This window comes from Bacillus sp. ISL-75, from assembly GCF_018613095.1.
Genome location: NZ_JAGGQX010000052.1, coordinates 115,343 through 173,013, shown reverse-complemented (window position 1 = coordinate 173,013; position 57,671 = coordinate 115,343). Strand labels below are relative to the sequence as shown.

General features: G+C 37.3%; 60 protein-coding genes, 2 pseudogenes and 1 riboswitch (2 of these 63 running past the window's edge). Of the genes and pseudogenes, 17 read left to right on the top strand and 45 right to left on the bottom strand.

What is annotated here, in order from left to right; all coding sequences use genetic code 11:
• Both J7E63_RS21050 and mtnK read left to right on the top strand, forming a co-directional pair.
• Window positions 1-365 carry the final stretch of a carbon-nitrogen family hydrolase gene (locus tag J7E63_RS21050; protein ID WP_215015853.1) on the top strand. It extends 421 nt beyond the left edge of the window, so only the last 365 of its 786 coding nucleotides appear in the window; its start codon lies beyond the left edge, outside the window; it ends in the stop codon at window positions 363-365.
• Window positions 366-433: 68 nt separating this feature from the next.
• Window positions 434-586: riboswitch (SAM riboswitch) on the top strand.
• A gap of 103 nt (window positions 587-689) precedes the next feature.
• Window positions 690-1,874: an S-methyl-5-thioribose kinase gene (mtnK, locus tag J7E63_RS21045; protein ID WP_215015851.1), complete on the top strand. Its 1,185-nt coding sequence runs from the start codon at window positions 690-692 to the stop codon at window positions 1,872-1,874.
• Between the two features lie 103 nt (window positions 1,875-1,977).
• Here the strand turns inward: mtnK and J7E63_RS21040 are convergent, their stop codons facing one another.
• From J7E63_RS21040 to J7E63_RS21015, 6 genes are all read right to left on the bottom strand, one after another.
• Entirely contained in the window at window positions 1,978-4,272 is a 2,295-nt protein-coding gene (locus J7E63_RS21040; RefSeq protein WP_215015849.1) for a transketolase C-terminal domain-containing protein, read from the bottom strand.
• The gene (locus tag J7E63_RS21035; RefSeq protein ID WP_215015847.1) at window positions 4,272-5,285 is read right to left on the bottom strand and encodes a 2-oxoacid:acceptor oxidoreductase family protein; all 1,014 of its coding nucleotides are present in this window, start codon (window positions 5,283-5,285) and stop codon (window positions 4,272-4,274) included. Before J7E63_RS21035 ends, J7E63_RS21040 begins: the two co-directional genes overlap by 1 nt.
• 278 nt (window positions 5,286-5,563) lie before the next feature.
• Window positions 5,564-6,283, bottom strand: a complete 720-nt coding sequence (locus tag J7E63_RS21030; protein ID WP_251033651.1) for a LutC/YkgG family protein — start codon at window positions 6,281-6,283, stop codon at window positions 5,564-5,566.
• 2 nt (window positions 6,284-6,285) lie between these two features.
• Window positions 6,286-7,710: a LutB/LldF family L-lactate oxidation iron-sulfur protein gene (locus tag J7E63_RS21025; RefSeq protein WP_215015839.1), complete on the bottom strand. Its 1,425-nt coding sequence runs from the start codon at window positions 7,708-7,710 to the stop codon at window positions 6,286-6,288.
• Between the two features lie 44 nt (window positions 7,711-7,754).
• The gene (locus tag J7E63_RS21020) at window positions 7,755-8,474 is read right to left on the bottom strand and encodes a (Fe-S)-binding protein (RefSeq protein WP_215015837.1); all 720 of its coding nucleotides are present in this window, start codon (window positions 8,472-8,474) and stop codon (window positions 7,755-7,757) included.
• A 309-nt stretch (window positions 8,475-8,783) separates the two neighbouring features.
• Window positions 8,784-9,512 carry a FadR/GntR family transcriptional regulator gene (locus J7E63_RS21015; RefSeq protein ID WP_214732299.1) on the bottom strand — a complete coding sequence of 243 codons (729 nt, stop codon included), beginning with the start codon at window positions 9,510-9,512 and terminating at the stop codon, window positions 8,784-8,786.
• Between the two features lie 328 nt (window positions 9,513-9,840).
• Between J7E63_RS21015 and J7E63_RS21010 the strand changes: the two genes are divergently transcribed.
• Both J7E63_RS21010 and J7E63_RS21005 read left to right on the top strand, forming a co-directional pair.
• Window positions 9,841-11,535, top strand: a complete 1,695-nt coding sequence (locus J7E63_RS21010) for an L-lactate permease (RefSeq protein ID WP_215015835.1) — start codon at window positions 9,841-9,843, stop codon at window positions 11,533-11,535.
• A gap of 125 nt (window positions 11,536-11,660) precedes the next feature.
• Window positions 11,661-13,406 carry a B12-binding domain-containing radical SAM protein gene (locus tag J7E63_RS21005; protein ID WP_215015833.1) on the top strand — a complete coding sequence of 582 codons (1,746 nt, stop codon included), beginning with the start codon at window positions 11,661-11,663 and terminating at the stop codon, window positions 13,404-13,406.
• Window positions 13,407-13,426: 20 nt separating this feature from the next.
• Here J7E63_RS21005 and J7E63_RS21000 read toward each other — a convergent pair whose 3' ends face one another.
• Together J7E63_RS21000 and J7E63_RS20995 are read right to left on the bottom strand one after the other, a co-directional pair.
• Window positions 13,427-13,564 carry a hypothetical protein gene (locus tag J7E63_RS21000; protein ID WP_168242602.1) on the bottom strand — a complete coding sequence of 46 codons (138 nt, stop codon included), beginning with the start codon at window positions 13,562-13,564 and terminating at the stop codon, window positions 13,427-13,429.
• On the bottom strand, window positions 13,564-13,725 hold the full coding sequence (locus J7E63_RS20995; protein WP_166257651.1) for a hypothetical protein: 162 nt from the start codon (window positions 13,723-13,725) through the stop codon (window positions 13,564-13,566). The genes J7E63_RS21000 and J7E63_RS20995 overlap by 1 nt, the downstream gene beginning before the upstream one ends.
• Window positions 13,726-13,861: 136 nt before the next feature.
• Here J7E63_RS20995 and J7E63_RS20990 point away from each other — a divergent pair, with 136 nt between their 5' ends.
• Both J7E63_RS20990 and J7E63_RS20985 read left to right on the top strand, forming a co-directional pair.
• Window positions 13,862-14,215, top strand: a complete 354-nt coding sequence (locus J7E63_RS20990) for a DUF3905 domain-containing protein (protein ID WP_215015831.1) — start codon at window positions 13,862-13,864, stop codon at window positions 14,213-14,215.
• Window positions 14,216-14,366: 151 nt separating this feature from the next.
• Window positions 14,367-14,570 (top strand): alpha/beta-type small acid-soluble spore protein, encoded by a 204-nt coding sequence (locus J7E63_RS20985; RefSeq protein ID WP_088086184.1) that lies wholly within the window; start codon window positions 14,367-14,369, stop codon window positions 14,568-14,570.
• A 43-nt stretch (window positions 14,571-14,613) separates the two neighbouring features.
• Here the strand turns inward: J7E63_RS20985 and J7E63_RS20980 are convergent, their stop codons facing one another.
• From J7E63_RS20980 to J7E63_RS20965, 5 genes and pseudogenes are all read right to left on the bottom strand, one after another.
• Window positions 14,614-15,504: an anti-sigma-I factor RsgI family protein gene (locus tag J7E63_RS20980; RefSeq protein WP_251033650.1), complete on the bottom strand. Its 891-nt coding sequence runs from the start codon at window positions 15,502-15,504 to the stop codon at window positions 14,614-14,616.
• Between the two features lie 174 nt (window positions 15,505-15,678).
• Window positions 15,679-15,729, bottom strand: a pseudogene (locus tag J7E63_RS30760) (hypothetical protein); the annotation flags it as partial.
• Between the two features lie 14 nt (window positions 15,730-15,743).
• The gene (gene sigI / locus J7E63_RS20975; protein WP_215015828.1) at window positions 15,744-16,490 is read right to left on the bottom strand and encodes an RNA polymerase sigma factor SigI; all 747 of its coding nucleotides are present in this window, start codon (window positions 16,488-16,490) and stop codon (window positions 15,744-15,746) included.
• Window positions 16,491-16,731: 241 nt separating this feature from the next.
• Complete coding sequence (locus J7E63_RS20970; protein WP_215015826.1) at window positions 16,732-17,208, bottom strand: hypothetical protein; 477 nt, start codon at window positions 17,206-17,208, stop codon at window positions 16,732-16,734.
• Between the two features lie 230 nt (window positions 17,209-17,438).
• Entirely contained in the window at window positions 17,439-19,019 is a 1,581-nt protein-coding gene (locus tag J7E63_RS20965) for a peptide chain release factor 3 (RefSeq protein ID WP_215015824.1), read from the bottom strand.
• Window positions 19,020-19,220: 201 nt separating this feature from the next.
• Here J7E63_RS20965 and J7E63_RS20960 point away from each other — a divergent pair, with 201 nt between their 5' ends.
• The 3 genes from J7E63_RS20960 (at window position 19,221) to J7E63_RS20950 (ending at window position 21,905) form a co-directional block, all read left to right on the top strand.
• Window positions 19,221-19,481, top strand: a complete 261-nt coding sequence (locus J7E63_RS20960) for a hypothetical protein (RefSeq protein ID WP_098933116.1) — start codon at window positions 19,221-19,223, stop codon at window positions 19,479-19,481.
• 143 nt (window positions 19,482-19,624) lie between these two features.
• Window positions 19,625-21,358, top strand: a complete 1,734-nt coding sequence (locus tag J7E63_RS20955; RefSeq protein WP_251033649.1) for an AAA family ATPase — start codon at window positions 19,625-19,627, stop codon at window positions 21,356-21,358.
• A complete protein-coding gene (locus J7E63_RS20950) occupies window positions 21,342-21,905 on the top strand; it encodes a YkvA family protein (protein ID WP_251033648.1) in 564 nt (187 codons plus the stop codon). Before J7E63_RS20955 ends, J7E63_RS20950 begins: the two co-directional genes overlap by 17 nt.
• A gap of 24 nt (window positions 21,906-21,929) precedes the next feature.
• Here J7E63_RS20950 and J7E63_RS20945 read toward each other — a convergent pair whose 3' ends face one another.
• On the bottom strand, window positions 21,930-22,052 hold the full coding sequence (locus J7E63_RS20945) for a YjcZ family sporulation protein (RefSeq protein ID WP_374193770.1): 123 nt from the start codon (window positions 22,050-22,052) through the stop codon (window positions 21,930-21,932).
• A gap of 33 nt (window positions 22,053-22,085) precedes the next feature.
• Window positions 22,086-22,181, bottom strand: a complete 96-nt coding sequence (locus J7E63_RS20940; RefSeq protein WP_215015820.1) for a YjcZ family sporulation protein — start codon at window positions 22,179-22,181, stop codon at window positions 22,086-22,088.
• 249 nt (window positions 22,182-22,430) lie between these two features.
• Between J7E63_RS20940 and J7E63_RS20935 the strand changes: the two genes are divergently transcribed.
• Window positions 22,431-23,237, top strand: a complete 807-nt coding sequence (locus J7E63_RS20935) for a glycerophosphodiester phosphodiesterase (RefSeq protein WP_215015812.1) — start codon at window positions 22,431-22,433, stop codon at window positions 23,235-23,237.
• A 64-nt stretch (window positions 23,238-23,301) separates the two neighbouring features.
• Here J7E63_RS20935 and J7E63_RS20930 read toward each other — a convergent pair whose 3' ends face one another.
• The 9 genes from J7E63_RS20930 to J7E63_RS20890 form a co-directional block, all read right to left on the bottom strand.
• A complete protein-coding gene (locus tag J7E63_RS20930; protein ID WP_215015810.1) occupies window positions 23,302-23,730 on the bottom strand; it encodes a CotY/CotZ family spore coat protein in 429 nt (142 codons plus the stop codon).
• Window positions 23,731-23,949: 219 nt separating this feature from the next.
• Window positions 23,950-24,780 carry an undecaprenyl-diphosphate phosphatase gene (locus J7E63_RS20925; protein ID WP_215015806.1) on the bottom strand — a complete coding sequence of 277 codons (831 nt, stop codon included), beginning with the start codon at window positions 24,778-24,780 and terminating at the stop codon, window positions 23,950-23,952.
• 275 nt (window positions 24,781-25,055) lie between these two features.
• Window positions 25,056-26,261 (bottom strand): coiled-coil domain-containing protein, encoded by a 1,206-nt coding sequence (locus tag J7E63_RS20920; protein WP_251033647.1) that lies wholly within the window; start codon window positions 26,259-26,261, stop codon window positions 25,056-25,058.
• 305 nt (window positions 26,262-26,566) lie between these two features.
• Window positions 26,567-27,166, bottom strand: a complete 600-nt coding sequence (locus J7E63_RS20915; RefSeq protein ID WP_215015805.1) for a hypothetical protein — start codon at window positions 27,164-27,166, stop codon at window positions 26,567-26,569.
• A complete protein-coding gene (phaQ, locus tag J7E63_RS20910; protein WP_215015804.1) occupies window positions 27,147-27,584 on the bottom strand; it encodes a poly-beta-hydroxybutyrate-responsive repressor in 438 nt (145 codons plus the stop codon). The genes J7E63_RS20915 and phaQ overlap by 20 nt, the downstream gene beginning before the upstream one ends.
• Window positions 27,585-27,878: 294 nt before the next feature.
• Window positions 27,879-30,638, bottom strand: coding sequence for a phosphoenolpyruvate carboxylase (ppc, locus tag J7E63_RS20905; protein WP_215015802.1), 2,760 nt, complete (start codon window positions 30,636-30,638; stop codon window positions 27,879-27,881).
• Between the two features lie 178 nt (window positions 30,639-30,816).
• Window positions 30,817-31,941: a cadherin-like beta sandwich domain-containing protein gene (locus J7E63_RS20900; protein WP_215015800.1), complete on the bottom strand. Its 1,125-nt coding sequence runs from the start codon at window positions 31,939-31,941 to the stop codon at window positions 30,817-30,819.
• Window positions 31,942-32,030: 89 nt separating this feature from the next.
• The gene (locus J7E63_RS20895; RefSeq protein ID WP_215015798.1) at window positions 32,031-32,480 is read right to left on the bottom strand and encodes an SRPBCC family protein; all 450 of its coding nucleotides are present in this window, start codon (window positions 32,478-32,480) and stop codon (window positions 32,031-32,033) included.
• 151 nt (window positions 32,481-32,631) lie between these two features.
• A complete protein-coding gene (locus J7E63_RS20890; protein WP_215015796.1) occupies window positions 32,632-33,813 on the bottom strand; it encodes an LL-diaminopimelate aminotransferase in 1,182 nt (393 codons plus the stop codon).
• A gap of 183 nt (window positions 33,814-33,996) precedes the next feature.
• Here J7E63_RS20890 and J7E63_RS20885 point away from each other — a divergent pair, with 183 nt between their 5' ends.
• A complete protein-coding gene (locus tag J7E63_RS20885) occupies window positions 33,997-34,641 on the top strand; it encodes a YczE/YyaS/YitT family protein (protein ID WP_215015969.1) in 645 nt (214 codons plus the stop codon).
• Window positions 34,642-34,696: 55 nt separating this feature from the next.
• Here the strand turns inward: J7E63_RS20885 and J7E63_RS20880 are convergent, their stop codons facing one another.
• From J7E63_RS20880 to pabB, 6 genes are all read right to left on the bottom strand, one after another.
• A complete protein-coding gene (locus tag J7E63_RS20880; protein ID WP_214714759.1) occupies window positions 34,697-35,275 on the bottom strand; it encodes a hypothetical protein in 579 nt (192 codons plus the stop codon).
• Window positions 35,276-35,723: 448 nt separating this feature from the next.
• The gene (locus J7E63_RS20875; protein ID WP_251033646.1) at window positions 35,724-37,373 is read right to left on the bottom strand and encodes a copper resistance CopC/CopD family protein; all 1,650 of its coding nucleotides are present in this window, start codon (window positions 37,371-37,373) and stop codon (window positions 35,724-35,726) included.
• Window positions 37,374-37,532: 159 nt separating this feature from the next.
• Window positions 37,533-38,303 (bottom strand): nucleotidyltransferase domain-containing protein, encoded by a 771-nt coding sequence (locus J7E63_RS20870; RefSeq protein WP_215015795.1) that lies wholly within the window; start codon window positions 38,301-38,303, stop codon window positions 37,533-37,535.
• A 2-nt stretch (window positions 38,304-38,305) separates the two neighbouring features.
• A complete protein-coding gene (pabC, locus tag J7E63_RS20865) occupies window positions 38,306-39,172 on the bottom strand; it encodes an aminodeoxychorismate lyase (protein WP_215015794.1) in 867 nt (288 codons plus the stop codon).
• Window positions 39,173-39,174: 2 nt separating this feature from the next.
• Window positions 39,175-39,768 carry an aminodeoxychorismate/anthranilate synthase component II gene (pabA, locus tag J7E63_RS20860; protein WP_215015793.1) on the bottom strand — a complete coding sequence of 198 codons (594 nt, stop codon included), beginning with the start codon at window positions 39,766-39,768 and terminating at the stop codon, window positions 39,175-39,177.
• 6 nt (window positions 39,769-39,774) lie between these two features.
• A complete protein-coding gene (pabB, locus tag J7E63_RS20855) occupies window positions 39,775-41,166 on the bottom strand; it encodes an aminodeoxychorismate synthase, component I (RefSeq protein WP_215015792.1) in 1,392 nt (463 codons plus the stop codon).
• Between the two features lie 205 nt (window positions 41,167-41,371).
• Between pabB and J7E63_RS20850 the strand changes: the two genes are divergently transcribed.
• A complete protein-coding gene (locus J7E63_RS20850; protein ID WP_215015786.1) occupies window positions 41,372-41,614 on the top strand; it encodes a hypothetical protein in 243 nt (80 codons plus the stop codon).
• A 79-nt stretch (window positions 41,615-41,693) separates the two neighbouring features.
• Here J7E63_RS20850 and J7E63_RS20845 read toward each other — a convergent pair whose 3' ends face one another.
• A complete protein-coding gene (locus J7E63_RS20845; RefSeq protein WP_098933134.1) occupies window positions 41,694-41,888 on the bottom strand; it encodes an IDEAL domain-containing protein in 195 nt (64 codons plus the stop codon).
• A gap of 362 nt (window positions 41,889-42,250) precedes the next feature.
• Between J7E63_RS20845 and J7E63_RS20840 the strand changes: the two genes are divergently transcribed.
• Entirely contained in the window at window positions 42,251-43,099 is an 849-nt protein-coding gene (locus J7E63_RS20840) for an alpha/beta fold hydrolase (RefSeq protein ID WP_215015784.1), read from the top strand.
• A 52-nt stretch (window positions 43,100-43,151) separates the two neighbouring features.
• Here the strand turns inward: J7E63_RS20840 and J7E63_RS20835 are convergent, their stop codons facing one another.
• The 3 genes from J7E63_RS20835 to J7E63_RS20825 all read right to left on the bottom strand — a co-directional run bounded on the left by J7E63_RS20835 (window position 43,152) and on the right by J7E63_RS20825 (window position 46,355).
• Window positions 43,152-44,384 carry a multidrug effflux MFS transporter gene (locus J7E63_RS20835; protein ID WP_215015965.1) on the bottom strand — a complete coding sequence of 411 codons (1,233 nt, stop codon included), beginning with the start codon at window positions 44,382-44,384 and terminating at the stop codon, window positions 43,152-43,154.
• Window positions 44,385-44,619: 235 nt separating this feature from the next.
• Complete coding sequence (locus J7E63_RS20830) at window positions 44,620-45,219, bottom strand: response regulator transcription factor (RefSeq protein ID WP_215015782.1); 600 nt, start codon at window positions 45,217-45,219, stop codon at window positions 44,620-44,622.
• Window positions 45,216-46,355, bottom strand: coding sequence for a sensor histidine kinase (locus tag J7E63_RS20825; protein ID WP_215015779.1), 1,140 nt, complete (start codon window positions 46,353-46,355; stop codon window positions 45,216-45,218). The genes J7E63_RS20830 and J7E63_RS20825 overlap by 4 nt, the downstream gene beginning before the upstream one ends.
• A gap of 334 nt (window positions 46,356-46,689) precedes the next feature.
• Here J7E63_RS20825 and J7E63_RS20820 point away from each other — a divergent pair, with 334 nt between their 5' ends.
• Window positions 46,690-47,469, top strand: coding sequence for an alpha/beta fold hydrolase (locus tag J7E63_RS20820; RefSeq protein ID WP_214999484.1), 780 nt, complete (start codon window positions 46,690-46,692; stop codon window positions 47,467-47,469).
• 77 nt (window positions 47,470-47,546) lie between these two features.
• Here the strand turns inward: J7E63_RS20820 and J7E63_RS20815 are convergent, their stop codons facing one another.
• The 5 genes and pseudogenes from J7E63_RS20815 to J7E63_RS20795 form a co-directional block, all read right to left on the bottom strand.
• Window positions 47,547-48,620 carry an alpha/beta fold hydrolase gene (locus J7E63_RS20815; RefSeq protein WP_215015778.1) on the bottom strand — a complete coding sequence of 358 codons (1,074 nt, stop codon included), beginning with the start codon at window positions 48,618-48,620 and terminating at the stop codon, window positions 47,547-47,549.
• Window positions 48,621-48,641: 21 nt separating this feature from the next.
• Window positions 48,642-49,208, bottom strand: a complete 567-nt coding sequence (locus J7E63_RS20810) for a polyhydroxyalkanoate biosynthesis repressor PhaR (RefSeq protein WP_168242579.1) — start codon at window positions 49,206-49,208, stop codon at window positions 48,642-48,644.
• A 22-nt stretch (window positions 49,209-49,230) separates the two neighbouring features.
• The gene (locus J7E63_RS20805; protein ID WP_215015774.1) at window positions 49,231-49,854 is read right to left on the bottom strand and encodes a hypothetical protein; all 624 of its coding nucleotides are present in this window, start codon (window positions 49,852-49,854) and stop codon (window positions 49,231-49,233) included.
• On the bottom strand, window positions 49,838-50,320 hold the full coding sequence (locus J7E63_RS20800; protein WP_215015772.1) for a hypothetical protein: 483 nt from the start codon (window positions 50,318-50,320) through the stop codon (window positions 49,838-49,840). The genes J7E63_RS20805 and J7E63_RS20800 overlap by 17 nt, the downstream gene beginning before the upstream one ends.
• Window positions 50,321-50,356: 36 nt before the next feature.
• A pseudogene (locus J7E63_RS20795) lies at window positions 50,357-50,664 on the bottom strand (SDR family oxidoreductase); the annotation flags it as partial.
• A gap of 31 nt (window positions 50,665-50,695) precedes the next feature.
• Here J7E63_RS20795 and J7E63_RS20790 point away from each other — a divergent pair.
• On the top strand, window positions 50,696-50,839 hold the full coding sequence (locus J7E63_RS20790; RefSeq protein WP_215015770.1) for an alpha/beta fold hydrolase: 144 nt from the start codon (window positions 50,696-50,698) through the stop codon (window positions 50,837-50,839).
• Between the two features lie 93 nt (window positions 50,840-50,932).
• Window positions 50,933-51,736, top strand: coding sequence for an alpha/beta fold hydrolase (locus J7E63_RS20785; protein ID WP_215015768.1), 804 nt, complete (start codon window positions 50,933-50,935; stop codon window positions 51,734-51,736).
• 296 nt (window positions 51,737-52,032) lie between these two features.
• Here J7E63_RS20785 and J7E63_RS20780 read toward each other — a convergent pair whose 3' ends face one another.
• The 6 genes from J7E63_RS20780 to yknW all read right to left on the bottom strand — a co-directional run bounded on the left by J7E63_RS20780 (window position 52,033) and on the right by yknW (window position 57,259).
• Window positions 52,033-52,653: a YitT family protein gene (locus tag J7E63_RS20780; protein ID WP_215015761.1), complete on the bottom strand. Its 621-nt coding sequence runs from the start codon at window positions 52,651-52,653 to the stop codon at window positions 52,033-52,035.
• A 167-nt stretch (window positions 52,654-52,820) separates the two neighbouring features.
• Window positions 52,821-53,984 carry a tryptophan synthase subunit beta gene (gene trpB / locus J7E63_RS20775; RefSeq protein ID WP_215015759.1) on the bottom strand — a complete coding sequence of 388 codons (1,164 nt, stop codon included), beginning with the start codon at window positions 53,982-53,984 and terminating at the stop codon, window positions 52,821-52,823.
• 188 nt (window positions 53,985-54,172) lie between these two features.
• Window positions 54,173-55,366, bottom strand: a complete 1,194-nt coding sequence (locus tag J7E63_RS20770) for an ABC transporter permease (protein WP_215015757.1) — start codon at window positions 55,364-55,366, stop codon at window positions 54,173-54,175.
• Window positions 55,367-55,403: 37 nt separating this feature from the next.
• Complete coding sequence (locus tag J7E63_RS20765; protein ID WP_215015749.1) at window positions 55,404-55,661, bottom strand: permuted SH3 domain-containing protein; 258 nt, start codon at window positions 55,659-55,661, stop codon at window positions 55,404-55,406.
• Between the two features lie 63 nt (window positions 55,662-55,724).
• Window positions 55,725-56,552, bottom strand: coding sequence for an efflux RND transporter periplasmic adaptor subunit (locus J7E63_RS20760; RefSeq protein ID WP_215015747.1), 828 nt, complete (start codon window positions 56,550-56,552; stop codon window positions 55,725-55,727).
• Window positions 56,552-57,259: a YknW family membrane protein gene (yknW, locus tag J7E63_RS20755; RefSeq protein ID WP_215015739.1), complete on the bottom strand. Its 708-nt coding sequence runs from the start codon at window positions 57,257-57,259 to the stop codon at window positions 56,552-56,554. The genes J7E63_RS20760 and yknW overlap by 1 nt, the downstream gene beginning before the upstream one ends.
• Before the next feature lie 175 nt (window positions 57,260-57,434).
• Here yknW and J7E63_RS20750 point away from each other — a divergent pair, with 175 nt between their 5' ends.
• Window positions 57,435-57,671, top strand: partial view of an AI-2E family transporter gene (locus tag J7E63_RS20750; protein WP_215015737.1) — the start only. Its footprint extends 864 nt past the window's final position; only the first 237 of its 1,101 coding nucleotides appear in the window; the start codon lies at window positions 57,435-57,437; the stop codon falls past the right edge of the window.

Sequence of the window (57,671 nt, the reverse complement as noted above, 5' to 3'; positions counted from 1 at the left end):
TTGCTGGGTCGATCTGTTATGATATCCGGTTTCCAGAGTGGATACGCGCTCACACATCAGAAGGTGCAGAAGCACTGTTTGTTGTGGCCGAATGGCCTGCACCCAGATTGTCCCACTGGAGGGCCCTTTTAATTGCCAGAGCAATTGAAAATCAATGTTATGTAATTGCCTGTAACCGTTCTGGAAATGACCCAAATAACCATTTTGCTGGTCACTCGATGATTATTGACCCGTGGGGTGAGGTCATTGCTGAGGCTGGAATGAAGGAAGAAATCCTATCGGCTGAAATTGAGATGGACTTAGTCAAGGAGGTCCGTAAGCAAATTCCTATTTTCACGGATAGAAAACCAGAATTCTATAAATAATAATTTTCAAAAAATATTGACACTTTCTCTTTGTTACTGATATGATTTTTACCAGTTAAATAGATTTTCTCTTATCATGAGCTGGCTGAGGGATTTGGCCCTTTGAAGCCCAGCAACCGACCGGAAACCCATTGAAATGGGGCGCTTTTTGCGCTGGGGATTCCCCCTTTAAGGCACGGTGCTAATTCCAACAGAAGGATTATCTTTCTGAGAGATAAGAGGTGCGACAGACAATATTGTCTATCAGCCTCTTTCAGATGAGAAAGAGGCTTTTTTAGTGCCTGCGTGCATAATTAAGCCTCCCAAAAACGAGGAGGTACCATAATGAGTCTACTAAAACAAAAAACATACCAGCCTTTAACAAACGAAAGTGCAGTTGAACTGGCACTTGAATTGAAAATTTTTGACCAGCATGCAAAACTTTCCTGCAAGGAGATTGGCGATGGGAATCTCAATCTAGTCTTTCATATTGTTGATGAATTGGAAGGAAAAAGTGTTATTATCAAACAAGCTCTCCCTTATGCAAAGGTAGTTGGCGAAAGCTGGCCATTAACTTTGAAAAGAGCAAAAATTGAAGCGGATGCCTTAAAAATTTTCGGACAGATTGCTCCAGATTATGTGCCCCAAGTTTTTTTCACAGATGATGTCCTAGCTGTAACCGTAATGGAGGACCTTTCCCATCTTTCGATCGCAAGAACTGGCTTTATCAAAGGAGAAACTTATCCATTAATTTCAAAACATCTAGGTGAATATCTTGCAAAAACATTATTTTACACTTCTGATTACGGATTAAGCCCTTCCGTAAAAAAGGAATATGTACAACAGTTTATCAATCCCGAGCTTTGCAAAATAACTGAAGATTTAATCTTCACAGATCCTTTTATTGATGCAGAAACCAACGATTTCGAGGAAGGACTGCGTCCTGTTGTCGAAGAGCTTTGGCAGGATGATGAACTAAAGTTTCATGTAAATATTTTGAAGAAACGCTTTTTAACAGAGGCTGAAGTTCTCCTCCATGGTGATCTTCATACCGGAAGTGTTTTTGCCGATAATTATGAAACAAAAGTAATCGATCCCGAATTTTCTTTCTACGGACCAGCTGGATTTGATATCGGCCAAGTAATTGCAAATCTTCTCTTCCAGGTAATAGCAAATGTTGAAGAAAGGGATCTTTTCCTCAATCATATTGAAACGGTATGGAGTGAATTTGAGGATCAATTTACACTATTATGGAATACGGAGAATAAAGACGATTACGCTAAATCCTATACCTTTCTAAACTATAATTTAACTAAGTTTTTTGAGGATTCAATCGGCTTTGCCGGCTGCGAATTAATCAGAAGAACAATTGGTCTTGCTCATGTTGCTGATTTAGATCAGATCGAGGATGATCAAACTAGATTCACTGCAAAACAGAAAACACTAGGTCTAGGGAAAGTCCTAATCAAACAACGAAAAGAAATCAAAAATCTGACTGCTTTCATAGCAACTGTTAAAGAAACACTTTAATATAGAAAAAGCAATCCAACTAGGATTGCTTTTTCTAGTCAGAACCCTGTCAATAACCAACAAAAAAACACTTCCCAATGAAGTGTTTTTTGAATTGCTTTTTTTACAGCATAGGATTTTCATTCTTTGCTTTGAGTCTTTGCCATCTTTTCTCAACTTCTGCTTCAAATTCTTCTAGCATTGGCTTGTTTTCAACTTTAAGTAGGTGTTTTGTTTTCCCCATATATTTTAACCAATCAGAAAGTGGAATTCGTTTGTTCTTCTCTTCAGGATTGTAAGTTATGGTTGTAACACCTTGTTCTACTTCATATAGCGGGAAGAAGCAAGAATCTACAGCAGCTTCGATAATTTTTGCACCAAAACGGTCATCAGATTTCCAGTTTAGTGGGCATGTGATGAGAAGTTTTCCATATACTGTTCCAACATTTTGTGCGTACCATTGTGCTTTTGCACCTTTTTTAACTAAGTCCTGTGGAAAGGCTTCCGAACCGGTAAACACATAAGGAATATTGGTAGCAGCCATAATTTGCGGAGTATCCTTATGGTGGAAGGCTTTTCCTCGCTGTGCTTTTCCAACTCCTGATGTACTTGTCATATGACCCAGTGGTGTTGAATAAGACATTTGTGAGCCTGTATTCATGTAGCCCTCATTATCATATTCAAGCATAATCAGTTTATGTCCGCGAAGAGCAGTACCAATCGCAGAACCCATACCAATATCCATACCACCATCACCAGTAATCATAACAAATGTGGCGTCATCCGATACTTCAATTTCGCCGCGTCGTTTTAATTCCATGAATGCTTCAACAGTACCTGAAAGCGTTGCGGCACCGTTTTGGAACAAATTGTGCATCATCGTTTGCTTATGGGAGGTGCTAGGATATGATGTTGTTGTTACATAAGCGCATCCCGTTTGGAATAGAGTAACAATATCTCCCTCAATCCCTTTAAAGAATAACTCGAGTCCAGCAAAAATTCCGCACCCTGGACATGCCCCGTGACCGGAGGCAATCCGTTTCGGTTTACCAGTTAAAGCACGTAACGGCGGGATTTTCACCTTTAATTTATTGGTTTCTTCATCCATCTTCACATCAATTAAACCTGATTTAAAAACATCCCCGTGCTGTGGCAAAATAACAGGCTTAAGGATTTTTTCAGGATTACCTGGAATATGACCATAGTAATCAAATGGCTTTTCAGCATATCCTTTTTCCTTTGCATCAAGTGCCATTTCAAAGAAAGCCTGTGCATCAGTTGCATAGAAATCCTTACCACCGAGACCAAATACGCGGCTTAACACGATCGTCTTGTTGTCTTTGTCATCTTGAAGTGCAGATTTTACTTCATGTGTAAGGTTAGGACCATTTGCTCCGTAAGAATCCGCACGTTCCCCAACTAATAATGATTTTACATTCTTAAGGGCTTCACGAATTTCCTTTGCAGGGAATGGACGGATAATATTCGGGCTAATTACACCTGCTTTAATTCCTTTTGCACGAAGTTGATCCACTACATCTTTAGCAGATTCTGCCGCAGAGTTTAATAGGAATAATGCTACATCAGCATCTTCCATTTTATATAAATCTAGAACTGGATATTCTCTTCCAGAAAGCTTAGCATATTCCGAAGCCACTTCCTTAAATACCTCACCAGCATTGTACATTGCTTCTGATTGTTGGTAGTGATTGTTAATGAAATCATCACCACTCATATGAGCACCAATCGTTACTGGCTTCCTCAAGTCTCTAACAAAGTTGTAATCGGTTGGACATTCACCTACAAATTGCTGTACAACACTGCGGTCCTTAAAGAATTCCACTCGACGCTTTTGGTGGGATGTAAAGAAGCCATCATAAGCAACAATAACTGGTAAGCGAACCTTTGAATGTTCGGCAATTTTAAGCGCCATAATATTTATATCATATACAGCTTGCGGTGTTTTTGCTGTTAAGATTACCCAGCCTGTATTTAATGCATAATAGAGATCCGAGTGATCGCCACGAATATCAAGCGGACCACTGACGGCACGAGTAACTAGATTCATAACCATTGGAAAACGTGTCCCTGATTGGACAGGCATTTGTTCAAGCATATATAAGAATCCATTTGCACTGGTTGCATTGATAACACGTGCACCAGTTGCCGCAGCACCGTAGCAAATACCTGCTGAACCGTGCTCGCCATCGGCAGGAATCAGTTTAATATCATGCTCCCCGCGCGTTTTCATTTGATCTAAAAATTGTGCAACCTCTGTTGAAGGTGTAATTGGGAAATATCCCATAATATGATAATTGATTTGTGCTGCCGCCATAGCAGCCATTTCATTTCCAGATTCAAAAGTGGAAATTTGTTCTGCTACACCTTTTGTTGTTAATTTATCTTCTAAAATAGCCATTATTGGATTCCTCCTGCAATATAAGGAAAGTTTTGCTTTACGCGGTTATTATCTGCATACCCAAGCATTTCACGAAGATCACCGAGTGCGTCGGTTGGGCATGCTTCCACGCATTTCAGGCAGCCTTTACAGTATTGGTAATCAATACCTTGAAGGAACATTTGTTTTCTTCCACACTTATCTTCTCCTTCTTCCCAAACGAAGCAAAAGTCAGGACAAACGTTGTCACATGCAGCACAGTGAATACATTTGTCTTGTTGGAACTCCGGAAGGAATCCTTGGCGTGAACCACTTAAATCTTTAAAAATACTATTTGCTTGAGAAACCATGACACCACCGATTTCCTGAGTCAAGTATCCAAGCTGTGGATGTGGGCGTGTGAAGGCTTTTCCTTCAGCCCCTTCTGGCACTTTATATGTTTTAAATTGAACCTCATTATAACCGCGGTCAAAAGTGCGGATATTTGGTTCAACTAGATGCGGGTATTTCTTCGTAAACGTTTTCCGAATCACGTCTCTCATGGATTCAGGATCTAGAAAATCACAAATACGATATAATGCTCCTAGCATTGCCGTATTTACTTTCGTTTTTTCCTCTACGGCTATCTGGAGGGCATCAACAATCGCTAGTGTACCATAATCTAATTGTAAATCCGTTTTAACTTCATCAAAATCCCTTGCTGTATTTACTAAGACTATACTATCAGCATTCAAACCGCTAACAACATCAACCGTTCTATATAAGGCTTCATGGAAAACACCAACAATATGTGGTTGTTCAATGGGACTATGATCTCTAATTTCTACATCTGGTTCACAAAAGCGAATGAAACTCTTTACTGGAGACCCTTTTTTCTCAGAGCCGTAGGATGAAAAATTGGATCCTTTCAAGCCAAGACTTAAAACACCAGCCTCCGCTAACATTTTTCCAGCCAGGTTAGCTCCCAGCCCCCCAATTGATTCAAGACGGATTTCAAAAAATCCTAATTCATTTTTTTTCAGTAAAATAGACATAATGTCCCTCCCTAACTTCGTTCAATAAAATAACACGAAATAGACATAAAAATTCAACTTCCCAAAAACTATTGTAAGACAACTATTTTTATTACGCTGTGATAAAAGTCAAACATAACGATAATTATTTTGAAACACATAAAATTTTTATTGAATAAGGGTTACTATATATGACTTTAAAGAGCTTTCATAATTATATAACAGGTCAATTTATGTTGTATAACAGGTTACAAAAAAATGATCTGCATCCATTTCAGGATACAGACCATTCCATTTGTTTAAAGATCGTTAATAACAATATAGGAAGCTTTTACTGGCCCATGGACACCAACTACTAGATTCAATTCAATATCCGCAGAGTTACTTGGTCCGGTAATAAAATTGATGCATGAAGCAACATGCCCCGTTTTCTTGTGAATCTCCCTCATCTTTTGAGCAGCTTGCGTAATCCGTGGAACTAAAGTGCTTTTCGGTACAAGTGCAATATAGGTTGCTGGTAAAAAGCTAACTGTTCTTCCTTTATTCTCATCGCTAAACAAAACCACCGTACCGGATTCTGCAAGTGTTATTTCACTTATGGTAATCCCGACATTAGCCTTTTCCGCTTTCGCGATATTTTCTTTCCCTTTGGTATGATTCCATTCAAATACTTCCATTTTCCGGCTAGGCCATTCTTTCTTAAATAGCGGATCCAGCCCCCACTGAGAAAAACGCTCATCTTTCCAGGTTACACTTGGGCCGCCACCATAACCTGAAACCACTTTGTTAAGCGTAGTTGCTAAATCTTTGCTGTCAGTTACATAGAGGTTTGTATGGATTTTCTTACATTGTTCTGTTAATACCTCTAACAAATCGTCCTGAGTAGCATCCTTTAACACCTCATATTGGGGCTGGAATTTCCAAGTCGGCCTTTCAACCGCAGAGGAAATTCGTGGGCGTTCAAGGCGGCCGGCAATTTGATTTAAAAATTTATCCCGATTTTGAATCGTCCCTACCATGATTATTGGCCTCCTTTTTCACGGTTTTTAAACCAATCTCTGAATCGCTCTTTATTTGGTGCCGGAAACTCACGAATATCTGTCCAAGCCTTTAATGGACCTGGCCCTTTTGATATTTTCTCTCCAACCGTAAACGGGTTCATTGCAGCTGGTGTCATTTTCGAACCAAGCTTGTATAAGAGTGGTGATGCTGCCCCTAAACCAAAAGCCTTCATTGCCAGTTTCTCGGAAATAGGTGCTTTTCCTTCTTTTTCGACAATGATTTCACGGTGTTTGTGGAGAAGGTTATGTAACGGTATTTTTACCGGACATACCTCTGTGCAAGCACCACATAGAGTTGATGCGTAAGGCAATTCTTTGAATTCGTCATATCCACCTAATAAAGGAGAAAGGACCGCACCTATTGGGCCAGAATAGATCGAGCCGTAGGAGTGGCCGCCCACATGACGATACACAGGGCATACATTAATACATGCAGCACAACGGATACATTGCAATACCGACTTGAATTCCCCGCCAAGTATGTTGGATCTGCCATTATCGACAATGACAAGGTGAAATTCCTCCGGACCATCCGCATCCAATGCTTCTTTTGGTCCTGTTAACACGGTAATATAACTGGTTAATTTTTGCCCTACGGCGCTTCTCGTTAATAAACTAACAAGAACTTCCATCTCTTCAAAGGTTGGGACAAGTCTTTCCATACCCATGACGGTAATTTGTGTTTTTGGTAACGCGGTAACTAAATCAGCATTTCCTTCATTCGTCACTAAACTAAAAGAACCGGTCTCTGCCACTGCAAAGTTACATCCGGTTATACCAATATCAGCTGATAGGTATTCCTTCCTAAGCATTTCACGTGCATGCCAGGCTAATTCTTCTGGTTTTGAAGTCTTTTTATAACCAAGCTTTTCAGTAAACACGTCACGAATTTGTTCTTTATTTTTATGCAGGGCGGGCACGACAATATGAGATGGCGGATCATGATCATCAACTTGAAGAATGTATTCGCCTAGATCCGTTTCAATTACCTCACAGCCTTCTTGTTCCAGCATTGCATTTAAGCTTATTTCCTCTGTTACCATTGATTTGGATTTAACAATTTTCTTTGCTTCTTTTTTCTTAACTATTTCACGAATATAATCATTAGCTTCTTCCTTGGTCTGAGCAAAAAATACATGTCCACCCCGCTTAGCTACATTTTCACTTAATTGCTCTAAGTAATAATCTAAGTGCTCTAACACATGTTGACGAATTTCTTCCCCGTGTGAGCGCCACTCTTCCCAGTTTCCTAATTCTTCTGTTGCAACACGCCTTTTTACGCCCATACCGTCCTGTGCTCCTGCAACGGCACCCCGCATGAAGTCATCATGGATCCCTTTATCAACACGTTCTTTAAATTGATCCGTGCTAATCTTCATTGACATACGACCATTCCTCCACTCAAGTCAATTATTAAGCAAGTAAATAACTATCCACGGCTATTTAATACCTCAGCAATATGCAGCACTTTGATTGGCTTTCCTACTCGATCTATCCGTCCACCTATATTCATTAAGCATGCTGCATCAGCACCGATTAGGTATTCAGCACCGGTTTCTTCAACATGGCGAACTTTTTCATCGACCATTTGCTCTGAGATTTGTGCCATTTTAACCGAAAAAGTTCCGCCGAATCCACAGCATTGTTCCTTTCCAGGCAATTCAGTAAACTTAAGGCCTTTTACATTGCTTAAAAGAACCATAGGAGCTTTTTTAACTCCTAACAATCTCGTCATGTGACAAGAGGTATGGTATGTTACACTTCCTTCAAAACGGGCACCAACATCTTCAATTTTCATGACATCTACAATAAATTGTGTAAGTTCAAATGACTTTTCCGCCAATTTTTTTGCTTTTGGTTCCCAAACAGGGTCGCCCTTAAATATATGTGGATATTCGTGGAACATTGTGATGCAAGAACCGGATGGAGATACTATGTACTCGGCATCTATAAAAGTGTCAATCATACGCTTCATTGCTTCTTTTGATTCTTTAACATAACCACTATTATATGATGGCTGTCCACAGCATACTTGGGATTCAGGAAAATCTATTTCACATCCAAGCCTTTCAAGCAATTCTACTGTTGCTTTCCCTACATTACTTTGAAACATATCTACAATACAAGTCGCAAAAAGTGTAACCTTCATGTTTGTCTTCCTCTCCTAAATATCTGATTTTCTTCAAATCATGCAGGTGAACTGGTCATCAGATGACTTGGATAAAAAATATATATTAATTAATATCTACCTTACTACAATACAAAAAAACGCGTTGTAAAGAAAGTGCTTTCAAAAAATTTTTTATTATTTAATGGTTATGATAAACTTGGCTGTTGATTTCTGCTCCAATTAACATAGTGCCAAGATCGACAATTAGCTTTAACAGAGCTATTAAAAAACATGCGTTCCTAATAAATTAGAGCCACATGTTTTTAATAAATCACTTTCGCCAAAATACTACCTAGATAAATTGGTGGATTGAAAATATTTTTGTAGTAGTGCCTCAACATTTTCTAAGTGAATAAGCATAAACTTGCTTGCTTTATCTACATCTTGCTCTTTTATTGCTTCATAAATAGCAATATGTTCATTATAAAGACGTTCTACCGTTGTTTGTTTAGAAAAAAGCCATACTCGCCTAGTTTCCTTCATTGTTTCTTCCATTAATCCAGAAACATGATTCATTAAGCTAAGCAGCAGTGGGTTCTGTGCTGCATCTGCCAAAGCAAGATGAAATTGTAAATCAGCTTTCTCACCGAGTTCCTCATCCCCATTTGCATGTTTCATTTCTTCCAATGCTCTCTCCATAGTTATGAGCTGCTGATTGGTTCTCTTTTTAGCAGCTGCAGCTGCTGTACCTATTTCGATTATCTTACGAACCTCTAATAATTGGGCTATATCCTCTTTATTCATTAACATAGCTGTTGATAGTGGAAAGGTTATTTGATCTGTTTCAAACTCATTTACAAATGTACCTTCTCCTTGCTTCATTTCAATGAGGCCCATCGCTCTTAATGAGGTTAATGCTTCGCGAATGGCAGACCTCCCCACTTGAAAATTTTCCGCCAGCTGTTGTACTGAATCAAGTTTTTCACCAGGTTTTACTTGACCCGTTCGAATCATTTCATAAATAGCTTCTGCTACTTCTTCATATATCTTCTTTGGTTTAATTTTTTTATAATTCACCCATCCATCCCCTATCAACCATTTCGTAATTTGGACGCATCTTTATTATACATTTTTTTGAAAGAACTGCATCTACCATCTACGTTATCTTAAATAATAGAGGGCTTTATCATTTTTACCGTTGAAATAATAAAAAGTGATATTTTAAAAAAAAAGATTGAATTTCTTCCAAATCGTCCATATAATTCATTTTAGCACCATAAGACATCTAGTCATCAGATGACCATAACACTATTTGGAAGCGGTTACTAAAATTAAGGAGGATAGATACCATTTCTTAGGGAAAGAAAAAATCAAAAAAAGCTAATTCAGGGGGGATTAAGCTATTATGACATTTACTCAAAATTTTACCGCAGTGGGGGATAATCTCGCACTTTCCGCAGTTGTTGCACTAATTCCAATTTTATACTTCTTCTGGGCATTAGCAATTAAACGGATGAAAGGCTATCTTGCTGGATTATCAACTCTAGCCATTGCCTTAGTAATTGCAATTGCCGCCTATAAAATGCCAGCAGGGATGGCATTTATGTCCGCATCCCAAGGAGCTGTATATGGTATCCTACCAATTGGCTGGATTATCATTACTTCAGTATTCTTGTACAAACTTACTGTAAAGACAGGACAATTTGATATTATCAGAACTTCTGTTGTATCTATTACTGAGGATCGCCGTTTACAAGCACTATTGGTAGCGTTTTCCTTCGGAGCGTTCCTTGAAGGTGCAGCCGGTTTCGGAGCACCCGTCGCAATATCAGCTGCTCTTTTAGTCGGTTTAGGATTTAATCCTTTATATGCTGCTGGGCTTTGTCTAATTGCAAATACTGCTCCTGTTGCATTCGGAGCAATTGGTGCGCCAATCATTGCCATGGAAGGTCCAACTGGAGTTGCAGCTACTGAAATCTCCAAGATGGTGGGTCGCCAGTTGCCTTTTCTATCTGTCTTTATCCCATTTTACTTAGTATTTATTATGGCAGGTTGGAAAAAAACGAAAGAAGTAATGCCAGCCATTCTTGTTTCGGGAGTAGCCTTTGCCCTGACACAGTTTTTTACTTCTAACTTTATGGGACCAGAACTTCCAGATATCTTATCAGCGCTAGTTTCATTATTCGCACTTGCCATCTTCTTAAAATTCTGGAAGCCAAAAACTATTTTCCGTTTTTCTTCTGAACAAGAGCTTGCTGCTACATCAACCGCAAAGAAATTAAAAACCCAAGACGTAAAACATACGGGAGGGCAAATTTTCAAGGCATGGTCCCCTTTCTTATTGTTAACAGGAATCATAACTTTATGGGGTATGCCTACTATTAAACTAGCGTTAACTGGTCATTATGAAGGTGCAAATGCCATCTTAAAAGCTATTAATTCCATCGGACACGCATTAACCTTTATTCCAAATGTACCATTAATCAATAATAAAATTATCAACAGTGCTGGTGCTCCAATTCCTGCATTTTATAAACTTGAGATTCTGGGTGCCGCAGGTACTGCAATATTAATCGCGGCATTCTTGACAAAATTCATTGTTGGCATCTCTTGGAAAAATTGGCTTGTTACATTTGGAGAAACCATTAATGAATTAAAGTATCCAGTTATTACAATTGCTGCTGTTGTTGGATTTGCGTATGTCACGAATGCCTCTGGTATGAGCACTACTCTTGGAATGACACTTGCCAAAACAGGTTCATTACTATTTCCGTTTTTCTCGCCTTTCCTTGGCTGGCTTGGAGTGTTTATTACTGGTTCTGATACTTCTGCAAACTTATTATTCGGTAACCTGCAAAAAATCACAGCAACTTCCGTCGGAATGGACCCAGTACTTGCCCTTGCAGCCAACTCTTCAGGCGGGGTAACTGGAAAAATGATTTCACCACAATCTATTGCAGTTGCCTGTGCAGCAGTAGGATTAGCAGGAAAAGAATCCGAGTTATTCCGCTTCACTATTAAACATAGCTTTTTCCTTGTCATTATTGTGGGAATTCTTACCTTCCTACAAAACGGTGTATTATCTTGGATGATACCTTAACCTTATCAACACATGAAAGCTCATGCCCAAGCGGCATGGGCTTTTTGATTGTTTGCTTCCTATCCTTTTGGTCTAAAATAAGTTATAATAATATATTGTTTTCATTTATGTAAAGGAGTTTTTTTATGAATGTTATTTGTTCTACTTTGAATGCTAAGTATATACATACTAACTTAGCGATTCGATATTTAAAGGCTTATGCAGCACCAGAATTCAATATACAGATCAAAGAATATACAATAAAGGACCCGGTCTTAAATATCGTAACAGATCTTTATCAACTGAATCCTGAAGTCATTGGATTTAGCTGTTATATATGGAACATCGAGGAAACCATTAAGGTTGTAAATTTGATAAAAAAAGTGGATCCATCGATAATTATTGTTCTTGGCGGCCCTGAGGTAACTTATGATACCCGCGAATGGATGGAGAAGATCCCTGAGGTTGACTTTATTGTTATGGGTGAAGGAGAACAAACCTTTAAACAGCTTCTGGCTGAAATCCAAAAAAACCGTAACTATAAAAAAGTACCTGGTGTCGCCTTCCGTGATAATCAGCAAGTTGTCATTACTCCCCAAATGAATAAGCTAGACCTAAAGGAATTACCGTCACCCTATCGCTTCCCTGAAGATATCGCTCATTTAGGCAAAAGAGTCACCTATATTGAAACTAGTCGCGGTTGTCCATTTAGCTGCCAATTTTGTTTGTCGTCTATTGAAGTGGGTGTCCGTTATTTTGATCGTGAAAAAATTAAAGACGATATACGTTATTTAATGACTCATGGAGCAAAAACCATCAAATTTGTGGATCGAACCTTTAATATTAGCAGGAGCTATGCAATGGAAATGTTCCAGTTCTTAATTGATGAACATCTCCCCGGTACCGTTTTTCAGTTTGAAATCACTGCAGATATTATGCGGCCTGAAGTAATTGAATTTCTAAACCAAGAAGCACCTAAGGGACTTTTCCGCTTTGAAATCGGAGTCCAATCAACTAATGACTTTACAAATGAACTTGTGATGCGCAAACAAAATTATTCAAAACTTTGTAGAACCGTCACAATGGTGAAGGAAGGTAAAAAAATTGATCAGCATCTTGATTTAATTGCTGGTTTACCAGAAGAAGATTATGCTTCTTTTCGAAAAACGTTTAATGATGTTTTTGAGTTACGTCCTGAAGAACTGCAGTTAGGTTTTTTAAAAATGCTTCGAGGAACTGGAGTCCGACTACGTGCTGCTGAACAAAAATATGTTTATATGGATCATTCTCCATATGAAATATTAAGTAATAACGTACTCTCATTTAATGATATCGTTAGAATCAAGCAAGTTGAGGATGTTTTGGAAAAGTATTGGAATGCTCACCGGATGGATGAAACAGTTGAATTCTTAATAACAAATGTTTTTCCATCCCCTTTTGATTTCTTCCAACAGTTTGGTTCCTACTGGGAAAAACAAGGCTGGTCCAGAATTGGTCATCAGCTTGAGGATTTATTCCGCAGACTTCATGCGTTTTTGGGCCATCAAAAGGTTAATGACCTAGATGTGTTAATAGGCCTGATGAAATATGATTATCTAAAGAACCATAAATACAAACCGAGAAAACCTTGGTGGGAAGCTAGCTTTGATAAGGAAAAGCGAACACAAATTTACAAACAAATTTCTGAACACCCTTCGATGTTAGGACCATCGTTTATTGATCTAGGCCTTGATGAAAAGGACTTATATAAACATACCATGTTGGAAGAAATATCCTTCGATTTAGCATTGTATCAAACAACTGGTAAGATTAATAAACAGCCTTCCTGTGTATTAGCTTATTTTGACCCCATGAAGGGCCGTACACTAATATTTTCATTTCTTGAGAACTAACTAAAGCCGGCATTGCCGGCTTATTTCTTTTTATTGTTTTTCTTCTCTTTTTGTGAAACCTGGAGAATATCATATAATTTTGTGCCGTTAACATCGCCAAATTCAATGCTGAATTCTTCAGTCGGAATACGGGGTGGAGTTTTACGGCGGCTTTTCATTAGCTTCTTCCCTTTTTTCCTAATTTTGAATTTCGATTTTGAAACCTTATAGCATTGTTATTATCGGTAAATTCCGCAGAAAATTCACTTTCCTGAACATTTTTATGTGGTGTTTTTGTATATTTTTCTACTGCATCAAATTCTGCTTTGCGCTTTGCCATGGAATAATCCTCCCTTAAAAATTAATCTTACTACTTTAGTTTTTAACAAAAATAGAGTTATCATTCCTTTCCTTATTTTTCATAAATAAAATCCCATGACTCGAAGAAAATAAGAAAAAACAGGAGTGATGCAAAAATGAAAAATGCGAAGAATACACAGTCTGCGGATCAGGTAAGCATGAATGAAACGATGCCACATCAAATTAATGCCCCAAGCTTTGAAGGTACTGGGATAAAGATGGAACCTCCTTTTGTAAATAAACATGGTGTAACTATTGGTGATAGTATTTACGCCTCTTCTAATTCACCATTAGAAAACTGGACAAAGGATACAGACCCAGCTATCATGGCTGGAGATGAATGGGTTCACCCTACAAATGATATCGGCTGGAACACAGCTGAAAATCGTGACTTATTAGAAAGTAAAAAGAAACCAAAGGCTTACCCTTTTATGCATCCCACAAAAGATGTTAGTAAAGGAAGCGATTAACATTAAAGAGTCGGGACCTTCCATTAGGGCATAAGCAGAATTTAATTTCCAATACCGAAAAACATTACCACTTATAAATCACAAAAATAAATAAATAATACTTATACAGAGGTGAAATTATCTCTGTACCGAAAATAAGGAGTTGAATAAAATGGCCAATAGCAGTAACAAGTTGTTAGTGCCTGGGATTGAACAATATTTAGACCAGGTAAAATACGAAATTGCCCAAGAATTCGGCGTTAATTTAGGTTCAGATACTGTTTCAAGAGCAAACGGGTCTGTAGGTGGCGAAATTACAAAACGCCTTGTTCAACAAGCTCAAGCACAAATTTCTGGACAATTCACTCAAAAATAATTTAATAAATATGGAAAAAAGTCCGGGATAATATATCCGGACTTTATTTATTCTTTTGATTGTGTTTATATTTTTGGTAACTTTCCCCATTTTGTTTTTCGCTGTTTTTCTCTTTATACTTTTGGTTATATTCCCTTTGATGTTCTCCGATATTTCTGTCTTTCCCTTTTTGACTGTCTTTCTCTTTATTTATTTCGTTGCTTTTTGATTTTTGATTTCCAGATGATTTTTCCCTTTGATTATTTTGCTTTTTGGGTTGTTGTTGTTTCTGTTTTAGTTGACCCTCTTCGATCTTTTTTAACTGCCCAGGTGGTATGGATTTGCCGTTCAACCATTTTTTTTCAGTTTGCTTTTTATTTCCTGCAATCCCATTGTTTTCGATGGCCTTATTTTCTTTTTGTTTTTTGATTTGACCTAAGGGATTTGTGTTAGCAGGACTTAAGGGTACAGCTTTCCTACCAATTTTTCCGAACTTATCTTTTGTCTTCACATTTTGATTAATAGAACCCTGAATTTTGTTTTTCTTGTATTTTCCAGTTGTGATACCAAGCTTATGAGCTTTTTTCCATTCACTTTCCGTAGCTTTTAAAACTGTAATTTCTAACTTTTGTTTGTTCACTGACGCCTTGATCTCATCAATATTCTCTTGAAGCTTTTTATCAATCTTAACTTCAGCCTCTTTTGTCCGGACCGTGGAAATAATAATGTTTTCCTTAGTATTCAAGTAGCCTTCTTTTTCCATTTCAGCTAAAATTGTTTGAGCTACTTTAGAAACATCCTCTTTTTCCCATTTATTCAATTGGGAAATAATCTCTTTTCCTTCTTTGTTATAACCAGTTATCTCTACAACCTGCATTTTTTTATTAATACTTAACTCAATACTTGGATTTACATCGATGGACATATAGGCATATGCCTTATTATTTTGATACATGGGAAAAAACGAACCGAGGAAGATAAATAATGCTGCCATTAGCGCCCAAACTGGTTTTAATTTAAAAACATTTTTTAATGTATTAAAATGATTCGAAGTTTTAACACTTTCAATCGGAAAAAAGTGGATTTCTTCACCAATTGCATATGGCTGATTTTGTCTCCTGGCATGCAAAAACTCACCTTCAGGGGTTAAAAGCGTTAGGAATGCATCATCTATTTCCATTACAACTCCCTTTTTCATGTTTCAAGCACCCCCTTTATATAATCTTTCATAAAGATATAATCACCCGATAAAATAAGTGCAATGGCAATAATATATTTCCTGTTTCGTTCAATCGTCTTTCTGCTGACATCCACCATTTTTTCTAATTGCTTAATGGGTAGACGCTTGTTCGTAAATAACAAATCTTTTAACTCCTGATTTTCTACTAACATTTTCGCTATTATAATGGCATTTTTTCGGGCGTCGAAGTGCTTAGGTGAATTCTCAACTAAGTCACTGAAACTTAAATCAAAGGTAGTTAATAATTTTTGAAAGTGAAGGATTTCATCTTTCCTTAATTGGTCATCATTCTTTTTATTGTAGTCATCTAGTGAGAGCTCATTAACAATGATTGTTCCTGCTGATTCTTCGTCTTTGGTATCATTGGTTAAATCAAAACTTAGGTGCTGATTTTTCGACTGTTTACGGATATAGTCAATAACTCTTCTTTTGATTATGACTTCGGAAAAACTCAATAAAGAACTTCCGCGCTCAGTTGAGTATTTCTCTATCGCTTCGTTAAATGCGATGAGACCAATGCTAAATTCATCATCGGTTTCATAGATATATCGTCTACATACTGAAGACACTGTTTTTGCAATAAATGGCTTATAAGCACTGATAATTTCGTCAAGTAGGTATTGCTCACCTTGTTGAATTAATAGAACGGTTTCTTCCAAAGTTCTTTTTTTCTTTTTAGCCATAAACAATAAACTTAGCATTTGCTCACCTCTATTCGACCAATTATAACATAAGACTGTTATATTTGACTTTATGGGGTTGAGCATTTTGAAAAAGACAGCACCAAGAATGGCTATCATTTCCTCTTTATTGTTTAGTGCGATTAATGCTTTTTTCTTTTCACTACATAGTTACGTTTCTTCTGAATCAATTTGTGGGGGTTATAAAAAAATTTTTTCCAATAAAAAACTTCAAACCAGATATATCCTGATTTGAAGCTTTTTATTCGATCATTTTTTTTCGAAGCTTTATAGACATTAAAAATTTTAATACAAAGCCAATTAACAGCCCAGGAATTAAAAACAACATCGGTAAAAATACAGGACCTGGGTGAACTTTTAGAATCGTGATTTTAGGTGACAGCATTAAACCCACAGTGACGAAGTAAGCACCGAAGACAAATGGTAAAAATGTGTATTTTTCCTCTTCAGGCATGGCAGAACGATAACCATCCCACATGGAAAACATATAAACACACGGATAAAACATAAGCCATTGATAGTTAAGAACAGCCCCTGCCCTGTCAATTTCTCCTAAGAAGCTCAACATAATTGCCATATTAAAATGACTTTTGGCATTGATCATTACTTCTAATGCAACGAACAATATACCTTTGATATATTGACCCATTAACAATTGACTAAAACCAGGAAAAGCAATATTCCATAAAACAGCTTCGAGTTTGCTCATCTTTTTCATCGTACAATCCCGCTTCTCATGGCATATTTTTGTAAGCTAAAGAACACCTCAACTTAGCTTATCCAGATTATGTCAAAAAATAACAGAAATTCAATATTTTTTCCAAACCTTAATTCTTTTTTAGGATGCGCAAGTAGTATTGAGCAAATCTAACCCAACCTCAGCAATTAGTCTGAATTTTCTGTTTTATCACCTGTAAAAAAGGGCAGGTATCAAACCTGCCACTTTTCTTAAGTCTCCTGATCCATTGGATTATAGAGTTTAACTGTTGGATTTTTCTCTTGGAACCAACGGAGAGCAAAGTCATTTTCAAACAAAAATACATAATGCTCATATCTGTCTTTAACTAGAAGAGAACGGGAACTCGATAAATTTTCATCGACGGTTTCACCTTCAACCCAACGAGCTATTTTCGACCCCATCCGTTCCATCAATACTTCTGCATTATACTCATTTCTCATTCGATGCTCAAAAACCTCAAACTGCAATTGACCAACTGCACCTAATAAATAGTCATCCGTTTTAATTGTTTTATAAAGCTGAATTGCTCCTTCTTGAACGAGCTGCTGAATTCCTTTATAAAATGATTTTTGCTTCATCACGTTTTTGGCAGAAACCCTGACATACAGTTCTGGTGTAAACTGAGGCAGTCTTTCATATTGAAAGTCATCCTTCCCAGAAGTCAGTGTGTCGCCAATTTGGTAAGTGCCTGTGTCGTATAAGCCGATAATATCTCCACTAACTGCCTCATCTACCGTATTTCGTTCTTCCGCCATAAACGATGTCGATTGAGAAAGCTTTATTTGTTTATTCAAACGCGGAATATTCACTGTCATTCCTCGCTCAAATTTCCCAGAACACACTCGTACGAAAGCAATCCTGTCTCGGTGTGCAGGATTCATATTTGCTTGAATTTTAAAGACAAAACCTGAAAATTGGTTCCCTAATGGATCAATTTCTCCAATGGATGAATTACGCGCCTTTGGGGGCGGAGCAAACTCTAGGTAAGACTCAAGAAATGTTTGGACACCAAAAGCAGTTAGCGCACTACCAAAGAATACAGGTGTCAGGTTACCAGCTGCTACTTTTTCCGCTGAAAATTCATTTCCAGCCTCATTAAGCAACATGATTTCATCAAGTGTTTGATCATAAAGTCCCGACGTTTTTAGCGGGTGGTCCCCGGCTATTTCCCCGTCTTCATTTAAAGGAATAAATCGTTCTTCCTCATCGACACGGAATTGTTCAACCCTATTGTTAAATCGATCATAAATTCCAAGGAACTCTTTCCCCATCCCAATCGGCCAGTTCATCGGATATGATTCAATGCCGAGAACCTCTTCTAATTCAGCCAAAAGTTCAAGTGGCGGCTTGCCTTGGCGATCAAGTTTATTCATAAATGTAAAAATTGGAATACCTCGCATCCGGCATACTTTAAAAAGCTTGAGTGTTTGTGCCTCAATCCCTTTTGCCGCATCGACGATCATCACAGCACTATCTACAGCCATCAAAGTACGGTACGTATCTTCACTGAAATCCTGGTGGCCAGGGGTATCCAAAATATTGACACGGAATCCATCATAATCAAATTGCATTACACTGGAGGTCACCGATATTCCCCGCTGCTTTTCAATTTCCATCCAATCACTTGTAGCAAACTTTCCCGTTTTTTTCGCTTTTACAGTACCCGCATCACGAATGGCACCGCCGAATAATAATAATTTTTCAGTTAGCGTGGTTTTACCGGCATCAGGGTGGGAAATAATCGCAAATGTCCGGCGTGACAATACATCTTCTTTAAAATTGTTACCCATTTCGTTTTCCTCTCTTTTGACAATAAAAATTTTTGTCCATAACCTCAATCTTATCTCTGAAACGCTAACTTTGCAATATTTCAATATGGATCAGCAACGATTATTTCTTTAATCCCGTGTTCAGAAAGAATATAATGAAGGTACGCGGAAATCATTGTATTAAGGACCGTTCATACATAACCACAACGGAGGTAACGGGAAATGAATATTATAAAAATTGATCAGCAGACCATAAATTTATTGCATAAAGCCTTTGATATTGTTTTAAAGGAGAACAACATTTCTTATAAAAAAATTGGAATTGCTGAAGAAGGTGAACAGCTATTATTTTTGTATGAAGGAAAAGACGAAAAAGTTCATGTTTTTAAATGGAGTAAAGCATCGAGTATAGGTGCAAGTATTGGTGTGATTGCTCAGAGTGTATTGATGCCAATTATTCCACATCTACGTCTATTATCCTAATCTTTATAAAAGACACAACACCTATTCAAAAAAGTGCTGGTGATTTTTCATTACCACACAAAAGTTTCCCAACGATTCCCACATCCATTTTTCTGGAAATCCCTTTATAATAGAGTAGTATTCTGTTGAAGGAGATGAAGGCATTGAATCAAGGTATACGAAAAGTTTCAAAGTTTATTCCGCTAATTGCAGCGTTTATATTGGTTATTGCAGGAACGATCTGGGTCGTCCAGACCACAAATAATGAAGTCGCTATTCCCTTCTCTTCTGTTGAGAAAACCATACAAGATCAACAAGGAAAAGTAGTTAAACTAATTGAAAAACCTGATGGGAGCCTTTATATTCAAACAAGGGAAGGCAAATTTATTTCCCATGTTCCTCCCAATAGTCAAATGTTAGACAAACTGGTTGGAAAATATAATATCGAATACTCATACTCCACTAGCAGTAAATATGGAAAGTGGATTTTGGGTGGCGTTATTCTTCTTCTGGCTGGAGCAGCATTCGCTCTTCAAAAAACAAAGGGCAGCCTCGGATTAAATAATTCAATGAAAAATAGTGTCGCCAATTCTCGCGCACTTCCTTCTATTAGCTTAAAAGATGTAGGTGGCCTCGGAGACGAAATGAAGGAAGAAATATTACAAACACTTACTACCCTTAAAGAACCGGAACGAGCAACAAAATTAGGAATTAAACCACCGAAAGGCATACTGTTGTATGGACCGCCTGGTACTGGTAAAACCTTACTTGCACAAGCAATTGCTCGTGAACTAAATGCTTCATTTTTTACAGCCAGTGGATCAGCTTTTAATGAAATGTTCATTGGTGTAGGGGCCAGTCGGGTCCGTTCCTTGTTTAAAACGGCTAGAAAACAAAGTCCAGCTGTTATTTTCATCGATGAAGTAGATGCTCTAGCTGCTAAAAGAAAGGCACATGGTGGCGAGGAAGCAGAAAAAACATTAACTGAATTACTTGTACAGCTTGATGGCGGACATTCAAATGATGGAATTCTATTTATTGCTGCAACCAATAGAAAAGACTTGCTTGATGATGCCTTTCTGCGACCAGGGAGAATCGACTTCTCCTTTCATGTACCGCTGCCCGATACAAAAGGCAGAAGAGAAATCATTGGTATTCATGCTAAAGGTAAGTCTTTTGCTAAAGATGTACTGTCAAAATTAGATGAATTAGCAGAAAGCACCTCTGGTTTTTCAGGTGCAGAGCTTCAGTCCCTTTTTGAAACGGCAAGTAGGAGAGCCGTTCGAAACGGGCAGGATATGATTAAGAAGCATGATCTTGACTATGCCCTGGATAGAACCATTTTAGGGAGTACTTCCCGTTCATTGCAAGACCTTGAAACAAAGCGGAGGGTTGCCATCCATGAAGCAGGTCATGCCATTGTGGCATCGCTAACGAAGCCAGGTTCTGTTAGAAAAGCAACCATTATCCCTCGCGGTGAGGCGTTGGGTTATGTTGCACCCATTCCAAAGGAACTGCACTTGTCGACAACCAGTGACTTACTAGAGCGTGTGGCAATGGTATTAGCCGGCGGTGTTGCCGAAAGAATGCATTTGGGTGAACACAGTATCGGTGTAGGTGGAGACGTGCAGCAGGCAAAACAAATTATTGAACAAATGGTGGATACCGGAATGCTTCAAGAAGGGTTCCAGTTGACCTTCAATAAACAAGATAAAGAAGAAAAAATGCAAGAACTATTTGGAAAAGCATTAGAAAAAGCAGAAAATCTCATTAATAGTCATCATAATCAATATCAGCAATTGGTCGAGGCTTTATTAAAGAAAGAAACCCTTGAAGGCTCTGAAATCGAAGATATTGTATGGGGAACGCAGACTAATTTAAATGAAAACATTGTTTAATATAGTAGTAGAAAACCAGGTGCTCATGCGCCTGGTTTTTGTTTTTATTGGTGATTTATTATCTCATGGTTTTTTTATTTGGTGGAATACTAAGGATGGTCTTTTAAAAAAGGAAGTGGACAGGTTGTTAAGTAAAAAGGATATTTTTGAAAAAGAGCAGCAAAAATATAATGTCAAAGCTAAAGATTTCCTCGGTGATCAGCAAAAAACACAAGGCTTACTAAACAAAGCAATAAAAATGGCAAATGAGAAAAAACAAAACTTAGAAGAAGTTTGGGAAAAATTGCAATTATTTTTTGATCTGGTTAAATCTTATTCGAAGGGTGAATATAAAAATGTCTCTCCCAGTACAATTCTTACTGTTGTCGGAACCTTGCTTTATTTTGTTTCACCACTTGATTTAGTACCAGATTTCATCATCGGGCTTGGCATATTGGATGACGCCGCCTTGATCGGCTTTACCGTAAAAAAAATTTCCAGCGAATTAGATGCATTTAGTAAATGGAAACGAGCCAATATATTTGCACAAGAAAACCCGCTTGATTAACCAAGCGGGTTCACCTATATATTATTATCTAAAACAAGCTGCACCTACAATAATCAAGAGGATAAATAATACTACGATTAAAGCGAACCCGCCGCCGTAGCCACAGCCACCACCATATCCATATCCATATCCACCATATCCAAACATTTTCATGACCTCCTTTTTATATTAATAGAAAACTTAGTGGCACCATGAAGCCCCAATAATGATTAACAAAATAAATAAAACGACTAGTAGGGCAAATCCGCCGCCGTAGCCACCAGCTGCACCAGACATTTACATTACCTCCTTTTCTGAATTCCATATATCCTATTCACATAGATAAAAATGTGCGATAGACACATATCCAAATTACCCAGTTTTGAAAAAAAAGAAGAAGCCCATTCTTAGCAACAAAAAGCAATTATCAAAAAAGAAAAGTATGACCCAGGGAATTCACTTTTATAAAAATCTCTTCATTTAGTTGACAATTGCCACTGTTTTTCATAACATGTTCACAAATAAATGTAGATTGGAGTCCCAAACTTGAGGAATGCCGCAGCCCTTTTGTTTCTGATTTTTATGGTATCTTATCGATTGATGACACGGTTAAGCTTAAAGGATAAACAACACTCTCCCTTTAAAATTGGCCATAGAGGTGCAGCTGGATACTGCCCTGAGAATACATTTGCATCTTTTAAGAAAGCCGTAGACTTAGGTGTAGATTACCTTGAAATCGATGTCCAAATGACAAAAGACGGTGAATTGGTCGTGATTCATGATTCAACCGTTAATAGGACAACGAATGGGAAAGGGAAGGTAAAAGACCTCACCTTGAAAGAAATTCAAAACCTTGATGCAGGAAGTTGGTTCCATAGTAAATTTGCTGGTGAGAAGATCCCTTCCCTCTCTGAGTTTTTCGATGAGTTTGCAGGGAAAATTGGTATTTTACTTGAATTAAAAAAACCGTCACTTTACCCGCAAATTGTGGAAAAGACTGCCGAAGAACTAATCAAAAGAAATTTAACATCAGGAGAAAATCATATAATTATTCAATCATTTGATCGTGGTTCACTTAAACGTTTTCATGAACTGCTTCCTTCCATCCCGATTGGAGTTTTAGTAAAGAATTCGGGTGTAAATATTATTTCAAATAAAGATTTAAGGTCTTTTGCAAGTTATGTTTCTTATGTAAATCCTAAAATAACCATGGTTAATAAAAGGCTTATTAAAAGAATTCATCAACATGGATTAAAAACGATTATATGGACAGCGAAAAAAAAGAATGAAGTCAATACTTTAAAAAATCTACATGTCGAAGGTATTATTACTGACTTTCCAGATTTGTGTTAAGAAAATCGATTAGGGTCTGGGTCTATATTTTATTTCCTGATTAGACCCTAATCTGCTCTTTTTATTAACATTTCGGTTCAACAATGGGCAGTTCCCGATTAACTAATCTGGGGGATAAAGGTTGAATACTGCAAAAACAAGATAGATCAACTAAAATACAGTTATTCGTTTTTATTAATGAAAATACTTCGTCACAAAGGTCTACTGCAAAACCATCTATATTTACAGGCAAAAGCAGCGATAGCTTTGCACAGCAATGCCTTAAATCAAGACTTTCTAATCTGAATACTTGAGTAGTAAAAAATAGACCACTCTTCGTTTTCCCCAATACCTCAAATGGACATTTACTATTAGAAAGGACAAAGGGAATGGTATCAAACCCAATTTTATCGCATACAAATCGAAAACCTTCAAAGGATAATCTTTGTTGTTCATCAAGCAACTGTTCCATTTCCTTACATAAACAATGCTCCTCGCACCGTCCTTTTTCCATGTCTTTCCCTCCTTCCGTCCCGTTGAACAATCCACTTATTTTAAAATATTCTATTCAGCAATTGTGGTATAGGCAACTTTCATACGGAAAACAGGTAAATGACTAATTATTTCTAGATAGGTTCTTACCGTTTATGTTTATTTGGGTAAATAAACATAAAACTGGCTGCAAAGTTTGAAACAAAAAAAAGCAGCTTACATTTTGTAAGCTGGCTAAAATTTAAAAGAAAATAATATAAAGAATTAATGCCAAAACAATGCGATAAATTGCAAACGGCAAAAGTTTAATTTTGTTAATCAGCTTTAAGAAAAAGCGGATGGAGAATAACGCAAAAATAAAGGCACTAATAAATCCTGCAATAAAGAATGGCAAGGCATCAATCGTCATATATTCCCAGTTTTTTAATAGGGAGAGTAAACTTGCACCTGCCATAATTGGCACAGCCATGATAAAGGTAAAATCCGCTGCAGCACGGTGACTCATTCCCAGTAATACGCCACCTGAGATAGTTGATCCGGAACGAGAAAATCCAGGCCATAAGGATAAACATTGAAATAAACCAACAGCCAAAGCTTGTCCATAGGAAATCTGATCAACTGTTTGTGTTTTCGGATGTTTTGGACCAATAAAATCTGCAAGAATCATTAATATAGCACCAATGACTAATCCAATTAAAACCGTTGCGGTTGAAAATAAGTGATCATCAATATAGTCATTAAAGAGAACGCCTAAAACACCTGCAGGAATTAAACCGACAATAACTTGTGTTAATTTAAGACGGCCTTGCTCATTAACAACTTGCTTATTGAAGCGGCCTAGACCTAATAAATCGATGAAGCGGTCCTTAAAGGTGACGACAACCGCAAGAATCGAACCAAGTTGAATAACAATTTTAAACGTGTTGGCTCCATGCTGTGTCAAAAACTTTTCAGATTGCAACCACATATCATCAACGATAATCATGTGACCTGTGGAGGAAACTGGTGCAAATTCTGTTAAACCTTCTACTAATCCAAGGATAATGGCTTTAATAATCAAAAGTAATTCCATGTTGTGATTTTCTCCTAACCTATTGCGACAGTATCGTAAGTCATGATGATTTACAACCTATTTATTCTACTCATTAACTAACTACTTTGCAATATCTTTTTTTACTTTTACACCTCGTTATTAATAACGACGTAATTCATGTAATAGTTTCATTTATTTACTTTTCGCCACAAACAAAAATGTGGTCCGATAAATAACATGGCCACACCCGACAATTTCCTCTACAACATTTAATTATTAGCAATCAATAAAAAGGAGCGATGCATCGCTTCTTTTTATTGTTTGTCATTGATGATTCTCATGACACGTCCATTAAATTTCTTTTTATAGTAACCACTCGTTAAATCTGCAATCGCAATCCCCGTCGAGCTTTGTGAACCAATGAATTTACCTCCACCAAGATAAATCCCCACATGTCCGTCGATTTTATACGTATCAAAGAATACAAGGTCCCCAGGTCGTGCTTCACTCATTGATACTCTGGTTCCAGTATTTTTCAAAATATCGGTATGGGCACCAACTTTAATCCCTGCCTGTCTGAACGCCCATGCAACAAATCCAGAACAATCAAATCTTCCATTGGCTACATCATAAGAATTTCTTCCCCCGCCAAAAACATAAACAGAGTTCCCTATGTACTTATCACCTGCGTGGATGACAATTTTAAGTGCTTCATTTGTGGTAGTTGGTATCGAAACATTAATATTAACAGGTTCGGTATTCTCATCCTTAGAGGTATCACTTTTTATTTGTGCTTCCTTTGATGCAAGCGTACCATCTTGCATTTGTAAATCTGCCATTACAGTAAGTTTTTCTTGCTCTTTTAGTTTTAGTTCTTGTTTAAGTGCATCATTTTGCACTTTTTGTTCGTTTATCTGTGCTTGCATTCCAACAAGCTCCGTTTTCATGTTTTGCAAATCGTTTAGCTTTTTTACTACGGAGGATTGTTTCATTTGAACTTCTTTTTGGTCCTCTATATGCTTCGTTACAAGATCTTGGTCCGCTTCTACCAGGGTTGAAACAGCGCCAAGTCGACCCACGAAGTCACTAAAGTTAGAAGCTCCAAGGATGACGTCAATATAACTAACCTTGCCACCACTTGCTTGTAGGGATAGAGCACGTTTTTTTATTATTTCATTCCGTTTATTGATTCTCTCTTGTATATCCATAACTTCTTGCTGAAGAACTTTCACTTTGGACTGTGATGCTTTTACTTTTTCTTCTGTTTGAACTATCATTTTATTATTATCTTTAATTGCCTCATCAACTCTTTTAATTTGTTCCGATAATTTTGTTAATTCATCTTGTACTTGAGAAATTTCCTGATTTGCTTTTGTTATATCTGTCTGAAGACCAGAACGCTGCTCTTCTATACTTTTAATTGTAGGATTATCTGCCTTTGCGTTTACTACTGGCAACGAGAAAACACTTCCTAGTCCCATAACAATTGTGGTACTTAGTGCAAATAACTTCTTTTTCAATTTACACCCCTGCCTTTTTAATTCCAATAAAGCAACCCAGTATCATCCTATTTTGTCTTAATTAGAAGTATAACTTCTAATTTTGTCAACTAGGTAATAATAATATTACATTAACATTTCATCGGTAACTTTTGGAAAGGATTTAACAAAGTGTTCATTTTTAGCTTAACTCTAAAGTGCCAACAAAAATAAAAGAACCACCATCTCTTGTTTCTTAAAGAAAAGAGATTGTGGTTCTAATATATAATAAAATTTACCTATGTGGATCCTCAAAGTTGATAATTCTCCTAAGGCGGTAAAAATAATTATTGTTGTTTAATTAATTCTTTAAAACTGGACATGCTTCTGTCAACAAGATTTAAATGAGAATCTCTTGCTAATTTAACATATTCCTTCCTTACCTGGAACCATGCATTTCGACTTTCACGCCCATAAGCTACATTAGATTCTGCACTTTTTTCAAAATTATCTTCCATTTGTTCAACAACATGAAAGATAGACTTAATTGGTGTAAGAGCGAGGTTCTCTAATTGTCCTGAAACCTCTACAAATTGTTTCTTAAGCTCTTCAGTTTCGGGTATTGGTAACACCTCGTCCTTGACATCTTCTTTACCGAATGGTAATTGATGCATCAGTTCTGAGACCATTTCCTTGTTAGTATTTTTCGACTGTTGATACAAATTTGAAACGGATTTCCTAAATTGCTTATTAAATTTGATGACTTCCTTTAATGCATTAATATATGCATCCTCGCCATTTTCCCGTAACTGTTCTGCACGTTCACGTGATAGCTCGAATTGATCCCAAAATGTGTTAACAAATGAACCTACGGCTACCGATTCCTCTACTGCTTGATTAATTGTTTCTACTGCAGATAGAACCGTTTCATTCTTCTTCTGTGCCATCGTCTTTCCTCCTCGTTCTATTATTGACTTTCTCTATGGAATCCTTCTTATGAAATGAAGGAATGTAGAGCTCAAAGAAACTGGAATACATTTTGAAAAATTGATCCAATAACGATTGGTAGGATTCTAGTTGATTGGCATATCCCTTTAAGTATGTGATCCCGGCATTCGTTATGGAGTACCTTCTTTTAGCAGGACCACTCCCGGTAGTATCCCATTCTGATGATAGAAGCTCGTCCTTTTCAAGTTGTCTTAACAATCTGTATAAATTTCCCTGATCAAGTGTCTTAAACCCGAATGCCTCTAGCTTCTGGCTAAGTTCATATCCATGAAGAGAAACCTTACTAAGAAGTAATAAAATAAATGGTAGCACAAAATTTTTTGAAGCATTAATTGTTTGATTGTCTTGATTCACCATATCTTAATCACCTCACTCTATATATGTATTTTACACTTATGAGTAATATTTTGTCAACACAGTAAATAAATATGAATAAAAGTAAAATAACAACGTTTCTTTACCTTATTTAGGTAATAAACTAATAAAAATAAGAAGGTGGTGTAAAATGGAAAAAGCAATAATTAGCAAGTCACTAAATGTTCAAAATTTACACAACATGATGTTTCATCACCTTTGCTTTGACAGTAAGAAATTTATGAAAAAAGCCATAAACTCTTCTTTCGAGAGAGTTTATGGCTTTTTCCTTCAATATCAACCAGTATTTCGTAATCCTGCAGAGATCCCACTAATTGTCAGTAAAACTTCAATTAATAGTTCTTCATCAGGTTCTTCTTGATTTCTTAGTTCTTTTATTAATTCAACTTGTAAAAAGTTTAGCGGATCGACATATGGATTTCTTCTATATACCGATTCCTTTATATTTGGCTTATGATCTAACAATTCATTATCACCTGTAATTCTAAGAAGAACTTCTTTTGTTTTTTCGTATTCTTCAAGAATATTAGTAAAGATCCGTTCTGCAATGGTCTGGTCTTTCACAAGTGATAAGTATTCTCTAGCTGTCGTAATATCTGCTTTCATTAATGCCATTTGCAGGTTATCAATCGTTGATTGGAAGAACGGCCATTTTTCATACATTTGTTGTAGCAGCTGCAAATTTTGTTCGCCATTAGCTGCAAACCCAGCTAAACCAGTACCAGCTGCGTACCACGCTGGAAGCAATTGACGACTTTGAGTCCAAGCAAACACCCATGGAATTGCCCGTAAATCTTCAAAGCGGCCCTGATTTTTTCTGCTCATTGGCCTTGAGCCGATGTTTAAGTCTCCGAGCTCCCTTAGTGGTGTCGCTTCCGTGAAGTAAGTAAGGAAATCTGGATCTCCAAATACTAGTGATTGATATTTGGTCAAAGCCAAGCTTGAAATTTCTTCAATCGACTCAACCCATATTGGATCACGTTGAAAACCTTGCTTCGCTTCTTTTGATATATGTGTTGCCGTTAAAAGCAGCGTGGAAGTAGCCTGTTCCAAACTCCGATAAGCAATATCCTCAAGTAAATAGCGTGAAGATAAAACCTCGCCTTGCTCCGTAATTTTAACACCGTCGCCAATGGTTTCTGCCGGTTGAGACAGGATACTTTTATTTAAGGGACCGCCGCCACGGCCTAACGAACCACCACGTCCATGGAAGAACTTAAGTCCGATCTGGTATCTCTTTGCCATTTCATGAATTTCAATTTGAGCTTTATATAGTTTCCAGTTAGCTGTCAATGTACCACCATCTTTGCTTCCATCCGAGTAACCAAGCATTATTTCCTGCTGATCCCCCATAATTTGCAAATGATTTCGATAGACAGGCATTTCGAAAAGTGTTTCCATAATTTTTGGCCCAGCGGTTAAATCGTCAATTGTTTCCAGCAATGGAGCCACATGTAAATGACTTTCTAAGGTCCCATCTGCGTGCAGTCGATAAATCCCAGCCTCTTTAGCAAGAACAAGTACCTCTAGTAAATCACTTGGGGATTTTGTCATGCTCACAAGGTAAACGGAAATGGAACGCTTCCCGAATTCTTCGTGTGCCTTCTTGATCATTTGGAATACTTTAATCATTTCCTGTGTTTCCGCCGAATAATCTTCATTTAATAATAGAAGCGGGCGAGGATCCTTTAGGATATTTTGCAGGATTTTTAGTTTTTCTTCTTCCGCCAACTCTGCATAATTTTCAGAGATACTGACTTTGCGCAATATTTCGGTCATGGCTGCTTCATGTTCACCACTATGATTCCGAATATCTAGTGTCGCTAAATGAAAACCAAATAATTGAACTTGTCGAATCAGCTTTTGAATAGTCATTAATTCATGTGCTGCTGGATGATGCTGTTTCAAACTTTTTTTAATAATAAATAAGTCTTCTAGTAATTCATCGGAAGATTTATAACCCGAATCAGTTTTACCTACTTGTTTTACTCGTTCAATAATGATAGCAAATGCTCGACGGTACACTTCCGTTTGAATTGGCCATTTTTTCTCATCGGTTAAATATGTATCTTCTTGTTCAATTAACTTAAGAAGATCATTACTTACCTCCACTCTTGAAGTGGAATGACTGTATCGTTTCATTAAATCAACGAGTACATTTCTATATTTTTTTAAGACGAGTCTTCTCTGCCTATTTAGTGTCTCCCAAGTAACATCGTGTGTAACATTGGGATTCCCATCACGGTCTCCACCGATCCATGATCCAAAACGTAGAAAATTTGGAACTTCCCATTGTGTTTGAGTGTAATTCTTCTCTAAACAATCTGCCACTTCCTGATGGATTTCAGGAAGAACCTCGAAAAGGGTCTGATCAAAATAATATAGTCCGTTTCTTACTTCGTCTAAAACCGTAGGCTTAGTTTGCCGTAATTCATCCGTTTGCCAAAGAATTGAAACTTCATTAAACAAACTCTCTTCAAGCTTTTTTCTTTCTCTACTTGTTAATAACGGATGATCGAGACTTTTAAGGATAACAGCAATCCGCTGCTGAATTTCAAGAATCGAACGCTTAGTTGCCTCTGTGGGATGGGCTGTAATAACAAGTTCAAGTGACAAAGTATTAAGGATATCTTGAATGACATCTTCCTTAATATTGTTTTCTTTAAGCGAAAGAACAGCACTCTCTATTGAGGCGGGTTGGACAATAGTTTCATCCTCTAGTTGGTACTGTCTCCGTCTACGAATACGATGATTCTGTTCTGCGGCATTAATTAAATGGAAATACATGGAGAATGCTCGAATAACTTGTTTCCTCAATGGTACGCTTAGACTAGCAATTTCTTCCTTTAAGGCATCATAGATAGCTTGATCGAAATGTTCTCTTAATGACTTACACATTAAACGTATTTTTTCCACTTTATCCAGTAGTTCGGTACCACCGTGATTGAGCAGAATCTCACCAAGCATATTAGCCAGTAATTTCACGTCTTGTCGCAACGGAAGACTGCTGTCATTTAATTTCAATTCTATAGTCATACTGCCACCCTTCCCTTAATCGAAAATTCGCTAAATTTTTTATTTATTAATATAACATAATTTTTTGCATTATGTTAAAAAAGAAGTGCTGTTTTTTAAAAATAAAGTTTATTCTGATTCAAAAAAACCTGCCAAATGCAGGTTTCTTCAAGTAAAAAAAATATAAAAGTTCTTCATTTTAAGATTCTTTATCAAAAACTAGCACATATGTTTTTCGATCATCTTCGTTTGTTACGACAATCGAAATAATCGTTTTCGAGTCATCTTCTAGCTTAATTGTTTCCTTAGTACTGCTTTCAATCAAAATTTCTGAATTGCTGGATTTTGCAATCGGGTTAAGAGTTACCTCGTCCATATCACTTGACACGGTTACATGGTAGGTAAACTCATCACTCGTAAAGGTACTATCCCAGGACCCTTCTGAAACTGACAGTGAGGAAAGTAACGCTTTACTTGTTTTTTCTACGGTCAAAGAACTCTCCTGTTGTGATGTAGGTTGGGTAGAATTGGGTCGATTATTTGGTTGCGATGTTGATTGGGAAAGACCCGGTTTATTATTCTGATTTGAATTGGCATTGGTATTGGTTTTAATCTCAGCAGCTGCTCTTGTAATGTGTAAGGTATAAATTCTTTTCTCACCATTTTCAGCTGTTACCGCTATAATAATATCCGACACTCCGACGGGAAGTTCTACTACAGCGCCATCTTTTGTTACTAAAGTTTCATTCACCTTAATAGTTGATGTTGGTTCAACAGAAGTGGGTTTAATGGTAATCACAGGAACGTCATTTGGAACAACTATCTTGTAGTCTGTAACAGTAGAAGAAAAGTTTGGTGATAACTGCCCTTTTGATAGGGTAATACTTTGCAAGAGATTATTATCATTTTCCTCTCTCATTATAGTCAGGGTATAGGTATTGGTTGAGTTACTGCTATTATCCACGGAAATAAGAAATTTATTCTCACCTGTTTGAAGGGAATATGCACTGACAACTCCACTTATAACCGTCTGCCCATTTATTGTAATCGAAGAAGCTGGATTGTTGCTTTCTAATAATAACTTAATCGATTGAACCTCGTTTTTTACTGTGACAGAATATTCCTTTGAATCTGCTGAAAACAGCTGGTCTAGCTTAATTCCTTCTATCTCTAATTTTGATAGTTTACCTTCTTGTTGCTCCTCTTGGACTGGAGCCGTATTTGTTTCAGCATATGCTGTTGGTATGTACGTTCCAACCCCCATCCATACCATTGAAATTACAAGCATTACATTTAGGGCTTTGCTTTGAATCGGTTCTTTCACAGTCATTCCTCCTGTCTACTATCTTTGGAGATAGTGGAATTTGGACTAACTTTATCATTCATAGCTTAAGTTTATCTTAAGTTTAATTTTTATCTGCGATGAAATTCTTCTAGCTTTGAAGAGATTACTGATGCTACTTCTTCATCCGATTTTTGGAGCGCTTTTTTAAATAGCGAATTTGCTAAGGAGCCCATCGGTCCTGATGCATTGATTTCAAGAAAGCCTGTCACTCGAGTTTTATTTCTATTTAATGCTTTTGCTTCAAAGTAGCCTTCACCCAAATACTTTTCGTTTGCCCTTTTTAATTCAAAACTTACCCTGGCAGGTTCATCCCACTCTTTAATATCAATCAATAAACTAACCTTCTTTTTCATAACGCCGAGGTCACTCTTAAATTCCCAGCAGATTTGACGTTCATTTATTTTTTCATGTTGAATATAACCTGGTACAAGCGGTGCCCAATTATTTTCGTCTCGAATAAAGTCCCAAATCACTTCAATCGGGATATCTAATTCTAGATGTTGTAAATCGCTTAGCATTTGTATCCCTCTTTCGTCGTCAAAGTAAAAGACCTTCAAAGTGCAGAAGGTCCTTTTAAAAAATATATGTGGAATTTTCTGTTTATAGAAGAGGCAAGTAGCAATTCACTAGAAAAAAGCCTAACACTTTAAAGATGTTAGGCTTTTTTTATTATTTTTTTAATGAGTATCCCTTTAGGAATTCATGAATCCGTTCTGCCGCCAGTGAAAGGCGATCTGGAGTTTGTACCATGGCGATTCGGACATATCCTTCACCAAGATCTCCAAACGCATCCCCAGGAATCACTGCCACACCCGCTTGGTCAATTAATTCAAAGGCAAACTCACGGGATTTCCATCCTGCAGGAATTCTTGCCCACACAAACATGGTGGCAGGAGACTTAGCTACTTGCCAGCCGCTTTTTTCAAGCCCAGAAATCAACGCATCGCGACGAATTTCATATTCTTTCACCTGTGTTTGAAGGAATGAAAAATCTGAAGTTAATGCCTTCACCGCTGCCATTTGGATTGGATAAAAAATTCCATAATCAATATGGGATTTAAAGGAAGCCAAGATATCGATAGCTTGCTCATTGCCAACGACATAGCCTATCCGGCAACCCGCCATATTAAAGGTCTTTGAAAGCGAATTGAATTCAATTCCAACCTCTTTTGCACCTGGCACAGACATGAAACTAATTTGTGGATTCCCATCGAAAATCAACTCAGAATAAGCAAAATCATGAACAACTAAAATATTATGAAGTTTAGCAAATTCAACTACCTTTTCAAAAAAAGCCTTATCCGCTAATGCTGTGACTGGATTCCCAGGATAACTGATAATCATCATTTTTGTTTTATATAAAATTTCTAACGGGATTTCATCAAGCTTTGGTTGAAACTTGTTTTCTGCTAATAACGGCATTGGGTAGATAACACCACCCGCAATGTTTACGCTAGCCTCATAGATTGGATACCCTGGATCCGGCACCAGCACATAGTCGCCTGGATTAATTAAGGCTGTAGCCAAATGGGCAAGACCATCCTGCGACCCCATCAACTGCAATACCTCACTACTGGGTTTAAGTTCAACAGCATATCTTTGCTTATAAAAAAAACCAACCGCCTCATTAAATTCAGGTATCCCTTTCAGTGTGTAGCCATACTTACTGGGGTCTTTAGCGTAGTCACTTAATGTTTCCACGACAAATGAAGGCGGTGGAAAATCTGGACTCCCTACACTTAAATCAATTACATCTTTACCATCTTTGATAGCCTCTTGTTTCCGATTAGCTATTTCTTGGAAAATACTTGCCGACATCCTTTTTACTTTTTCAGAAGCAACGAGATTCATAGATATCCCCTCAATCACAATTTTGTAAAATAATAATTTCAACTATTCAAATATATTTCAAATTATATCAGTCTAATGATTACAATTCTATATTTCTAATTAACAATTGATTATTATTGATTCATCCTTTAGAATCTTATGATAGGTTAAAATATTCGAAAAACGATGAGTAAGTGGAGGTAACTGAAGATGAAATTCTTTCAGTATTTCTTATTTTTTGCAGGATTAACCTTTTTCGGCTTGGGAAATGCGATTGCCGTTAAGGTTAAATATGTTGGGTTACACCCATGGGAAGTACTAAATGTCGCCCTATATCAGCATTTTGGTTTAACTATTGGTACTTGGGGAGTGATTTGCGGGTTAATTCTGATCTTCATTTCCTTTTTTGTTGCACGGAGCTATATTAGCATAGGTACAATCCTAAATGCCCTATGTATTGGACCTATCATGGACTTTTTTCTCTGGTTGGATATTCTCCCAAATGCAACTGGCACATGGTTGGATTACCTCATTCTCCTCAGTGGAATCATGATTACAGGGATTGGTGGCGGCATGTATGTAGCAGCAGGGATTGGCGCTGGTCCACGTGATGGCTTCATGCTTTCGATTTCTGATAAAACAAAGTTGTCAGTAAGTCAAGCACGCATCATAGTTGAAAGCATTGTATTAATGATCGGTTTATTATTAGGTGGTCCTGTATTTATTGCTACTTTCCTTTATACATTCATTCAAAGTCCTATTTTCCATCATTCTCTTAAGCTATTTAAGTCATTAGTAGAAACTGTCAAAAGGAAAAACAGCAAAACGCAAGAAGGTATTGTTATTTAAAATAACGGAAATTAAGCACTTGTTGGAAGTGGTGACTTAATTTCCGTTATTTCAGTTAAATAACTTCGACACTCTCAGGAGTAAACTCTTTATAATATTTTCGATGGGAATCGGTGATGAAGGCCGACAATTTCCCTTCATAAATTAATTCTAAGGGTGCCGACTCCTTTATATCATGGGGAGTTACAAGGGATAGAGGCTTTTGACTTTTGATATCAATCCCGGATTCTTCCAAGATGGCTGCAACAAAATGGGAACAAAAGAAGGCATTTTTACGGGTCATCTCCATATTCAGCATCACAGCAATTAACCCAATGAGATTGTACCTGTATTCTTCCTTATGGTCTTCCATATCCCTTAATTTACAGATCATTTTTTGAAATTGTTTTTCGGTAATCGTTATGCAATAAATAGCACAATCGGCATTCCTAAATAGACCACCACGGACGTTTTCTTCCACAAATCCTGCAAAGAAAGGATTTCTTGGATTTCTTCTCCCAAAACTATAAACCTTGTTGAATTGTTCATCAATCACAATTGAGGCATGATTAAGTGGTTTTTTTGTATAGAGCTTAATCATTTTCCCTAAAACTGTACCCGTGTCCGTTAGAAGAACATAAACTTTCCTGCTCATTTTTAAAACCCCCTATTCGATTGGGAGGAAAATATAGTAAATTCTAACCCTAATATTTTCTATAAGTTAATCATAATTAATTCAAATAAAAGGGAAAACAATCTGCAGATTTATTTTCTTCTAAGACCTAAGCCTTAGGAACAGTCTTTTTTTGCAAAAGGTTGCAAATAAATATCCAAAATACTCCTAATATGATAAGGACTGATAATATTATTATAGTTCTTTCTTATTTTGAATTATAACAGTTCCAAGGGAAAATTTAGTATTTTTTACAAATAAAAGTATTAGCCATTACAAAATTTAAATTACTTTAAATAAGAAAAGCTTATAAAAAAACAGAAGATACGCATGGCATCTTCTGTTTTTTTATTATTTTTACGGATTGCTATAACCAAGGCTGCTAATGAAAGCAATGAAGCTATTCCTGATTAAATTAATGATAAGTTTTTTATTGACTTCCCACTAAAACTTTGAAATCAGTGTCGATACTTTCTAACGACTTGGTTAGAACATGGACATGTACGTTCCAATGACCTGCCATGCTAAAATGCAAACCCTTCAATTCATACTTGCCTTCAGCCGTTTTTGTTAAACTAACGGTTTCTTTTCCCATGTCCATTTCAAGCATGGTAAAGGTTAAGTGAATTTGTTCAATTTCTTTAATTGGCTTCCCTTCTCGGTCTTTTAAGGTAATCTCAAATAAATTCACTCCAATAATATTAGGCGTTGCTTCTAAAGTCACTTGCTTGCCATGGTTCACTATGTTAGTTTCCTTAAATGGTCCCGGAGATTGCAGGGCTGTTGGTAAATTAGTTAAAACAACGGATAGAACTAAGATTAACAAACCAAGGGTAAGCTCACCCTTTAGAGATACCTTCAGTCCCTTAGCGGTTCCCCTTTTTCCTTTAATAAAATTCACAGCTGCAAGGAGCAGCATCACCAAAAACAAAATAAGTTTCCACATTAAGGCTTTTCCATAGTTCGTTTGGACAAGTGCTGAAAGGTTTGGAATATATAAAAAACTGGCAAACAATCCTGTTAAAGTTAAAAAAAGAACAAGGATCAGTCCCCATTTGGAGAAACTTTTTATCATTTTCAAATAATTTTGCTTTATCTCTGTGTTTTTACGTAATGAAAGCAATGAGACAAAACCGGTTAAACTTCCGATCCAAATCGATGCAGCAAGTAAATGAAGAAAATCCATTGCTATTGTTAATAACTGATTTGGTTGTGCTGCGGCATGACTGGTCAGTGCCTTTGTCAATAACAAGGCTGCCCCAAGACAAAAGCAAGTCCACAAAATGGCTCGTTTCGTGCTCTCGGCCATGCCTATAAAAGAAGTGAGCAGGGCAAGAGTTATAAGGAGAGCTATTTGAATAACCCAAAATTGACCATAATTTGTGTTCATTAAGATATTTTCGATGATTGAGAAGTTAAACACTTCACTCCAAGGATAACCAGATTCAATCGTTGCCTGTAATGGCAGACTTAACAGAATACTAAGAAATAGAAGTATCAAAGCTGTGCTTATTAGCTTACGGAACTTCTTATCGACTGAACCTGTTTCCCGTAATTCCTTGGGTACAATAACCATATAAAAAAAGATGAGCCCGACATAGAACGCATTGCTCAGATATTGCAGCCATCGGATAATGATTAGATCCGCTTTAGGGGTGTAGCCTTTCGTTTCATTATCTATGGAGGTAGAGTCTTGACCTTTTTCACCAATTTGAAAAGGAATTACACCTTCAACAGGATGGCCGTCGCTTGAAACCACCTTCCACTTTATTCGATAGGATCCATTTGCAAGGTTCTTCTTTAATCCGCTCTTTAGGATAAAAGGTTGCTTTGGATCAATCCGACCATTTTTTTTATCGACTCGATTTCCTTCTGAATCAAAAACCTTAATTGAGTTAAAGGCAGGCTGGATGGTTTCATCAAATTTTAACGTTACTTCGGTTGGTGCTTTTTCCACCGTCTCATTTTCTAATGGTGTCGATTTTTTTATATAGGCGTGTGCTGATGAAATAGACGGAAATAAAAGTAAAAACAGGGACAGGATAACAAGAAATGAGCTGACTTTTTCTTTTATTTGCAATCCATCACTCCCCTTATTGTTAGCATCGTGTAGTAGTTGATATATATCACATGCAATAAAGTTTTCAATGTCGATACTATAATAATGATAAATAAGAATATTAACAATATCTTTATAGGACCAACTTGTGAATAATTGTTGAACTTTTTACAGTAATATTTAAGCCCAAACCTCATCGAGGACTTCTCTGAATAAATCATCTAGAATTGGAGTCATATCCTCTTTGGGGGCTCTAAGGGTTTTGGTGTATTCCTCAAGCCGGTTGATTTCTTTCTCCAAAAAGTCATTAATGGAAGTAATCTTTGGTTCGAGGTTTAGTTCATCCCCGCTAATTTTCCTTTCTAACAAGGTAAGGATTTCCTGCTTAAGTGACCCCTCAACAAGGAGTTCCTCTACCAATGTCTGAAATTCAATCGGCGGTACTGAATTATATCTTTCAATCCACATACAAGCTAAAACTGGACGCAGGACATAAAAGTATTTTTTAATTTTCACTTGATCGCTTCGGAGGTAATCACGAAAATTATCTTTTGCCATATTTAAGTAATGGTAGAGTGCTGACTGTGGCAAAAACACTTGATTTTGAATTGCTTTCAATTTATCTACTAACGAAAAAGCCTGATAATAAACTATCCCTGAATGGAGCCACTCCATTAGCGGGGGATTTGATTTTCTAAAAAGTTGGAGGGCTTTACGCAATTCCCAGCCATTAATATCAAGGAGATCATTAATTGGCAGTTCAATCACATCTCGCTTTTGGTCAATGCTCAAATACCAGTCCTTATTATGGACATAAATAAACCGGACATCGTAATCACTATCCTTGGATGGGAAGCCCCATGCTCTGCTTCCTGACTCTACAGCAAGACAGATTCTTACTCCATATTCTTCTTCTATTTTTTGGATTTCTGTTAGTATTTTTTCTTTCAAGGTTATTCACTCCTTAAACCATTCCTTGACCACAGACTTTGACAATAATGGCGATATTCGCGATGTAATTGTTGAACTACTTGTCCCTGTTTACCTGGTAATTGATGACCCTCAAATGAAGTAATTGGTACGATTTCCTGTATTGAATTGGTTACAAACATCTCATCGGCCTCAAGAACGTGTTTTAATAAGTACAATCCCTCTTTAACACAAAGATTATGTTTCTTCGCTAATTCGATAACAAACTGCCGTGTAATCCCATTTAAAATACCTGTTTGTACTGAAGGAGTATATAAGACGTTACCTTTTACCCAAAAGATATTAGAGACGATCCCTTCAGCTAAGTATCCATCCTCAGTTCGGAAAATACCTTCAATATCAGCAGCATTTCCAATCTCTCTTTTTGCCAAGATATTATTCATAAAATGATGTGACTTTACTCGTTCAATTCCTTCTGGACTGTTCCGCCTCAACTTCAATAAAACAGCCTTTTTTTCCGATAATTCTCCTGCCAGCGGTAACGGCTTAGGAAAAATAAGGATGTTCGGTTCCTTGTAAGGTTCCACCTGCAAACCAACATCACCTATTCCGGCTGAGACATTCAAGCGGATATAGGCATTAGATAAATTGTTTATTTTCAGTAAATCCTGCAAGATTCTATTCGTTTCTTCACGATGAAATCGGTAATTAATGTTAAGCACCTCTAAACCTTGATTTAGACGTGTTAGATGATCATCTAATAAAAAGGGAAACCCTTCATACACTCGAAACGTTTCAAATAATCCCATTCCATATAAAAAACCATGATCCAACGGGGAAATCATCGCATCTTCTTTTTTTAAAAATTGTCCGTTTAAATAAATCACCATACTTAATGACCCTTTTGCATTACAATATTTTTATAATGATGGACGAAGTTGCGCAAAAGATCTTTTCCCGAAGTAGTCAAAATAGATTCGGGGTGAAACTGAACTCCTTCAATTGGTAATTCCTTATGACGAATCGCCATAATTTCCCCGTCTTTTGTCCATGCAGAAATCTCAAAGCAATCTGGAAGAGTCTCTCTTTTGACAATCAATGAGTGGTATCGTGTCGCTGGAAAAGGGTTCGGTAAACCTTGAAAAATCGTCTTTCCATCATGATACATATCGGATGTTTTCCCGTGCATGAGTCTTTCTGCTCGAATAACCTCTCCATTAAATGCTTGGGCGATTGCTTGCTGACCTAGACACACACCAAATATCGGGATTTTTCCTGCGAATGCTTTAATTGCATCCAAGCTTATTCCCGCTTCATTTGGACTACATGGCCCTGGAGAAACCATTAAGAATTCAGGCTGTAGTTCTGAAATCTCGGCAATAGACGTTTGATTATTTCGTTTAACCAACAATTCTTCTCCAAGTTCACCTAAGTATTGAACTAAATTAAAGGTAAAGGAATCATAATTATCTATCATAAAAATCATTTTTGCTTACTCCTCTGCCATTTCTTTTGCCTTCCATAATGCAGCTGCTTTTTTCATAGACTCTTTGTATTCATGCTTTGGATTAGAATCAATAACAATCCCGGCACCAGCTTGAACATGTGCCATTCCATCTTTAATGAGCATGGTTCGGATGATAATGTTTAATTCTAGATTACCACTAAAATCAATCCAACCGAGTGATCCCGTATAAATTCCCCGTTGGACAGGCTCAAGCTCTTCTATTATCTCCATTGTTCGAACCTTAGGCGCGCCTGTAATGGTCCCACCGGGGAAAACAGCATCTATAATATCAATGCTAGATTTGTCTTCCGCCAATTCCCCTCTTACATTGGAGACGATGTGCATCACATGTGAGTATTTTTCAATGACCATAAATTCATTGACCTCAACTGTTCCGTACTTACATACCCTGCCAAGATCATTCCGCTCTAAATCCACTAGCATTACATGTTCCGCTCGTTCCTTTTCGTTTTCAATTAATTCATTGGCCAGTTTGATATCTTCTTCGTGGTTCTTACCTCTTGAACGAGTGCCGGCGATGGGTCGGGTGCTTACTTCTTGTCCATTTTTTTTAACAAGCAGTTCCGGTGATCCACTTACAAGCTGAAAGTCTGGTGTATGAAGATAGGCCATATATGGAGATGGATTTAAGGATCTTAATTGTTCATACACTTTAAGTGCCTCAACTTCAATCGGTTTTGATTGGCGGACTGCTAGGTTCACCTGGAACACATCACCTTGTGAAATATATTGTTGTACTTTTGTTACTGCCTGTTTAAAATCATCTTCTGTCATCGAAACCTCTAATTGATCCAAATCAATCTTATCTGCTTTATGACGTGGATTAGATGACGATTCATGAAGCCAGCGTTGTTCCCAAAATGCTAACCGATTATCAATATCCTGATCGTTTTCAGCCACTATCAACAGCCATAATAGATCTTGTTCATGGTCGTAAATAAACCATTCCTTTACTATGAAAAAGTAAATTTCCGGCATTTCTAAATCATCTTTTGCTATCTCAGGCAGTTTTTCTATGTTACGAGCATGATCATAGCTTATGTAACCAATCGCACCGCCGAGGAAACTCGGTAGACCTTCTATTTTATCAACATGATACTGGCTCATCCATTCCTTCAATAAGTGAAGCGGATTTCCTTCCAACCTCTCAGAACCCTTATCATCGTGAATTTCAAGTGTACGATTCTTACCTTTGATAATCGTTTCAGGCTGGAACGCAGCAATACTGTAACGCCCGCCACGCCCACTTTCCAATAGCACATGATGGGTGCTATTCTCAGCAAGTACACGAAACTGACTGAAAAATTTTGAATAAGAATAAGGAATTTTTTTGCTGTACAAATGAAGTTGATGCAAACATTTCACCCCTAATTGTTTTTCTTTTTATATCATACTTGAAATGGGTGTCAGGCACCACTGAAGAAGTAACTGACACCCACGAAGAGAGAACTTTTATTCAGTCCTTAATGAATGAATTTTTGAACTTGCTGTGGAATTTGGTGATAAATTAGTTGATTTTTCTGTTGGTGCATTATCAGGGTTACTTATTTTGGGTGGAGCAGTGGCTGTGGGAGCTTCAAAAAAGGATACTCGAGTGGATGACTCAATTCATCAGGATGACAAAAAGATAGGATCAAAGGTTAATGGGGAAAAGGTAGAAATTGAAACAGAACATGGTCAAACAGTGATAAAAGTAATAGCTGATGATACTAACAGTGGTTATATTACTACTGCCGATGACGGTGCTCATCAGAACAGACATAGCGGTGATGACGATAACAAGGCTGATGACGACAATAGCTGAGCTGAAAACAGAAAGAAGCCCATCCAATGATTGGATAGGGCTTCTTTTTTAATAGTAATAGGATTAGTTAGTAAATGATTTAAGAAATTTTCTTTAACTCTTCTGTTAACCTTAGGAATAATTCTTTATCCCCATGTTGTAATGTTTGGTCGATTTCCTTGCGGATTTTCTCCCTCTTAAACTCTAGCAGGGCATTATTTAGAAACATCTCAGCAACTACAGCATCTGTATTCTCATCCGAATGTTGTGGTGAATTAAGTAATTTCTTTTCCATGGAAATCAACTCCTTACGTTTTTTTTAATTATACAAGGAGTTTTCTAAAAATTCAAACACTTTATTTCGAAAATCAAAAAAAAATTTTTACCAAATGACCAAAAACACAAAAAGCTGGTGTCAGGCACCGCAAAAAGACACTTTCCCCATTTGTCCACGACGGATGGACGCACACCAAAAATATCCATTTATATTAAGTATTATCAGATTTGTGTAGGTTTTTTGTACTAACTTTTCGAAAATTTTTATTTTATAACTATGTTTGGGCTGTTTTGCTATCTGCAGATTTTTTTGTGTATGTATCGATTTTTGGGGAACATTATACTCATCTATTTTATTGACGGAGCAGGTGAGGGATTTAGATGGAACAAACAGTCTTATCAGGTTATCGACCAGTTAATAACATTAATGTATATTATGAATTTTATCCAAATCAAACATCGGAAAAAACGTTTGTATTATTACATGGGTTCCTTTCTTCTACCTTCACATTTCGCCATTTAATCTCATTTTTGAAGAAAGACTACCAGGTACTATCCGTTGATCTTCCCCCATTTGGGAAAAGTGCGAAATGTAACCGTTATGTCTATTCCTACAAGAATTTAGCCCAAACTGTCATAAAACTTACGGAGTCTTTGGGGTTAAAAAAAATGACCTTTATTGGTCATTCCATGGGTGGGCAAATTGTATTAAATATCCTTCATATGATGCCAGAGCTAGCAGATACAGCCATTCTACTCTGCAGTTCAGCTTATCTTAAACGCTCTAAATTGCCCTTAATCTTGACTAGCTACCTTCCCTATTTCCATCTCTTCGTAAAATATTGGTTTGCACGGACTGGTGTAAAAAAGAATCTTCAAGACGCACTATTTAACCATGCCATTATCAACGAAGAAATGATAAATGGGTACTTACAGCCTTTTTTAGAAGATGAGATTTTCGTCGCGCTTACAAGAATGATTCGTGACCGTGAGGGAGACTTGCCCGTTGAGATCCTAAACCAAATCAAAACACCTTGTTTATTACTTTGGGGGGATCATGATAAATCGATGCCGCTTAATGTAGGAGAAAAGCTAAATAAAGACCTAACCAACTCTGAGCTGATTGTGTTAAAAGATACTGGCCATGCCCTTCCAGAAGAGCGCCCTTTGGAAGTATTTGAATATATTAAAGGCTTTATTGATAATTACAAAACGGCAGCTGAAGCGTAGCTGCCGTTATTACAGTCGAATTTGAAGCCGAAATTTACTTTCCCTTGTAACCTCAATTTGTTTGGTTTCTGTTATGTACAAGAAACATGTATAAAAGGACCGCTCCCCCACCAGCACAAGAGATGACAATTCCCATTGGTATCGCTGTATGTTCTCCTCCTAATCCCACAAGGGGAGCAACAATTCCTCCAAAGGAAAGAGACATGACTCCTAAAAGAGCAGATGCACTGCCTGCAGACTTCCCTTGTTTTTGCATAGCAAGGGAAAATCCTGCCGTATTAACCACCCCGACACTGGTTACCACAAAGAATAGTGGCAGTAAGACAATTAGTAAGTCAGCATGTAAAATCAAAAGAAGCAGTAGTATAATTCCACCAAAAAAAGACATCCCAATTCCAAAAACGAACAGCTTTGATTCGTGTATTCGACCAGCCAATCTTCCTGTCGTTTGACTAGCAATCATGATTCCAATCCCATTTATAGCAAAGATCAAACTAAACATTTGGGCAGAGCCGCCATATATATTCTGCACCACAAATGGTGAGCCTGAAATATACGCAAACATAGCAGCAAAAACAAGTCCTTGTACTAAAGCATATCCCATGAAACTGCGATCTAAAATGAGGTTTTTAAAGGTAACAAACGTATTTTTCAACCCTCCTGCAGCCCTTTTTTCTTCAGGATGTGTTTCTGGAAGCCAGAAAAATACAACAATGGACATCAGCAATCCGATTATACTTAAGACGATAAATATACCTTGCCAAGGTACAATTTTTAAGAACTGTGCACCCACAACAGGTGCTAGAATCGGAGCGAGGCCATTAACCAATGCAAGCAACGTAAAGAATTTGGTTAATTCTGAACCTGAATATAAATCCCGAACAACCGCCCGTGAAATAACAATTCCAGCGGAACCTGCGAGCCCTTGAATTAATCGTAAAATAATAAATGTCCAAATCGAGGGACTAAATACACATAAGAGTGAAACAACAAAATAAGTGATTAATCCGATAAGCAACGGCTTACGGCGCCCATAAACATCACTGAGTGGACCAGAAAACAGCTGACCAAAAGCTAATCCCAGCAAGAAAAAGGTTAAACTAAATTGAACCAATGAAGGATTTGAGTGAAAATCTTTTGCTAACTCAGGGAGAGCAGGTAAATACATATCAATCGACAAGGGACCGAATGCTGCTAACGTACCGAGGATACCAGCCATCCATAACCGTTGGGAGCGGGGCATTACCTTGCTGCCATCTATCTCATCTTTTATTGATTCTCCCATCAAAAAATCAATCCCTTTCTGCAATAAACTTCCTATATTTACTTTCTATTATAGTAAACTACACTTTTCAAAAAAATAAAACTTATTTGCAACCTTAATAGGGAATTAGCACCCGATTATAATTCAAGAAAATTTTAATCATTTATTTAGGATTTACACTTCCCCAGTCTGACCTACTTAGTTCATGCGAAAAAAAAAAGTGTTTTAACGGTGCCTGACACCGTAAAAACACTCTTTATTTGAACCAGCCTTTTTCTTTAGATTGAGTTATTGCTTCGATTCTATTTTTAACTTCAAGTTTGTCGAGGATGATCGAGATGTAATTTCTGACAGTTCCTGTTTTGATGCTAAGTTCTTCTGCGATTTCTTTCGTATTTTTTCCGACAGCTACAAGCTCTAGCACCTCTTTTTCCCGGTCAGTTAACGGGTTTTCTTCTCCATATACATCGTCCATTAATTCTGGCGCATAAATTCGTTTTCCTGACATCACACTTCGGATGGAGTTAGCCAACTCTTCACTAGGACTATCCTTCAACAAATAGCCGCTCACACCAGCTTTTAATGCCCGTTGGAAGTAACCTGTCCGGGCAAAGGTGGTTAAAATGATAACTTTACAGCCAAGACCCTTCAACTCTTCAGCCGCCTCCAGTCCGCTCTTGCCAGGCATTTCAATATCCATAATACAGACATTAGGTTGAAACTTTTTCACCAGCGCAACGGCCTCTTCTCCGTTTGAGGCCTTTCCAACAACTTCCATGTCATCTTCTAAATTTAGTAATGAACCAAAGGCTCCTAAAAGCATTTGCTGGTCTTCAGCAATCACGATTTTAATCATTTTTTATCCTCCTTATCCAAACCAGATTTGACATCATTAGGTACACTTATGATTAACGTTGTTCCATCTTTTGTCAAAATATCTAGACTGCCATTAATAAATTCCAGCCGTTCTTTCATACCAATCAGCCCATGACCTTCTGCTAACTTTTCCTTCTCCCCCTTAAAGATACCATCATCCTGAACTCTTATTACCAATTCCTTCAACGTTTGTTCGATCGATATGGAACATGACTTAGCTTCACTATGTTTAACGACATTATTTACGGCCTCTTTCAAACACATGCTTAAAATATTCTCCGTTAACAGCGAGACATTTGATGGTGTAAAATCCCCTTCACGCACAAAATTTATTTGGGCAGCGTTTAGGATTTGTTCAACACGGAGGATTTCGTCCTTCAAGCGGATCCCACGCATCGAAGAAACCATTTTTCTAACTTCACTTAATGCCGTCCGAGCTGTTTGCTGAACATCCTTCAATTCATTCCGTGCCTGATCAGGATCTTTCGAGATTAATTTTCGTGCCAAATCTGACTTCAAACCGATGAGTGAAAGCTTTTGACCGAGTGTATCATGAAGGTCCCGGGCAATCCGCTGGCGCTCTTCTATTTTGACTAGTTCCGAAATCCGTTTATTCGCATCCACTAGCTTTTCTTCAAGCTGCCCCCTCTCCTTTCGGTTATGGATACTAAACGGAAGAAGGATCACACTAATCCAAATGATGATTACAAAGGGCAATTGCTGTAGAAATAATTTTTCATGCATGACGATACTGAAGTTAATTGATACCGATGTACTAAACAAATGAATAAAATACAAGGTCAAAAAGGCAACCCTATCTTTAATATTGCCGATAAAGTAGGCAAGGAAAAATGCAAAATAAACATAATTGAATAGGCTGTTCGCAGTAATCGAAATCCCGATCAAGATCAACGTCCATAGATAAACCGGCCAGCCTTTTGAAATAAACGCAATTCGGTAAAAGATAAAGAATAGCAGCGTGAGTAAAATTCCTACAACAATTTCAATTGTGGAAGGTGATTGAAAAATAAAGTAAAACGGTAATATACCTAGAATCGTCCAAATATACGGTGCAATACCATTATTTTTTTGAAATGTCATATACTTTTTTATCATGAACGAAACCTCATTTTCACTTAAAATCCTCTTATCTACCTATCATAACTCAAAGCAGCTTAGTTTTTCTCCCTTACAGCATTCATTTTAACTAAAAACTTTACTCCTTTAAACCTGACAACATTTTTTCATTTTAGTTACCCTTTACTTTCCCGCCTCTTGTTTTCTCACTTTTAAGAATAAGGAGACTACCTGTACATATATATGTGTTTTACACCCATATGTAATATTTCCCCACAAGTAATTATATAATAAAATAATCAGAATTATATATGTATACACCGTTCAAATATTGGGAACATAAGTTGTATAAAACAACTAGGAGGAATGAAGGTTGAGTAAAATATTCAAAAGTTACTCCGAGATTCCTTATTTGCGTCTTGGTGCTGGTGAGCCGTTAGTATTTATTCACGGTCTTGGTGAGGTGAAGGAGGGTTGGTCACATCAGTTTGAATTTGCGAACCAGTTTGACTTAATTATCCCTGATTTACGCGGACATGGAGAGTATATATCACCTGGGGAGATATCGATAGAAAACTTTGCTCGTGATGTAATCAGTTTAGTGAAAGGGCTTGGATTTGAAAGCGCGCACATTTGTGGATTGTCTATGGGTGGAGTGGTAGCGCAAGAAATATATCGTCAAGCGCCTGAAATGTGCCGTTCCTTAATGCTGGTAAGCACTTTACATTATGCTCCAAGAGAACTGGGCAAACTATTTATAAAATTCAGGAAATTACGCGCAGAAAAAAAAGCTCTTGAGGCTATAACAGAAAGTTCAGCAAAGGTCTGCCTCTATTCTTGGTCAAAGGAAAATTTTGAAAACTTTTCAAAATTTTACAAGCCTAACAAAGAATTTTTCTTTAAAGCAATGGAGGCATGTCTAAAAGTAAATAATATAACTTTACTCCCTAAGATAAAAGTTCCAACCTTAATTATTGGCGGGCAGTATGATTCAATCACCCCTATATGGATTCAATGTATGATGCATAAACAAATTCGCCATTCAGAATTTGTTATTTTCAGGAATACTGGCCATATTGTTAAGTTAGAGGCGAAAGATGAATTTAACGAAGTTCTACGGACATTTTTGAACAAACATAAAACGGCAAGTTAGAGAGGAAGGATTCTCCTTCCTCTTGTTCATTGCCTATATTTATTATATATTTCCTTGTACCAAACTTTATTACACAATCATTTTGAAAGCGGATTTGAGCGACTGGATGCCCATTGATCAACAATACTCGCAAACATACCAGATAATGCAAGTCCAACATGGCCTGATTCAACGCAAAGATACGTTTTATCCTTACTAGATACTAAATCCATAATTGGCTTACTTTGTTCTTCGAGAACTAAATTGTCTCTAGAGCCAGAAATAACGAATAGATTGGCATCAATATTCCGTAAATCTGCCTTTTTGTTTCCAACTACTAATTCCCCTTTAACAAGCTTGTTATCCCTAATTAGGTCATTAACTAATTGTTTATAAGCCTCCCCAGTAAAAGGAACCTGATCAAGAGTCCACTTATTCATTCGACGCCACTTATCCACATACCGCTGATCGTGGGCTCGATTTAAAAGCATCGTATAGTTAGTGAAATAAATTGGTGATCCAACCGCTCTAAACATCATTTCAACATATTTAGGCGGGACCACCCCATAAACATCAAGGAAATGATCAATGTTAAAATCTCCCTCTTTGAGGCCCTCAGCCCATTTATCTTGTCCGATAAATGTAGAGAAATCAATTGGTACGGTTGCAACAATTAAATTTTTTATGGGTTCTTCTGCAATCGATGCATAGATTGAGGCAATCGTCCCGCCTAAACAGTAGCCAACTAATGTAATTTCTTCTACTCCAGAATGGCGAATAGCCCTCTTCACCGCTGTTTTTAAATATTTCTCGATATAGGTGTCAAGACCGATTTTTTTATCTTCATAGCCTGGTATACCCCAATCCAATAAATACACATCATAGCCCATTTCGGTTAGGTTCTTAATAACACTTGTCTTTGGGTCTATATCTAAAATGTAGGGTTTATTAAATAACGAATACACGAAAAACAAAGGAATCTCATACTTCTTCTGTTTTGCAGGATAATACCATAAAACTGATTTATTTTTTTTCCATACTTCAGTTCTTGGAGTCTGACCTGTCTTAGGCTCAGGTTCACTCAAAATCTTATAGACATTAGACCAACGTTCCATTTCTTTCTGATAATCCAATTCAGGAATGAACCCCATTAATGGTGTTTCTGTTGACAATGTCATACCTCCGATTCATTTTTATTTGGATGAGCCTGATCCAGTTAACTCTTGTTCCGTACTTGTGCCTTTAAGAATAAGACCCTTTAAAGTCTCAAATTCTTCTTTAAAATTTGTTAATTTCATGATTTCAAACTTCATTTCTTGAAGTTCGGCATGTAATTCTTTTGTGTCTATTTGCTCTTTTTTCGTTTTTACTAATTCCATTTTAAGCTGCTTTGTCAGTTTAATAATTTCTTTGGAAATTTCTACAACACTCTCAATCTCTTTGCTTTGGGTCTTCATGGAATCTTGAAGTTCCCAAATTTGTCCCTCAAGTGCTTCAATTTTCTCTTCTGCTTGGATCGTTAAAGTCGCAACATTAGAGACATCATTTTTAGTAGGCAAATTTAGTACACTAGCAAGTGCTTCTTGATTCATTTTTAATTCCTCCAGAAAACGGGAATTAATTTCAGTCCCAAATTTGGACATTTTCACGAAATCTTTGTTATCAGTCAACAGGTAGATAAAATCATTAATCTGTTTTTCCCACAATAAACTTAACTTATGAAGGGATTCATATGGATCGTAAGGTTTTTTACCTGACATTACTTACACTCCTATATTGTTATTATTTAGCTTGCTCGGTTACGTCCTTCATATAATTTTGAAATGGCAGCATCGCTGTTTTGACTTGTTTAGTCAACATGTTCACAAATACTTTTTGATTTTCAAATAAAACATTGCTAGTTTTCTTTACACTCTCAATATATTTTTCTCTGCCATTTTTTCGATAATCAATATATTGTTCAACTGTTTCCACGTATTTATCTAGTGCTTCCAATTGACCAGTTATTAACGCTTGAGTAGGTGTTAATAATAGATTTGCAGTTTTATTTTGAATGTCATCTACTACTTGGTTAATTTCTTCATAGGATTTCACTGGAAAAAAATTCTGTAGTGAAGTTGTGGTCATAAGTAATTCTTCGCGTGCTGCTTTCTCCCATTTTTTAAGTTCCATGCCAAATTGAGAAGCAATCGTGATTGCATTTTCCTGATTCTGTTTAAGCTTTTCCACATAGTTCTTTACAGTCTCTAAGAAAAGTTCATCCTGTTTGTTAAAGCGCTCTGCCCAGGCATCCAATTCATTAAAGCCAAGTTTCCATACAAGGTCTAGACTTGTTAAATCCTTTTCCACATCTACCACAGTTTCTTGGTTTTCAACTTCTAGTACAGTTTCAGTTTTTTTCGTCATTGTTATTCTCCTCCAAATTTAAATGATTTGTAAAAAAAAATTGTTTTAATTCTAAAAGCTCTGATTCTAGGCTTTTTATCTTGCAGTCGTGGATATCCTTTACTTCCATTTCTAAAACGGATAGTAGGTCTTCACATGACTTCCGAACCATTCTTAGCTGGGTATTGTTCTTCAACTGGCTTTGTTTAATCTCGTAGATCGCATCATCAAAAAAATCTAATTTTTCCTCATAATCTACAATTCTTACAGAAATAGCACTTATTTCATCCTTATTCGGAAGATCTAAATGCTTTAACCACCTAGTTGTTAACCTTTTGTGAATTCTTATCTGTTTCACATGTACTTCCAATGCCCTCCCAAAAGCCAAAGTAAAGCTGCGTTTGTTGGTATGGGCATGGATTTGTTCATTCCATTTTTTTTCAAGCTTTTTATAAAAAGCATCCATTTCTTGATGGGTGTACTTCATTTATACCCCTCTTAACTGCCAGTCAGTATCTACCTTTTACTGTACACTGGCAGTCGTGCCCCCGTCAACGACAAGTACATGACCATAAACATAGTTAGAAGCATCCGAAGCTAAGAAAAGTGCAAGTCTTTCATATCATCATCAGAACCAAAACGGCCTGCTGGTGTTCTCTCAAGTATTTTTTCACCTGAATAATCCAAGATGGCTTTAGCCATTTTAGTCGGGAAAAATCCAGGAGCAATTGCATTCACATGAACATTAAATGGTGCTAATTTAACGGCTAAATCCTTCGTTAATGTAATGACAGCGCCTTTGCTTGCAGCATAACCAATCGCATCCATTACTTCACAATATGATTCAGTAATTCCTGTTTGGATGCAGCTTTTAATGCATAAAAAAATTCAACACTCTGAATTTGTCATTATAAGGAATACTGGTCATATTGCAAAGTTAGAGCAAAAGGATGCCTTTAACAGGATTCTTCGCAACTTTTTGAAAAAACACTCAAAAGTAAGTTAAGGGGAGGATGGTTCCTCCCCTCTTCTATGTTCTTTACTATTGCACATTATCATATAATTTACCGTTATCTATGTAAAGGAGGAGTTTTTTAGAATGCCAATAACCAACGGGAATGGAATTAATCTTTATTATGAGATTCATGGTGAGGGTGAACCCTTACTATTAATTATGGGGTTGTCACTAAATTCAAAATCTTGGTTTAAAACTCTACCTGCTTTAAGCGAGCATTTTAAGGTAATTATTTTTGATAATCGCGGTACAGGTCTCAGCGACAAACCAGATACTCCCTACTCTATCGAGAAAATGGCGGAAGATGCAAGGTGTGTCTTGGATGCTGCCGGTGTTGACTCAGCCCATGTATATGGCATATCCATGGGGGGGATGATTGCACAAAGATTAGCACTTATGTATCCCACACGGGTTCGTTCGCTTGTTCTAGGTTGTACAACCTCAGGCGGAGTAAATCATGTACAACCTAGTGCCGATGTCTCGATGTCAATGCTTTCAAGGGGCTCCTCTATTGCAACACCAGAAGAAATGGCATGGGCCACGGCTCCAATCCTTTACAGTCAAGCATTTATCGAAAATCAGCGGGAATTAGTTGTAGAGGACATCCAAAAAAGAATAGAGATACCTGTTCTTCCCTATGCCTATATACTTCAGCTCCAGGCCTGCTTAGCCCATGATACTTACAGCGAGATTGACCAAATCAAGATTCCTACATTGGTGATCCATGGAGACGAAGATAAATTGGTCCCATACCAAAATGGGGTAACATTAGCAGAGAAAATTCCGAATGCTGAATTTTTGACTATACAAGGTGCAGGTCATATCTATGTAACCGAAGCCAATGACTTAGTGAATGAAAGAGTGCTAGAATTTTTAAAGAAACAATAGCTCTCAAGTTACCTAAAAAACGCCCGGTCACATAGGTGACCGGGCATTTTGGTATGATAAGATAAGGTTTTCCTATTCTCAATTAAAATTTTTCCTTCGCAATCTCTTCATCTCACGATTAAAAAAAGTGAGTATGCCTACAAGTCTATTTCTATGATTTTCAAAAGGCTCATGTCGAAATTTATAAGAATTGTATTGGTTGTTCATAAAATTTTAACAACAAATTATCAATTTTATTTGAAAAAAAATCGAAATCGCCATTTATAACAAGTAAACACCAAGGAAAAACTTTTAAATTAATGAGTCTGAATAGAAATATCAATAGTCTTATAGGCTATGAGAAAGGTTGCTATAGAGTATAATGCCTCTTTGAGACCAAATATGAAAATCGAACTTCCAAAGATGAATATATTAAATAACAGAATAATTTGCCCTATTGAAAAAGGGGAACGTTTACTAAACAGAATGGCCAACACCTCTGTCCCATCAAAACATCCGCCAAACCGAATGGTTATTCCAACTCCGAGTCCTAAACTAATACCTCCAAGGACAATCACTACAATCGGGCTATCAGTTATGACAGGAAACGGTTCTAATAAATAGGTTTCAATTGATAGGACAAGTATAGCAAATAGGCTTAGCATGAGAAATCTTCTACCCAGAAATCGATATGCAATTAGGAAAAAAGGAGTATTTAATATCAACAAAAACAATCCTATTTCTTCACTTGTAATATGTGAAAGAAGGATGCTTATTCCAATAATTCCCCCGTCTATAATATGATTTTCTACCAAAAATAATTGCAAGGAAATAGCGACCAGAGATGCCCCCAAGAAAATAATAAAAACCCGCTGATAAAAAGGGAATCCACCTGACCTGCTAAAATCAATATAGAATTTTATTTTTTTCCTATACATACTTGTCCCCTTTTGAATCCAAAGTGCGGTCACATGTGTTCTAAAATTATATTCAATTTATAGAGAAAAATTCTTTATAGCTCAAATGAATAAAAAAGAGCCGCTGCAACAAATTCACATTTGTTACTAACGACTCTTTTTTAGGTCAATATTTTAATGCTGTTAAATTATTTTAACATCTTAAATACTTGCTCCACATCTTTATCGCCACGGCCTGATAAGTTAACAATCAGCACATCGTCGTTTGCCAATTCTTTTGCCAACTTAATGGCGTATGCTACAGCATGAGAACTTTCTAACGCAGGAATAATGCCTTCAGTCTTGCTTAATACCTGAAACGCCTCGAGTGCTTCTTGCCCGGTTACGGTTACATATTCGGCCCGCCCGCTGGTTTTCAAATGGCTGTGCTCAGGACCGACACCAGGATAATCAAGTCCTGCAGCAATCGAATACGTTGGTTTAGGCTCGCCCTTCTCATCTAGTAATGTTAAACATCTAAAGCCATGGATCACAGCTGGGATCCCTTCAGTCATCGTCGGTGCCTCAGCTGGTTCAACTCCTATTAAGCGCACATCATTTTCGTCAATATAATGGGCAAAGGCACCAATAGCATTGCTCCCGCCTCCTGCACAGGCAATTACAGCTGTTGGAAGCCTGTCTTCTTTTTCAAGAATTTGACGTTTCGATTCTTCACTGATAATTGCTTGGAAGTGTTTGACCATTGTTGGATAAGGATGAGGACCCACGGCCGAACCTAATAGATAGAAGGTATTTTTATAGTTTTGCACCAAGTCGCCCAAGGCTTCATCGACGGCATCCTTTAAGCGGCCCTGCCCTTTATCAACAGGTACAACTTTGGCTCCTAATAATTCCATTCGAAAGACATTGAGCGCTTGGCGTTCCGTATCCAGTTTACCCATATAAATAATACATTCCATCCCAAACATGGCACATGCGGTTGCAGTTGCCACACCGTGCTGGCCTGCTCCCGTTTCAGCAATAATTCGCTTTGCGCCCATTCGTTTTGCTAATAGAATCTGCCCAATTGCATTATTAATTTTGTGTGCCCCTGTATGATTCAAATCTTCTCGTTTCAGATAAATTTTTGCCCCTTGATTTTGCTTGGTTAAATTTTCAGCGAATGTTAACGGATTCTCTCTGCCTACATATTCTTTTAGGTAATATTTGAATTCCTCAATAAATTCCGGGTCATCTTTATACCGGAAAAATTGCTCTTCTAATTCGTTCATTACTAGTTGTAAATCCTCGGGTACAAAACTTCCGCCAAACTCTCCAAAATAGCCTTTATTCTCTACATTCACTTTCTCCATGCTCTGCTCGACTCCTTCTAATCTATTTTTATAACTCAGCCACAATTTTATTATATTAACTGAATATTCCTAAAATTATTTTACCATACAGTCCATTTTCTGCAAATATTTTTAACTATTCAGTTTCAACGGAAAAAGCCTACACATCGTGTAGACTTTATGTACTAGATTCCTTAAAAAGACCCTGTTTATTCATATCTCAATGAGTCAATCGGGTCGAGTTTTGAAGCTTTATTTGCTGGAAGCAGTCCAAACACAACACCAATTACCATCGAAAACAAAACGCCGCCTAACACTACTTGCCAAGACACCAAGGCTGGCCAGCCAGCAAAGAAACTCACTATAGTTGACGTTCCCCAGCCTAGTAATATTCCGAGGATGCCGCCAATTAAGGTAAGTGTCATCGATTCTATTAAAAATTGGGTCAATACCTGGCCTCGAGTTGCGCCTAATGCCATACGAATTCCTATTTCCCTTGTTCTTTCTGTCACCGAAACAAGCATGATATTCATAACACCAATCCCGCCAACAAATAAAGAGATACCGGCAATACTCCCGATAATTAAGGTCATGATTTTTGTAATTTGCCCTACTCCTTGAGCGATTTCCTCCATATTGATAACCTGATAAGACTTTTCCGTATTATGCAGATTATTTAAAAGCTTAGCAGCCTTTTTACCTGCAACCTGCAATTGCTCAGCTGACGCTGCTTGAAGGGTTACTTGAGTAAAATCGCTGCTTCCGTAAATAGTTTTCCATGTTTGGAAAGGTAGATAAACCTCCATTGATCCAAAGGAAAAAAGTCCGGTTGGTTTTTCTAAAACCCCAATGATTTCAATTGGTTGATTGGCTACTGTAACAATATCTCCGACGGGATTTTTCCATTTAAATAATTCCTCCTGCAATTTGTTACTGACTAACCCCACACGACGCCCGCCCAGAAAATCAGAAGCTGAAAAATTTCTTCCCTCTGCTACTTTCAACTCATTTAAATGGATATAAGCTTGATTTATACCGGTAGTAGACACATCACCTGTTTCCTTTTGAAATCGAAAAGTAGACAATTTTGTGCTTGATGCAACCACACGATTAATTTCCGGAATTTGTTCAAGCGCCCTGATATCTTCCTGTTTGAAGGGAGCTTGCTGAAATACATTAGGGTTTGCACGCATTTCTTCATTAGAAGGCTGATAAAATATCTCAATAGTATTCCCTGGGCCAGTAATCTGTGATTTAAGCATCGCCTCTCCGCCCTGTCCGATTGCTACCACGATTATGACAGCACCCACACCAATAATAATTCCAAGCATCGTTAGAATACTTCGCATCTTATGGGCTTTAAGTGAGCTTAAAGCCATAAAAAGATTTTCCATAAAACTCATAGGGCCGGCCCCCTAACACCCATAGAAGGCGATTGAATCATTCCATCTCTAACCATAATCGTTCGGTTCGCGTATTCCGCCACTTCTGATTCATGGGTAACGACGATATGACTTGGTCTCCTTTTGAAACACCTTCAAGGATTTCAATTTTCTTTCCTGATGTGATGCCTGTTTTGACATTCTCCTTATTGGCCTTTCCATCCTTTACAAGATACACATATGGCTTATCTCCATCATCAAATAATGCATCGAGCGGCAGGACCATTGCTGTCTTTTTGTCCGTTTCAATCTCCATAATGACTTGGAAACCTGGTTTTAACGTTTTGGTATCACCGGAAATTTTTACAGTTACGGGATACTATACAGCCTGGGTGCCATTTTGCAAACTGGTTGGGTTCTGCTCTGGCAAAATAGCAGTCTTGGTAATTACACCCTGCCACTCTTTTCCAGGTACTGCATCTGATCTGATAATCACTTTTTGTCCACTACTAACTTTTAGTGTATCGTATTCAGACAAAAGGCCCGATGCAGTCATTCCTTCTAACTTACCAATATGTATAATAGGCTCGTTTGCTGCTTCGATCGAAGGTGATACTGGCTTTTTTGCTGCTAAAACGATTCCATCCATTGTACTCTTAATCTCTAAGTCACCCTGGCGTTTGCTAATCAGGTCTTTTTGAACCTCTGTTTGCTTTAGTTCTATATTCGCTAACTCTTTTTCCATCTCAAGCTGTTCAAATTCAGGAGCAAGCTGTTTTTTAGCTTCCTTTTTTCCAACTCCAACCTGCTCACTTAACGTCTTTTCTTTATCCTCTAGCTGTTCTATTTTTTTATCTATTTGGCTTATTTTTAGGTTAGCTGATTGGATCGATAATTTATTTTGCTCAATTTCAAGCTCTAACTGAGCGTTCTGCAATTGCGCCAAGACAGTGCCTTTCTTTACTGTTTGACCTTCTTTTACTAGCATTTCCTTGATCTCCCCTTTATCAGGAGTTGCATACACAAGTTGTTCCTCTGGAAGTTTCACGGTACCGGGAATCATCAAAAGTGAGGAGATCTCCTCTTGGCTGATTTCTGCGGTTTTAACGGAAATTCCTTTTGCAAAAACTTGCCGGTAGACACTGACAGAAATCATAATGATGACCAAACTAATTACACCTAGCGCAATCCAAGTTTTCTTTTTCATTATAACTTCGGCACTCCTTGCAATAGAGTTCCTATCAAACCAAAGCCAATACTAATTAGGAAGAATATGATTGCAATCGTCCAGGCAAGCCCTTTAGAAAATTGGGCTGTTTTATTCAGTCCAAGTGCAGTTAATACAACTGACCAAATCCCAAATACCTCGATAGAACCTAAGACACCAGCCTTTTCTTGATTCAGCAGCCCTGCTAAACTAGTAATATATATTTCTGGGTTTCCACCGATTGCAAAGCTAATTGCCATATTTAAAATTAGACCTGCTGCAAAGCTAATTGCCATATTTAAAATTAGACCTGCTGCACCGATTATCATGATATAAGTATTCATAGAAAATAATTGTTTAAAAGAAACCGTTGAACTAGCGATTCTTGCAATCGCTAATTGGATCGCACTGCTGATTAGCACACCAAAAATAGGCGTAATGATACCTGTTACCATAACGGTTACTTTTGTAATGGTTAATACCAAATCTATCTGGTCTTTTGGCACTCCCTGTTCAATTAAAGTATCCGCATCCAAAGATAGTGCCATAAAGGACATTCCGATCACATAGAGAAAACTAATAATAATAAGCGGTACCCATATTTTCGGGCTTTGCTTAATCCTCTCAAACTGCAAACCTGGACTTGTAAACATTCCCAATAACTTCGGATTCTCATTCAAAGTATTCACTTCTTTTTGCAATTCCATGTTTAACACCCCTATTCCACATATGTAAAATATTCCTATTAAATACACGATAAAATGGGGCGAAAGTTTCATTTATTTTGAGCGGTGCCTGACACCATGAAAAATTCTAGAATTTGTCTTCTGTTCCATGTTTTTGATATAATTTTAGCTATAATAAAAGAAAAAGGGGTACATAATGTCAAAAAGAAAATTCCAATATGGGTTAATCCAGATCCTATTAATTTTAACCATCATCTTTGTTTCAACAAAGATTTCATTTTTATTCATGCCGATTGGGATCTTTTTCTCTACTCTTTTTTTCCCAATTCTTATTACCGGATTTCTATTTTTCTTACTAAATCCAATCGTTAATTTTCTTCAGCGTCAAAAAGTGCCGAGAATTCTTGCCATCCTCATCATTTATGTCGTGTTT

Coding starts and splice junctions, on each gene's coding strand:
- J7E63_RS20945 (WP_374193770.1), bottom strand. CDS start 22,052: ATGTTTGGATATGGTGGATATGGATATGGATATGGTGGTGGCTGTGGC.
- yknW (WP_215015739.1), bottom strand. CDS start 57,259: ATGGAATTGCAAAAAGAAGTGAATACTTTGAATGAGAATCCGAAGTTA.
- J7E63_RS20800 (WP_215015772.1), bottom strand. CDS start 50,320: ATGAAGTACACCCATCAAGAAATGGATGCTTTTTATAAAAAGCTTGAA.
- J7E63_RS20895 (WP_215015798.1), bottom strand. CDS start 32,480: ATGCTAAGCGATTTACAACATCTAGAATTAGATATCCCGATTGAAGTG.
- J7E63_RS20925 (WP_215015806.1), bottom strand. CDS start 24,780: ATGGAATTACTTTTGATTATTAAAGCCATTATCCTTGGATTAGTAGAA.
- J7E63_RS20940 (WP_215015820.1), bottom strand. CDS start 22,181: ATGTCTGGTGCAGCTGGTGGCTACGGCGGCGGATTTGCCCTACTAGTC.
- J7E63_RS20765 (WP_215015749.1), bottom strand. CDS start 55,661: ATGGAGATTGAAACGGACAAAAAGACAGCAATGGTCCTGCCGCTCGAT.
- J7E63_RS20985 (WP_088086184.1), top strand. CDS start 14,367: ATGGCCAATAGCAGTAACAAGTTGTTAGTGCCTGGGATTGAACAATAT.
- J7E63_RS20840 (WP_215015784.1), top strand. CDS start 42,251: ATGGAACAAACAGTCTTATCAGGTTATCGACCAGTTAATAACATTAAT.
- J7E63_RS20950 (WP_251033648.1), top strand. CDS start 21,342: ATGAAAACATTGTTTAATATAGTAGTAGAAAACCAGGTGCTCATGCGC.
- J7E63_RS20770 (WP_215015757.1), bottom strand. CDS start 55,366: ATGAGTTTTATGGAAAATCTTTTTATGGCTTTAAGCTCACTTAAAGCC.
- J7E63_RS20915 (WP_215015805.1), bottom strand. CDS start 27,166: ATGGCACAGAAGAAGAATGAAACGGTTCTATCTGCAGTAGAAACAATT.
- J7E63_RS20960 (WP_098933116.1), top strand. CDS start 19,221: ATGAATATTATAAAAATTGATCAGCAGACCATAAATTTATTGCATAAA.
- J7E63_RS20970 (WP_215015826.1), bottom strand. CDS start 17,208: ATGAAAAAGATGAGCAAACTCGAAGCTGTTTTATGGAATATTGCTTTT.
- J7E63_RS21035 (WP_215015847.1), bottom strand. CDS start 5,285: ATGTCTATTTTACTGAAAAAAAATGAATTAGGATTTTTTGAAATCCGT.
- J7E63_RS21010 (WP_215015835.1), top strand. CDS start 9,841: ATGACATTTACTCAAAATTTTACCGCAGTGGGGGATAATCTCGCACTT.
- J7E63_RS20890 (WP_215015796.1), bottom strand. CDS start 33,813: ATGAATCTCGTTGCTTCTGAAAAAGTAAAAAGGATGTCGGCAAGTATT.
- J7E63_RS21030 (WP_251033651.1), bottom strand. CDS start 6,283: ATGGTAGGGACGATTCAAAATCGGGATAAATTTTTAAATCAAATTGCC.
- J7E63_RS20825 (WP_215015779.1), bottom strand. CDS start 46,355: ATGATAAAAAAGTATATGACATTTCAAAAAAATAATGGTATTGCACCG.
- phaQ (WP_215015804.1), bottom strand. CDS start 27,584: ATGGTGAATCAAGACAATCAAACAATTAATGCTTCAAAAAATTTTGTG.
- J7E63_RS21040 (WP_215015849.1), bottom strand. CDS start 4,272: ATGGCTATTTTAGAAGATAAATTAACAACAAAAGGTGTAGCAGAACAA.
- trpB (WP_215015759.1), bottom strand. CDS start 53,984: ATGGAGAAAGTGAATGTAGAGAATAAAGGCTATTTTGGAGAGTTTGGC.
- pabA (WP_215015793.1), bottom strand. CDS start 39,768: ATGATTTTTATGATAGATAATTATGATTCCTTTACCTTTAATTTAGTT.
- J7E63_RS20990 (WP_215015831.1), top strand. CDS start 13,862: ATGAAAAATGCGAAGAATACACAGTCTGCGGATCAGGTAAGCATGAAT.
- J7E63_RS20830 (WP_215015782.1), bottom strand. CDS start 45,219: ATGATTAAAATCGTGATTGCTGAAGACCAGCAAATGCTTTTAGGAGCC.
- J7E63_RS20780 (WP_215015761.1), bottom strand. CDS start 52,653: ATGTATAGGAAAAAAATAAAATTCTATATTGATTTTAGCAGGTCAGGT.
- J7E63_RS20980 (WP_251033650.1), bottom strand. CDS start 15,504: ATGTATCAAAATAATAAGGCATATGCCTATATGTCCATCGATGTAAAT.
- J7E63_RS20880 (WP_214714759.1), bottom strand. CDS start 35,275: ATGAGCAGGAAAGTTTATGTTCTTCTAACGGACACGGGTACAGTTTTA.
- J7E63_RS20760 (WP_215015747.1), bottom strand. CDS start 56,552: ATGAAAAAGAAAACTTGGATTGCGCTAGGTGTAATTAGTTTGGTCATC.
- J7E63_RS21025 (WP_215015839.1), bottom strand. CDS start 7,710: ATGTCAATGAAGATTAGCACGGATCAATTTAAAGAACGTGTTGATAAA.
- J7E63_RS20965 (WP_215015824.1), bottom strand. CDS start 19,019: ATGGGTAACAATTTTAAAGAAGATGTATTGTCACGCCGGACATTTGCG.
- J7E63_RS20995 (WP_166257651.1), bottom strand. CDS start 13,725: ATGGCAAAGCGCAAAGCAGAATTTGATGCAGTAGAAAAATATACAAAA.
- mtnK (WP_215015851.1), top strand. CDS start 690: ATGAGTCTACTAAAACAAAAAACATACCAGCCTTTAACAAACGAAAGT.
- J7E63_RS20810 (WP_168242579.1), bottom strand. CDS start 49,208: ATGTCAGGTAAAAAACCTTACGATCCATATGAATCCCTTCATAAGTTA.
- J7E63_RS20805 (WP_215015774.1), bottom strand. CDS start 49,854: ATGACGAAAAAAACTGAAACTGTACTAGAAGTTGAAAACCAAGAAACT.
- J7E63_RS20790 (WP_215015770.1), top strand. CDS start 50,696: ATGCAGCTTTTAATGCATAAAAAAATTCAACACTCTGAATTTGTCATT.
- J7E63_RS20930 (WP_215015810.1), bottom strand. CDS start 23,730: ATGGAAAAAGGACGGTGCGAGGAGCATTGTTTATGTAAGGAAATGGAA.
- sigI (WP_215015828.1), bottom strand. CDS start 16,490: ATGCTAAGTTTATTGTTTATGGCTAAAAAGAAAAAAAGAACTTTGGAA.
- J7E63_RS21020 (WP_215015837.1), bottom strand. CDS start 8,474: ATGAAGGTTACACTTTTTGCGACTTGTATTGTAGATATGTTTCAAAGT.
- ppc (WP_215015802.1), bottom strand. CDS start 30,638: ATGACTATAGAATTGAAATTAAATGACAGCAGTCTTCCGTTGCGACAA.
- J7E63_RS20835 (WP_215015965.1), bottom strand. CDS start 44,384: ATGGGAGAATCAATAAAAGATGAGATAGATGGCAGCAAGGTAATGCCC.
- J7E63_RS20785 (WP_215015768.1), top strand. CDS start 50,933: ATGCCAATAACCAACGGGAATGGAATTAATCTTTATTATGAGATTCAT.
- J7E63_RS21005 (WP_215015833.1), top strand. CDS start 11,661: ATGAATGTTATTTGTTCTACTTTGAATGCTAAGTATATACATACTAAC.
- J7E63_RS20845 (WP_098933134.1), bottom strand. CDS start 41,888: ATGGAAAAGAAATTACTTAATTCACCACAACATTCGGATGAGAATACA.
- pabC (WP_215015794.1), bottom strand. CDS start 39,172: ATGGTGATTTATTTAAACGGACAATTTTTAAAAAAAGAAGATGCGATG.
- J7E63_RS21000 (WP_168242602.1), bottom strand. CDS start 13,564: ATGAAAAGCCGCCGTAAAACTCCACCCCGTATTCCGACTGAAGAATTC.